50 protein-coding genes and 1 pseudogene are annotated in these 56,948 nt (G+C 61.1%); 24 read left to right on the top strand and 27 right to left on the bottom strand.

Translation table 11 applies throughout. The features are described 5' to 3' along the window. Positions 1–39 precede the first annotated feature (39 nt). Positions 40–516 carry a GFA family protein gene (locus V8Z78_RS00260; RefSeq protein WP_080554188.1) on the top strand — a complete coding sequence of 159 codons (477 nt, stop codon included), beginning with the start codon at positions 40–42 and terminating at the stop codon, positions 514–516. 132 nt (positions 517–648) lie between these two features. On the opposite strand, the gene V8Z78_RS00255 is transcribed toward V8Z78_RS00260, so the two are convergent. From V8Z78_RS00255 to V8Z78_RS00235, 5 genes are all read right to left on the bottom strand, one after another. Continuing rightward, complete coding sequence (locus tag V8Z78_RS00255) at positions 649–2,019, bottom strand: MFS transporter (RefSeq protein WP_081033954.1); 1,371 nt, start codon at positions 2,017–2,019, stop codon at positions 649–651. A gap of 775 nt (positions 2,020–2,794) precedes the next feature. Then, the gene (locus V8Z78_RS00250; RefSeq protein WP_349730668.1) at positions 2,795–3,151 is read right to left on the bottom strand and encodes a zinc ribbon domain-containing protein YjdM; all 357 of its coding nucleotides are present in this window, start codon (positions 3,149–3,151) and stop codon (positions 2,795–2,797) included. A 130-nt stretch (positions 3,152–3,281) separates the two neighbouring features. Then, the gene (locus V8Z78_RS00245; protein ID WP_349730667.1) at positions 3,282–5,138 is read right to left on the bottom strand and encodes a vWA domain-containing protein; all 1,857 of its coding nucleotides are present in this window, start codon (positions 5,136–5,138) and stop codon (positions 3,282–3,284) included. Continuing rightward, a complete protein-coding gene (locus tag V8Z78_RS00240; RefSeq protein WP_004340865.1) occupies positions 5,138–6,205 on the bottom strand; it encodes an AAA family ATPase in 1,068 nt (355 codons plus the stop codon). Before V8Z78_RS00240 ends, V8Z78_RS00245 begins: the two co-directional genes overlap by 1 nt. An 80-nt stretch (positions 6,206–6,285) precedes the next feature. Beyond that, entirely contained in the window at positions 6,286–7,224 is a 939-nt protein-coding gene (locus tag V8Z78_RS00235; protein WP_004340866.1) for a LysR family transcriptional regulator, read from the bottom strand. A 177-nt stretch (positions 7,225–7,401) separates the two neighbouring features. Here V8Z78_RS00235 and V8Z78_RS00230 point away from each other — a divergent pair, with 177 nt between their 5' ends. From V8Z78_RS00230 to V8Z78_RS00215, 4 genes are all read left to right on the top strand, one after another. After that, positions 7,402–8,745, top strand: a complete 1,344-nt coding sequence (locus V8Z78_RS00230; RefSeq protein ID WP_004340870.1) for a DUF3100 domain-containing protein — start codon at positions 7,402–7,404, stop codon at positions 8,743–8,745. Between the two features lie 15 nt (positions 8,746–8,760). Then, positions 8,761–9,936: a M20 aminoacylase family protein gene (locus tag V8Z78_RS00225; protein WP_046462437.1), complete on the top strand. Its 1,176-nt coding sequence runs from the start codon at positions 8,761–8,763 to the stop codon at positions 9,934–9,936. Between the two features lie 400 nt (positions 9,937–10,336). Further along, complete coding sequence (locus V8Z78_RS00220) at positions 10,337–11,620, top strand: cation:proton antiporter (protein ID WP_004340874.1); 1,284 nt, start codon at positions 10,337–10,339, stop codon at positions 11,618–11,620. Then, complete coding sequence (locus tag V8Z78_RS00215; RefSeq protein ID WP_004340876.1) at positions 11,610–12,764, top strand: YbdK family carboxylate-amine ligase; 1,155 nt, start codon at positions 11,610–11,612, stop codon at positions 12,762–12,764. The genes V8Z78_RS00220 and V8Z78_RS00215 overlap by 11 nt, the downstream gene beginning before the upstream one ends. A 151-nt stretch (positions 12,765–12,915) precedes the next feature. On the opposite strand, the gene V8Z78_RS00210 is transcribed toward V8Z78_RS00215, so the two are convergent. Then, positions 12,916–13,140, bottom strand: a complete 225-nt coding sequence (locus V8Z78_RS00210) for a hypothetical protein (RefSeq protein ID WP_241781331.1) — start codon at positions 13,138–13,140, stop codon at positions 12,916–12,918. On the opposite strand from V8Z78_RS00210, the gene V8Z78_RS00205 reads away from it, so the two are divergent. Next, a complete protein-coding gene (locus V8Z78_RS00205) occupies positions 13,123–14,166 on the top strand; it encodes a GGDEF domain-containing protein (protein WP_349730666.1) in 1,044 nt (347 codons plus the stop codon). The genes V8Z78_RS00210 and V8Z78_RS00205 overlap by 18 nt on opposite strands. Before the next feature lie 6 nt (positions 14,167–14,172). Here the strand turns inward: V8Z78_RS00205 and V8Z78_RS00200 are convergent, their stop codons facing one another. From V8Z78_RS00200 to V8Z78_RS00190, 3 genes are all read right to left on the bottom strand, one after another. Next, positions 14,173–14,487 carry a DUF2322 family protein gene (locus V8Z78_RS00200; protein ID WP_004340880.1) on the bottom strand — a complete coding sequence of 105 codons (315 nt, stop codon included), beginning with the start codon at positions 14,485–14,487 and terminating at the stop codon, positions 14,173–14,175. 61 nt (positions 14,488–14,548) lie between these two features. Next, positions 14,549–15,301 (bottom strand): hypothetical protein, encoded by a 753-nt coding sequence (locus V8Z78_RS00195; protein ID WP_004340882.1) that lies wholly within the window; start codon positions 15,299–15,301, stop codon positions 14,549–14,551. A gap of 88 nt (positions 15,302–15,389) precedes the next feature. Continuing rightward, positions 15,390–16,241, bottom strand: coding sequence for a DUF2167 domain-containing protein (locus V8Z78_RS00190; protein WP_004340885.1), 852 nt, complete (start codon positions 16,239–16,241; stop codon positions 15,390–15,392). 200 nt (positions 16,242–16,441) lie between these two features. Between V8Z78_RS00190 and V8Z78_RS00185 the strand changes: the two genes are divergently transcribed. Further along, entirely contained in the window at positions 16,442–17,296 is an 855-nt protein-coding gene (locus V8Z78_RS00185) for an aldo/keto reductase (RefSeq protein ID WP_349730665.1), read from the top strand. A gap of 33 nt (positions 17,297–17,329) precedes the next feature. Here V8Z78_RS00185 and V8Z78_RS00180 read toward each other — a convergent pair whose 3' ends face one another. After that, positions 17,330–18,037 carry a hypothetical protein gene (locus V8Z78_RS00180; RefSeq protein ID WP_349730664.1) on the bottom strand — a complete coding sequence of 236 codons (708 nt, stop codon included), beginning with the start codon at positions 18,035–18,037 and terminating at the stop codon, positions 17,330–17,332. A 177-nt stretch (positions 18,038–18,214) separates the two neighbouring features. On the opposite strand from V8Z78_RS00180, the gene V8Z78_RS00175 reads away from it, so the two are divergent. Together V8Z78_RS00175 and V8Z78_RS00170 are read left to right on the top strand one after the other, a co-directional pair. Continuing rightward, on the top strand, positions 18,215–19,429 hold the full coding sequence (locus tag V8Z78_RS00175; RefSeq protein WP_349730663.1) for an MFS transporter: 1,215 nt from the start codon (positions 18,215–18,217) through the stop codon (positions 19,427–19,429). A gap of 166 nt (positions 19,430–19,595) precedes the next feature. Next, on the top strand, positions 19,596–21,350 hold the full coding sequence (locus V8Z78_RS00170) for an amidohydrolase (protein ID WP_349730960.1): 1,755 nt from the start codon (positions 19,596–19,598) through the stop codon (positions 21,348–21,350). Between the two features lie 48 nt (positions 21,351–21,398). Here the strand turns inward: V8Z78_RS00170 and V8Z78_RS00165 are convergent, their stop codons facing one another. From V8Z78_RS00165 to V8Z78_RS00140, 6 genes are all read right to left on the bottom strand, one after another. Beyond that, positions 21,399–22,469 (bottom strand): FUSC family protein, encoded by a 1,071-nt coding sequence (locus tag V8Z78_RS00165; protein WP_349730662.1) that lies wholly within the window; start codon positions 22,467–22,469, stop codon positions 21,399–21,401. 115 nt (positions 22,470–22,584) lie between these two features. Continuing rightward, positions 22,585–23,997 carry an APC family permease gene (locus tag V8Z78_RS00160; protein WP_349730661.1) on the bottom strand — a complete coding sequence of 471 codons (1,413 nt, stop codon included), beginning with the start codon at positions 23,995–23,997 and terminating at the stop codon, positions 22,585–22,587. Between the two features lie 289 nt (positions 23,998–24,286). Further along, on the bottom strand, positions 24,287–24,775 hold the full coding sequence (locus V8Z78_RS00155; protein WP_046462433.1) for an EVE domain-containing protein: 489 nt from the start codon (positions 24,773–24,775) through the stop codon (positions 24,287–24,289). A gap of 30 nt (positions 24,776–24,805) precedes the next feature. Continuing rightward, the gene (locus tag V8Z78_RS00150; RefSeq protein ID WP_034362540.1) at positions 24,806–25,411 is read right to left on the bottom strand and encodes a hypothetical protein; all 606 of its coding nucleotides are present in this window, start codon (positions 25,409–25,411) and stop codon (positions 24,806–24,808) included. 66 nt (positions 25,412–25,477) lie between these two features. Then, the gene (locus tag V8Z78_RS00145) at positions 25,478–25,729 is read right to left on the bottom strand and encodes a GlsB/YeaQ/YmgE family stress response membrane protein (RefSeq protein WP_003079200.1); all 252 of its coding nucleotides are present in this window, start codon (positions 25,727–25,729) and stop codon (positions 25,478–25,480) included. 198 nt (positions 25,730–25,927) lie between these two features. Then, positions 25,928–26,554: a C40 family peptidase gene (locus V8Z78_RS00140; RefSeq protein ID WP_034349623.1), complete on the bottom strand. Its 627-nt coding sequence runs from the start codon at positions 26,552–26,554 to the stop codon at positions 25,928–25,930. A 374-nt stretch (positions 26,555–26,928) separates the two neighbouring features. Here V8Z78_RS00140 and V8Z78_RS00135 point away from each other — a divergent pair, with 374 nt between their 5' ends. The 4 genes from V8Z78_RS00135 (at position 26,929) to V8Z78_RS00120 (ending at position 32,743) form a co-directional block, all read left to right on the top strand. Beyond that, a complete protein-coding gene (locus V8Z78_RS00135) occupies positions 26,929–27,531 on the top strand; it encodes an isochorismatase family protein (RefSeq protein ID WP_004340903.1) in 603 nt (200 codons plus the stop codon). 363 nt (positions 27,532–27,894) lie between these two features. Beyond that, positions 27,895–29,787 carry a propionate--CoA ligase gene (locus V8Z78_RS00130; RefSeq protein WP_004340905.1) on the top strand — a complete coding sequence of 631 codons (1,893 nt, stop codon included), beginning with the start codon at positions 27,895–27,897 and terminating at the stop codon, positions 29,785–29,787. 244 nt (positions 29,788–30,031) lie between these two features. Continuing rightward, the gene (locus V8Z78_RS00125) at positions 30,032–31,420 is read left to right on the top strand and encodes a phosphomannomutase/phosphoglucomutase (RefSeq protein WP_148747883.1); all 1,389 of its coding nucleotides are present in this window, start codon (positions 30,032–30,034) and stop codon (positions 31,418–31,420) included. Positions 31,421–31,438: 18 nt separating this feature from the next. Then, the gene (locus tag V8Z78_RS00120; protein WP_148747882.1) at positions 31,439–32,743 is read left to right on the top strand and encodes a 3-deoxy-D-manno-octulosonic acid transferase; all 1,305 of its coding nucleotides are present in this window, start codon (positions 31,439–31,441) and stop codon (positions 32,741–32,743) included. 80 nt (positions 32,744–32,823) lie between these two features. Here the strand turns inward: V8Z78_RS00120 and V8Z78_RS00115 are convergent, their stop codons facing one another. The 5 genes from V8Z78_RS00115 to V8Z78_RS00095 form a co-directional block, all read right to left on the bottom strand. Next, positions 32,824–34,290, bottom strand: a complete 1,467-nt coding sequence (locus V8Z78_RS00115) for a TolC family outer membrane protein (RefSeq protein ID WP_004340912.1) — start codon at positions 34,288–34,290, stop codon at positions 32,824–32,826. A gap of 82 nt (positions 34,291–34,372) precedes the next feature. Further along, positions 34,373–34,720 carry a rhodanese-like domain-containing protein gene (locus V8Z78_RS00110; RefSeq protein ID WP_003079187.1) on the bottom strand — a complete coding sequence of 116 codons (348 nt, stop codon included), beginning with the start codon at positions 34,718–34,720 and terminating at the stop codon, positions 34,373–34,375. Positions 34,721–34,837: 117 nt separating this feature from the next. Then, entirely contained in the window at positions 34,838–35,548 is a 711-nt protein-coding gene (locus V8Z78_RS00105; RefSeq protein ID WP_004340917.1) for a protein-L-isoaspartate O-methyltransferase family protein, read from the bottom strand. A gap of 22 nt (positions 35,549–35,570) precedes the next feature. Further along, entirely contained in the window at positions 35,571–38,825 is a 3,255-nt protein-coding gene (locus V8Z78_RS00100) for an efflux RND transporter permease subunit (protein WP_280009123.1), read from the bottom strand. Then, positions 38,826–40,076, bottom strand: a complete 1,251-nt coding sequence (locus V8Z78_RS00095) for an efflux RND transporter periplasmic adaptor subunit (RefSeq protein WP_349730660.1) — start codon at positions 40,074–40,076, stop codon at positions 38,826–38,828. A 187-nt stretch (positions 40,077–40,263) separates the two neighbouring features. On the opposite strand from V8Z78_RS00095, the gene msrA reads away from it, so the two are divergent. From msrA to V8Z78_RS00080, 3 genes are all read left to right on the top strand, one after another. Next, positions 40,264–40,800: a peptide-methionine (S)-S-oxide reductase MsrA gene (gene msrA / locus V8Z78_RS00090; RefSeq protein WP_046462430.1), complete on the top strand. Its 537-nt coding sequence runs from the start codon at positions 40,264–40,266 to the stop codon at positions 40,798–40,800. A gap of 178 nt (positions 40,801–40,978) precedes the next feature. Beyond that, a complete protein-coding gene (locus V8Z78_RS00085) occupies positions 40,979–41,398 on the top strand; it encodes a hypothetical protein (RefSeq protein ID WP_502878831.1) in 420 nt (139 codons plus the stop codon). A gap of 156 nt (positions 41,399–41,554) precedes the next feature. Further along, positions 41,555–43,690: a TonB-dependent receptor domain-containing protein gene (locus V8Z78_RS00080; RefSeq protein WP_349730658.1), complete on the top strand. Its 2,136-nt coding sequence runs from the start codon at positions 41,555–41,557 to the stop codon at positions 43,688–43,690. A gap of 62 nt (positions 43,691–43,752) precedes the next feature. Here V8Z78_RS00080 and V8Z78_RS00075 read toward each other — a convergent pair whose 3' ends face one another. Beyond that, on the bottom strand, positions 43,753–44,457 hold the full coding sequence (locus V8Z78_RS00075; protein ID WP_349730657.1) for a site-specific integrase: 705 nt from the start codon (positions 44,455–44,457) through the stop codon (positions 43,753–43,755). Between the two features lie 519 nt (positions 44,458–44,976). Then, the gene (gene pdxH / locus V8Z78_RS00070) at positions 44,977–45,624 is read right to left on the bottom strand and encodes a pyridoxamine 5'-phosphate oxidase (RefSeq protein WP_046462426.1); all 648 of its coding nucleotides are present in this window, start codon (positions 45,622–45,624) and stop codon (positions 44,977–44,979) included. A gap of 34 nt (positions 45,625–45,658) precedes the next feature. Between pdxH and V8Z78_RS00065 the strand changes: the two genes are divergently transcribed. Beyond that, entirely contained in the window at positions 45,659–46,291 is a 633-nt protein-coding gene (locus V8Z78_RS00065) for a nucleotidyltransferase family protein (RefSeq protein ID WP_349730959.1), read from the top strand. A 142-nt stretch (positions 46,292–46,433) separates the two neighbouring features. Here V8Z78_RS00065 and V8Z78_RS00060 read toward each other — a convergent pair whose 3' ends face one another. Together V8Z78_RS00060 and V8Z78_RS00055 are read right to left on the bottom strand one after the other, a co-directional pair. Further along, a complete protein-coding gene (locus V8Z78_RS00060) occupies positions 46,434–47,045 on the bottom strand; it encodes a superoxide dismutase family protein (RefSeq protein ID WP_003070831.1) in 612 nt (203 codons plus the stop codon). 102 nt (positions 47,046–47,147) lie between these two features. Beyond that, the gene (locus tag V8Z78_RS00055) at positions 47,148–47,777 is read right to left on the bottom strand and encodes a gamma-glutamylcyclotransferase (RefSeq protein ID WP_003070833.1); all 630 of its coding nucleotides are present in this window, start codon (positions 47,775–47,777) and stop codon (positions 47,148–47,150) included. A gap of 301 nt (positions 47,778–48,078) precedes the next feature. Here V8Z78_RS00055 and V8Z78_RS00050 point away from each other — a divergent pair, with 301 nt between their 5' ends. After that, positions 48,079–48,603 (top strand): OmpA family protein, encoded by a 525-nt coding sequence (locus tag V8Z78_RS00050; RefSeq protein ID WP_003070835.1) that lies wholly within the window; start codon positions 48,079–48,081, stop codon positions 48,601–48,603. Positions 48,604–48,680: 77 nt separating this feature from the next. Here the strand turns inward: V8Z78_RS00050 and V8Z78_RS00045 are convergent, their stop codons facing one another. Together V8Z78_RS00045 and V8Z78_RS00040 are read right to left on the bottom strand one after the other, a co-directional pair. Next, the gene (locus V8Z78_RS00045) at positions 48,681–49,442 is read right to left on the bottom strand and encodes a nuclear transport factor 2 family protein (RefSeq protein ID WP_349730656.1); all 762 of its coding nucleotides are present in this window, start codon (positions 49,440–49,442) and stop codon (positions 48,681–48,683) included. 114 nt (positions 49,443–49,556) lie between these two features. Next, a complete protein-coding gene (locus V8Z78_RS00040) occupies positions 49,557–50,651 on the bottom strand; it encodes a helix-turn-helix domain-containing protein (RefSeq protein ID WP_502878827.1) in 1,095 nt (364 codons plus the stop codon). Between the two features lie 77 nt (positions 50,652–50,728). Between V8Z78_RS00040 and V8Z78_RS00035 the strand changes: the two genes are divergently transcribed. The 6 genes and pseudogenes from V8Z78_RS00035 to mmsA all read left to right on the top strand — a co-directional run. After that, positions 50,729–52,321, top strand: a complete 1,593-nt coding sequence (locus V8Z78_RS00035) for a long-chain-fatty-acid--CoA ligase (RefSeq protein ID WP_349730655.1) — start codon at positions 50,729–50,731, stop codon at positions 52,319–52,321. Between the two features lie 54 nt (positions 52,322–52,375). Next, positions 52,376–53,170: a crotonase/enoyl-CoA hydratase family protein gene (locus V8Z78_RS00030; RefSeq protein ID WP_280039848.1), complete on the top strand. Its 795-nt coding sequence runs from the start codon at positions 52,376–52,378 to the stop codon at positions 53,168–53,170. A gap of 41 nt (positions 53,171–53,211) precedes the next feature. Beyond that, positions 53,212–53,529 (top strand): DUF485 domain-containing protein, encoded by a 318-nt coding sequence (locus V8Z78_RS00025; protein ID WP_034355977.1) that lies wholly within the window; start codon positions 53,212–53,214, stop codon positions 53,527–53,529. Beyond that, positions 53,526–55,094: a sodium:solute symporter family transporter gene (locus V8Z78_RS00020; RefSeq protein WP_280039849.1), complete on the top strand. Its 1,569-nt coding sequence runs from the start codon at positions 53,526–53,528 to the stop codon at positions 55,092–55,094. The genes V8Z78_RS00025 and V8Z78_RS00020 overlap by 4 nt, the downstream gene beginning before the upstream one ends. A 324-nt stretch (positions 55,095–55,418) precedes the next feature. After that, entirely contained in the window at positions 55,419–55,628 is a 210-nt protein-coding gene (locus tag V8Z78_RS00010) for a hypothetical protein (RefSeq protein ID WP_039051009.1), read from the top strand. A 55-nt stretch (positions 55,629–55,683) separates the two neighbouring features. After that, positions 55,684–56,847 (top strand): annotated as a pseudogene (gene mmsA / locus V8Z78_RS00005) (CoA-acylating methylmalonate-semialdehyde dehydrogenase); the annotation flags it as partial. Positions 56,848–56,948: the final 101 nt, after the last annotated feature.

The raw sequence follows: 56,948 nt of genomic DNA, 5'->3' as shown, positions 1-56,948 counted from the left end.
CGCCAGCCATATAAGAACCGTATTGATGGAGACAAACCCATGCTTAGCCCCAACCGCGATTTTTCCCGACCGCTCCAAGCTGCCTGCCACTGCGGCGCAGTGCGCTTTACCGTTCTGTTAAGCGATGGCCTGAACACCGCGCGGCGCTGCAATTGCTCGTTTTGCCGCATGCGCGGGGCCGTGGCGGTGTCGGCTGATTTGAGCGGAATCGAGGTGCTGCAGGGACAGGATGCGCTGACGCTCTACCAGTTCAACACCGGGCAGGCCAAGCATTTCTTTTGCAAGCATTGCGGCATCTATACCTTCCATCAGCGACGCTCGTCGCCGCATCAGTACGGTGTGAATGTGGCTTGCATAGCGGGCATGAGCCCGTTTGACTTTGCCGAAGTGGTGGTGAGCGAGGGGCGCTCGCACCCCAGCGACCGCCGCGCAGGCGCTGCTGCGGGCAAGTCTGTGGCGGCAGGCTGGCTGAGTTACAAGGCGAATCCCTTGGCCGAAGCGCAGCTTGAGGAATGATTTTGATAGCTGCTAACGCTTTACAGGTAAGTGTTAGCTGTCATTTTTAATGAATTTTCTGCGTTCGGCATCGAATCAGCCAGCCAGATAGATCCAGCTCGGGCGCTGCCTGGCAAGCGCGCCGGGCATGGCTTAGCTGCGCCTGGTCCTGGAGTCGCGCACTGTCACCATCAGCACCAGTGCCGAGAGGATCAGCATGACCAGCACAAGATAGATGCTGTAGTGCCGGTTGCCTGTGTGCTGGGTCAGCAGGCCGGCCAGCGTGGGGCTGGCGGCCGAGCCCAGATTGCCCAGGCTGCTGATGAGCGCTATGCCGCCGGCGGCCACGGCCGGTGACAGATAGTCGCTGACCAGGGCAAAGAACAGCGGGGGCAGGGCCGCAAGTCCGATCAGCGTGAAGGCCAGGGCAATCAGCGAGCCCTCAAGATGGCCGTGCATCTGCAGGGTGACGATCAGGCCGGCAATGGCCATACCGGTGGCGATGAACAAATGCCAGCGGCGGTCGCGGAACCGGTCGGAGCTGGCACCGAAGGCAATCATGCCGAAGAAGCCTGCGACAAAGGGAATGGCCGAGTAGATGCCGACATGCAGCACGTCCTGCACCCCCAGGCCCTGAATCACGGTCGGCATCCAGAAGACAAACAGATAGGTGGCACCGTGCATCATGAAATACACGAGTGACAGGGCATAGACCTTGGGGTCGCGCAGCAACTGGCCCAGAGAGGCGCTGCTGTGGGCCGCCTTGTGCCCGTGGCCGCCATGATGAGCAACTTGGCCGCCGTCGTTGGCGATGTTGTGTTGCAGGCGCGCTTTTTCGGCGTCTGTCAGCCAGCCGGCGTCGCTCGGCTTGTCCTGGAGATAGAAGTAGAGGATCAGACCCAGAATGCAGGCGGGAGGGCCCTGGATGAGAAACAGCCACTGCCAGCCATGCAGCCCGTCGATGCCATCCATATATTTGAGAATGGCGCCGCACAAGGGGCCGGCCGCAATCGCCATGGCCATGACGGCTGAGAGAAAGATGGAGATCACGCGGCCACGGCGTGCCGAGGGGTACCAGTAGGTGAAGTAGAGAATGACGCCGGGAAAGAAGCCGGCTTCGAAGGCGCCCAGCAGAAAGCGCGCCACATAGAACTGCATGGGAGTGGAGACCCAGGCCATGGCGGTGGCGATGACGCCCCAGACCAGCATGATGCGCATCAGCGTCTTGCGCGTGCCAATCTTCTCCAGCAGCAGATTGCTGGGCACTTCAAACAAAAAGTAGCCTATGAAGAACAGGCCTGCGCCAAAGCCGTAGGCGGCGTCGCCGAAATCCAGCGTCTGCTTCATCTGGATCTGGGCGTAGCCGATGTTGATGCGGTCCAGGTAGGCGACCATGTAGCAGATCAGCAGCAGGGGCAGCAGCCGCCAACTGACCTTGGCATACAGCGCGTTGTCTGCATCGATGTCGTGGCTGGTGTCCTGCCTGGGCGTTGCGCCCGAAATGGTCGTCGCGCTTGGGGTCATGCTTGTCTCTTGGAAGTTGGTATGGGGCGCTGGGTGGTTCCTCGCGGCACGTCTTGCTGCATCACGATGTAGACGCTGCAAGCCGCTGTGCTAGGGCTATGCCGGGCTTTTGTTGTTGTCTTGAATACAGGGGGAACTGCGCAGAGGCCCACAGCATCAAGCCGTGGGGCACAGGCTGCCAAGTCTTGCTGCCAGGACCTCACGAGGTCACGGCGGAGACTGTGGTTGTGACCAGTGATTGGATTGCTTGCCTTCGAGTTCCCGGTTCATTTCCTGCTATTGCCCTTCATGGCCTGGACCTGGCTGCGCACAGGTATGCATCAGCCTGTCTTGACCTCTGCGGGGGCAGAAATCAAGGTGTTCGAGGGGGCAATGTAGGTCTGGTGCCCTGAATGGACTTAACGCATGCCGCAATTCAGTTGCCAGATCATGACATCCGAGGGTAAGCCTTAGGGTCGGCCTTGCTGCGGCAAGGCAGCGGGAGATGCTGCGGTTTTGCGGGGCGATGGCGTGCGCCATCGAGAGCCATGCTGCGCCTGAACTCGCACTCGCACTCGCACTAGCACGGGGGGCAGGCAGCCGTTTCATCTGCGGATAGCTGATGTGGCCGAGTATGTATTTTGATAACGGCCAGCGCGGAAAGGAGCCAGTTGGGCTTCTATTTGCACAAGCGGGTTGCCAGAGCTTTTGAGCCGCCACATTGTGCCAGCGGATACGCCCGGCATGGCTCCGGGCGTTGGGTGGATCGCTGGGTTCAGCGATGGGGAATGTTGCCTCAGGCCTTTTTCAGAAACTCGGATTTGAGAATGAATGGACCCTGATCCGTCTTGCAGTCCACGTCATGGTCGCCGTTGTCATAGACCAGGCGAATGCCTTTGATCTTGGTGCCTTTTTTGATGACGGTAGAGGAACCTTTAACCTTCAGATCCTTGACCAGCAGCACGCTGTCACCGTCGGCCAGCGGCGTGCCGTTGGCATCCTTGATGATGCGGGGGCCGTTGTCTTCATCGGCAATGGTTTCTGCATGGGCCGACCATTCATGGGCGCAATCGGGGCAGATCAGCAGATCGCCATCGGGATAGGTGTTGTCCAGACCGCATTGGGGGCAAGAGGGCAATGTCGTCGTGCTCAAGGATTGGCTTTCTTTCAAAATAGCAAGCACCAAGCCTAGCCGCAAAGCAGTAGTGGGTCGCCCAGGTGCGGATTGAGAGGCCTTTGCACGCCGATATGGACGGCATGCGCTGCATGAGCCTGGCTGGATTTCAGTCCATCACAAAGATGGGCGCAGCCGTGCGAAACGGCAGCTTGCGGCCTGGCGGCAGCAGATAGGCATGCTCGTGCGGCACGCGCAGCGGGTCGCATTCGCCGTCGGTGATGATGAGGATGGGCCCATCCTTTGGAAAGTCATCGGTCTGTAGCAGCAGATCCACACCCGGCTGTAGTACGGTGCCTCCCCGGCCCTTGAGGGCGATGCGCTGGGCAATGTCGGCGGCCGGCAGATATCCCAGGTCATAGGCGGCAGCATCGCAGCAGATCAGGCGCACTGCGGGCACGTCCTTGGCCTCGGCATAGCTGGCGATGGCGCCCAGTGCCTTGGCCAGCACATGGCGCTCCATGGAGCCCGAGGTGTCCAGCACCACGCCAAAGGTGCGGCCTTCCAGCCAGCGGCTGTCGGCTTGAATGCGTGGCCTGGGAATATCGGGCGTGGCGCTCTGGCGGCGGCTGATGCGGGCATAGCTGCGCCGCGTCTCTATGGGCGGAAAGTGATGGTCGAACCAGCGCGCCAGATCGACCTGCCAGTCAACCGGCGGCTGCAGCAGAGCACGGATTTCCTCGATCAGTCCTGCGGGCAGCAGGCCGCGTGCGCTTTGCTCGTGGCGCAGCAGGCCTTTGCCTAGCTGGGTGCGGCAGAACTCGTCGATATCGGTAAAGTCGCCCGCGCCGCGCTGGTCGCCCACATTGCGCTCCAGCATATCGCCCCGGCCACCGGCCAGGGTGCGCAGCTTGCGCATGCGGCGCAGATCGCTCGCGATGCGGTCATAGACCTCCTCGGCGCCGAGACCGCGCAGCTCCGGGTCGTAGAGCAGACCGATACCCGGCGGTTGACCCACATCCATCTGAATCAGCCAGTCGTTGATGACGAAGTCGCAGGCCACGTTCCAGAGAAACGGCTCGCGCCCGCGCCGTCGCGGCAGATGGCGCAGGGCGACGTGCAGGACTTCGTGGGCGATGACGAAACGCAGCTCCAGCTCGGACAGGTGCGGGCCGGGGTTGATGTAGATGGTGCGCAGCATCTCGTCGACCGCGGCGACGGCAATGTCCTCGCGCTCGCAGATGCTGGCGTCCTCAATGATGTCAAACGCCGCGACCATGCTGCCCAGCAGCGGAAAGCTGTCCATGAACCAGTGTCGCGCGCGGTCCAGCGCGCTGCTGGCAGGCAGACTCTGGCCAAACTCGCGGCGCACGCCTGCTGCCATTTCCACGGACTGGGTGACGGAGCGAGCCAGGCCGGCGGCAAACATTTCGGGCCAGTTGCCGTACCTGCGCCAGTACGGCTGAGGCTTGCTGGTGGATGAGGCCGGCTCAGGCCATTGCTCTGGCAAGGCCAGGCTGGGGTGAGCGCCGCCCTGGCCGGGACCGGCAAGACTCAGCGCCTGCGCCCAGGCGGGTATGCCTTGTTCGCAGAACTGGACGTACCACTGAGCCTCGTCGCGTTGGGGCAGACCGTCGGGCAGTTCCATGCCTTCGGGCGGACGGCCGAGCTTGATGGTCTGGATGAAGCGGGCCGTGACCACGTCGCAGGCCGCGCTCCATTGCGCCCAGTGGCTGCGGTCGCGCTGAAACAGCTCCAGCGCGTAGCTGAGCGTGGCACGGCCCAGGCAATACGCCCATTCCTCGGGACTGGCCATGCGCTTGGGGTGGATGTCGATCTGGCCGGTAAAGCGCTGGTGGTTGAGGCTGGTCTGCGCCCAGCCATGGGCCGGACACTGGGAATGGGCGCTGCGCACAAAGCCCAGGCTGCGGCTGAGTTCGCTAAAGATGGGGTGTGCCTGCAGCATGGCCAGGCCTTGTGTATAGGCCTGGGTGGCTGGCGTTTCGCGCGTTGGGGGCTTGGCCATCAGGCTCTGGCTGCTTCGCGCGCTTCCACCAGGCGTGGCAGGTCGCGCACGATTTCCACCATATACCAGGCGGGCAGGGTCTGGCCGTCGCTTTCGGCGGTGACGATCTGGGCCATTTCCAGGCTGATCTGGGCCAGCTCCTTGAGCATGGCCTTGGAGCGGTGCACGGTTTGCTGCAGCTCGCCGCCGCTTTGCTGCTTGTCGGCGGGCAGGATCTTGAGCAGGCGCGCACGGAAGGCCTGAGCCAGGAAATACAGCACATCCCTGTCCTGTGGCGCATGGGGCCAGTTGGCGTCGCCCTTGAAGATGGCATCCAGACGATGACGGTCGTCGGCCAGCTTGTAGAAGGCCTTGAACTGCGCCGCATGCTGGGGCGTGAGGCAGCCGCTGCTCAGGGCTTCCAGCGTCTGTAGGTTCAGCGCATCGCCGTAGGAGAGCAAGGCGTCGCTGAGCATATGCCAGGAGCGCGGCGTGGAAAACGCCTCCTCATGCTTGGGCGGCTGGCTCCACAGATGGTCGGGACGTTGGGCCAGGTATTCGAGCACCAGAGTATGCAACTGGGCCTGCTGCGCCCATTGCAGCCACTCGCTGGCACTGACCTTGAGCTGCACGTGAATCATGCGGTTGATCAGCGCCGAGGACATGGTGCGCACAATCGCGGAATCCTGGGCGCGGTTGCCAGCCGCAATCACGATGGAGCCCTCGGGCATCAGGTACTCGCCCACGCGGCGCTCCAGAATCAGGCTGTAGAAGGCTTTTTGCACATCCTGGCTGCAGGCGTTGAGTTCGTCCAGGAACAGGCAATAAGGCTGCTCGCGCGCAATCATGGCGGGCGGGCAGAAGCGGGTCACGCCGTCAATGATCTGTGGCACGCCCAGCAAGTCCTCGGGTGCGAGCTGGCTGCCCAGCAGGGACACGCAATCAATCCCCACGCTTTGCGCAAAGTTCTGTACCAGTGCCGATTTGCCTATGCCTGGCGGCCCCCAGATGAACACGGGGCGTACGGTGGCGACGTTGAGAAGGAATTCGCTCAGTTGCGAGGGGGTGAGAGCCAGACTGGTTTGCATGCTGCGTGCAGTCTAAGGCAAGTGCAGCAGCGTCCTCAGCATGCTCAGGCGGCCTGACCTGGAGTCTTGCGGGTCGCCGCTCATGGTTCCTGGAACGCCTGCATGCCCTGCATGCAATACAGCAGAAAGCGATTGGCAGCAGGGGACAGATGGCGGCCGGTGCGAGTGATGAGCTGCATCTCCGCATCCTGAAATGCAGGGTTGTGAATGGGAATGGCGCGCAGGCGCCCGCTTGCCAGCTCGGCCGTGACGGAGCAGGGCGGCAGCAGGGTCACGCCCTGGCCGCTGGTGACAAAGGCCAGCAGCACGCTGATGAGATTGCTGGTCAGCGCGGGGCTGAGGTGGATCTTGTCCTTGTGTTCGGCATATTCCACGAGCTGGCGAATGCCATACACACCTTGAAGCATGGCAATAGGCCATTGGCTGAGCTCCTGCAGCGAGGTTTGCTCAGCGCTGGCCAGCGGGTGCTGTGCATGCACGATGGCATGCATGGGCTGGCGTGCCGCACCGCGCGCGGTGATATGGCTGTCGGCGGGTGGGTAGTAGACCAGGCCGATCTCGGCAGCATCCTCGCGAATGCGGCGCATGATCTCGGTCGTGCCGTAGATTTCCAGCGAGATGCTGACGCCCGGATATTGCTGGCGAAAATTGCGAATGGGTCCGTCGATCAGCTCCTGCGCAAAGCCCTCGCCACTGACCACACTGACACTGCCACTGTGCAGGCCACGCAGCGCATCGACCTTGGCCAGCATGTCGTGGCGGTGGGCCGTGTGTTCGCGGTGATAGTCCAGCAGCAACTGGCCGGCCTCGGTGGGCACCACGCCGCTGCGATGGCGCTCCAGCAGGGTCAGGCCCAGTTCCTCTTCGAGCAGGCTGATCTGGCGGCTGACGGCCGAAGGCACGATGCCAAGTTTTTCGGCTGCGGCACGGACAGAGCCGCAGTAGACGGCTTCAAACAGATAGCGGGCACGGGAGTCTTGAAAGGCGGGCATGCGGCGATTGTCGTCGCCAAATTGCATCTGTATTCATACGTATGTTCACTTTTTTAGAACAGAAAAAGAATGCGTATGCAATAAATGCATTGTTATATTCAGCGCCCGCATGGGTGAGCGCCAGCTTGGGCTGGCCGTGCCCATTTTCAGGGTTCAAAGCTATTTCAGCGCGTCGGCAGCGGCCGTCGTGCGCAAGGAAAGTTGATGCGTACAGAGGTGCAGCCGGCCAAGGCCGCGTTGAATGTGGGCAGCGTGGTGCAGGTATTTGCGCTGGCGCTGGTGATCGCGGCGTTGTCCGAGTGGCTGGGGCCGCTGCCCATTGCGCTGGGCGTGGGCAAGGTGGTGCTGCTGCCCATGATCTGGGCGCTGCTCATCGGCCTGGTGCTGGGTCTGCTGCGCAAGCGCATGCCCGGCCCGCTGCAACTGAGCCTGTACAGTCAGAATCTGGCCGCCGCCGTGCTGTCCTGCGCGCTGTTCCTGTTCATTGCCAAGCTCGGTCTGCTGGTCGGTGGTTCGCTGCCCAAGCTGGCGGAAGTCGGCTGGGGACTGGTGTTGCAGGAGTTGGGCAATCTGGTCGGTTGCGTCGCCCTGGGCATGCCCGTGGCGCTGCTGCTGGGGATCAAGCGCGAAGCGATTGGCGCGACGTTCTCCATCGGCCGTGAACCGGGCCTGGCCATCATCGGCGAGCGTTTCGGCATGGATTCGCCCGAAGGCCGCGGCGTGCTGGCCGAGTACATCACAGGCACTCTGATCGGCGCCATCTTCATCTCGCTGCTGGCCGGCTTTGTCTCCAGCCTCAATATCTTCCATCCGCTGGCCCTGGGCATGGGCGCCGGCGTCGGCTCGGGCAGCATGACGGCCGCCGCCGTGGGCGCGATCGCCGCCCAGCATCCCGAGATGAGCGACCAGATTGCCACCTTTGCCGCTGCCGCCAACCTGATTGCGACGACGGTGGGCACTTATCTGACGCTGTTCATCTCGCTGCCGCTGGCCTTGCGTGCCTATCAATGGCTGGAGCCGATTCTGGGCCGCAAGCGCAAGCAGGCCGTTGTGGAGCAGGCCGTAGACCTGTCTGCCGCCAAAGATGAAGAACAGGCGCAGGTTCCGGCGCTGGGTCTGGGCATGCGCTTCGCTTCCTGGGTTCTGGTCGGCGCCATGGTGCTGATCGGCAACCGCATCGGCCATGGCGTGCCGGTGATGGATGCGCTGCCCGGCGTGCTGCTCATCATTGCTGCAGTGTTTGTCGGTGATCTGATCTATGTCGGCACGCGCCGCATGCTGCCTGCCGTGTGCTGGATCTCGTTCATCGCCATGGCCATGACATTCCCGCTCACGCCTTATGCCGCCGAAGTGGCTGCGCTCACCGGCAAGGTCAACTTCCTGGCCATGATCACGCCCATGCTGACGTTCGCGGGCCTGTCGCTGGCCAAGGACATCCCGGCCTTCCGCCGCCTGGGCTGGCGCATCGTCGTGGTTTCGCTGCTGGCCAATGCCGGTGTGTTCCTGGCTGCGACCCTGATCGCCCAGACCTTTGTCCATACGCTGTAAAGCCGGAACACGACCATGATGAACACCATCAAGTGGCCCGGCCAGCAGGAACTTCAAGCCTGGCGCCATGACTTTCACCGTCATCCCGAAACCGCGTTTCAGGAGCACCGCACCAGCGCACGCGTGGCCGAACTGCTGAAGAGCTTTGGTCTGGAAGTGCACACCGGCCTGGCCGGTACGGGTGTGGTTGCCGTGCTCAAGGGCAATATGGGCGCAGGCCCATCCATCGGCCTGCGCGCCGATATGGACGCGTTGAATGTGACGGAGCTCAACCAGTGCGAGCATGCGTCCACGCACGCCGGCCGTATGCATGCCTGCGGCCATGACGGCCATACCAGCATGTTGCTGGGGGCGGCCCAGGCTCTGGCCTCGGCGCCCGATTTTGCGGGGACCGTGCATTTCATCTTCCAGCCCGCCGAGGAAAACGAAGGTGGCGCGCGAGCCATGATCGAAGCCGGCTTGTTCAAGCGCTTCCCCATGGACGCGGTCTACAGCATGCATAACTGGCCGGGCCTGCCTGTGGGAACGGCAGCGGTGCATTCCACGGCCGTGATGGCGGCCTTCGACATCTTTGACCTGACGCTGACCGGCAAGGGTTGCCATGCCGCCATGCCCCATCTGGGCAAGGACGCACTGCTGGCTGCCTGTCAGCTGGTGACTCATCTTCCCGCGCTGATTGCGCGCGAGCAGGAGGTTCACAAGCCGGCCGTGCTTAGCGTGACCAGCTTCAACGCCGGCGATACCTATAACGTGATGCCCGAAGTCATCAAGCTGCGTGGCACCGTGCGCTGCTTTGACATGCCTCAGCGTGCGCGCATCGAACAGCGTTTTCGCGATGCGATTGCCGCGACTTGCGCGCTGCACGGCCTGGAAGCCCATCTCGACTACCGCGTCAGTTACCCCGCAACCATCAACAACCCCCAGCATGCCGAAGTCTGCGCCGAGGTGCTGACCAGCGTGCTGGGCGAGGGCAAGGTGCGCCGTGATATGGTGCCCAGCATGGCCTCGGAAGACTTTGCCTTCATGGCGCAGGAATGCCCGGGCGTCTATATCTGGCTGGGCAATGGCGAGGACAGTGCCTCGCTGCACAATCCCAAGTACGACTTCAATGACGCCAATCTGCCGCTGGGCATGCGTTACTGGGTGGCGCTGGTGGGTGCGCTGCTGAAGGACGGCAAGCTGCCAGCCTGACAGCGCAGTTTTGCCATACATGCCTACGCCGGGTCAACGCAGAGTTGAGCCCGGCGTTTTTCATGATCCGCTGGTTTGCAAAACTGCACCAAGCAATGCATTCGGTCACAGAAATGTCGGAAGGCTGACACCCTGTAACGCCATTGGATGCAGGAGCTCTATGATGTTTGTAGCGCTCCGAGATAGTTTCTGTCGTTATCTCAACAGGAGTTGGGGCGTGCGTGGCGGCCGCCTTGATCCTGTGGGTGAAGAGTTGGTTGCGCAATAGCAGGTGTTGCATTCCGGCGCATGGCCGGGATTTCACGCGGCGCTGACCGCATCTCTTTCGCAACGCTGCCTGCACCAACCCTGGTGACGCGACTTGTTGCACTGTCCGGGTCTTGATACAGGAGGGCGCTATATGCCGTTCGGCAATCTGGAGGCGGGCATCTGGCCTGCCGGCTTTCCACCGCTGCTGAGCTGGTGCGTGCTGGTTTCGGCCGCCGCCTTGCTTGGTCATCTGGTTCATCGCTTTACCGGCTATCCACGCATGCTGGGCTACACCATGGTCGGCCTGGTGGCCGGCTGGGTGGGGTTTGGTGACCTGCCCTGGCCTTTGCAGGGCAGTTCGGCGCTGCTGCTGGAGCTGGCCGTGGGCGCGAGCCTGTTGCTGGCTGCATCCCAAGTTTCCCTTCCCTGGCTGCTGCGTCAGCCCTGGCTGCTGCTGCAAAGCCTGGGCGAGTCGTTGTTGACTCTGGTGGTGGTGACCGCCGCCTTGCTGGCGCTCGGCTGGGGCTGGGCCGTGGCGCTGGCCGTCGGCGTGATATCCATGGCGGCATCGCCGGCCGTGCTGCTGCGCATTGCCGATGATTTGCGTGCCAGCGGTGCAGTGACGGATCGCAGTCTGCTGCTGGCAACCATCAGCACCTTGCTGGCGCTGCTGGGGGCGCTGGTGTTGACGGTAGTATTTGTTCCTGCCGCAGCTGCGGCGGGCGGCGGCCTGCAGTTCTCGGCTGCGGGACTGGGGCGTTTGCTGCTCAGCCTGCTGCTGACCCTGTTCTGGGCCTTGCTGGTCACGGCCGCTTTTTGGCCGGTGTTGCGTTGGCAGTCATCGCGCAGCGACAGCACGGCCTTCTATCTGCTCGCGGCAATGACTGCGGTCTGTCTGCTGGCAGAGCAATGGGGTGGTTCGGCCGCGCTGGGCTTTATGGTTGCGGGGCTGATGCTGCGCAATCTCAGTCCCATGCCATTGATCTGGCCCCAGGCTTTTCAGGCGGCCAATGCCATGCTCAATCTGCTGATGTTTGTACTGGTGGCCAGTATGGCAGCCCAGGTCGGCATGTCGTTCGCTCTTGTTTCGGTAGTGGCTAGCGCCGTACTGGCAAGGGCAGTCGGCAAATTTTCTGCAGTTTTGCTATTGGGGCACGGCACGGCCATAGGCTGGCGCAGACAGTGGCCCGTGGCCTGCGGACAGTTTGCGCTCTCGGGGGTGGCCCTGCTTATGGTCTCTGCTCTGGTGTCGCAGTGGACTGCTTTCAATGCCAGCGTGGCCCAGCAGCTCGCGGCCATTGCCTTGCCCATGATTGCCTTGTGTGAGGTACTGGGTGTGCTGCTGGCTGCCACGGCGCTGTGGCGCAGCGGCGATGCCCATCGCGGCGTGGGCCGCGCAGCCTTGCAAAGAGGGGAGAGGCGTCATGACGCATGAAGTCGAACACATTCAAACGGCAGCGGCTGATGGTCTGGGCGAATTCGCGCCATCTCAGGCGTTGACGCTGGGCGTGGAGCTGGAGCTGCAGCTGCTCAACACCCATCACTACGATATGACGCCTTATGCGCCCGATATGCTGGCTCTGCTCAAGAACGCCAAGGTTCCGGGCTCTATCGTTCCCGAGGTGACGGCCAGCATGATCGAAATCTCGACCGGCATTTGTAGCGATGCACAGGACGCGTATGAGCAGTTGGCGGTCACACGCGATGCCCTGGTCAAGGCGGCTGACCGGCTCAATATCGCGCTGGCCGGCGGCGGTACGCACCCGTTTCAGCAATGGCACCAGCAGCGCATCTACGACAAGCCGCGCTTCAAGGAGCTGACGGCGCTGTATGGCTATCTGACCAAGCAGTTCACCATCTTTGGCCAGCATGTGCATGTGGGCTGTCCCAGTGCCGATGATGCGCTGATGATGCTGCACCGGCTCTCGCGCTATATCCCGCATTTCATTGCGCTGTCCGCATCCAGCCCCTTTGTGCAGGGGCAGGACACGGCGTTTGACTCGGCGCGCCTGAACTCGGTGTTCGCATTTCCGCTCTCGGGGCGTGCACCATTTGCCTTGCACTGGGAAGACTTCGAGCGCTATTTTGTCAAGATGGCTGCCACGGGCGTAATTCACAGCATGAAGGACTTTTACTGGGACATCCGTCCCAAGCCCGAGTTCGGCACTGTGGAAGTTCGTGTCTTCGATACGCCGCTGTCCATCCATCGCGCGGCGCAACTGGCGGCCTATGTTCAGGCGCTGGGCGCCTGGTTCCTCAGTGAGCAGCCCTTCGAACCCAGCGAAGACGACTATCTGGTCTATACCTATAACCGTTTCCAGGCCTGCCGCTTTGGTCTGGACGGCACCTATGTGGACCCAGCCACCAGCGAGCAACTGCCGCTGCGCGAGCATATCGAGCAGACGCTGGGGCGTATCACCGGCCATGCGCCGGCATCCGGCAAGAGCGCTTTGCAGGAGCTGGCCCAGGTGCTGCAGGGCGGCAACGATGCGAGCTGGCTGCGCGAAAGCTATGCCCGGGTGCAGCAGTTGCCGGAGGTGGTGCGCCAGGCGTCGCTCAGATTCGCTGGCAGGCCCTGACCGGCGTTGACATTATCGGCTCGGCGCAAGGCATTAGAGTTGCCAACACTTAAGAGTGGGGAGAAAGGCTTGAGTAAAGCCTGGACCAGACCTGCTTTGTTGATCCGCAGGTCCGGCTGTTCTCATTGCCTGGACCAGGCGGCGCCTAGCTTTATCGGATATGAGCGATTTCATGGTTGCGACCGTCATCCTTGGCATGCTCTGCGTGCATCTGTTGTGTTTTTGCGTTCTGTTCATGCTGATCAGTCGCAGGCTGCCCGGCAGAAAAATGGGCATGGAGGTCTTTGCGCTGGGCAATCTGCTGCTTGGTTGTGCCTATATATTGCAGTTGTTGGGCGGCAAGCCTGGCTGGAGTGTGATGAGCCTCGTCAATCACACGCTGACGCTTTGCGCGCCGGTAGCGTATGTGCTGGGTGCGATGCGGTTTTTCAATCGGCCGACGCCGGTATGGCGTCCGCTGCTGATTTTGGCACTGGCCTACAGCGCGGCTCAGGTGCTGGTGCAGTCTACGCTTGGTCTGGAGGCGCGTCAGGCCATGTTGGCTGCGGCATGCACTTTGCTGTTTCTCTGCATGACGATCACTTTGCTTTGGGGAACGCGCAGCTTTGCCAGGAATATGGCCGTGGAGATGGTGGTGTTTGCCATCCTGATCGCGGGCATATGTGGTCTCAATGCCATGAAGCTCATGCTGATCCTGAAGGGTGGGCTGCAGGCTTTGGACATGAACAGCCGTTTCCAGATGGTGTTCTATATCTATATGTCTTTCCTCGGTACGGTGATTCCGCCAGGCGCTGTCTGGCTGGCGTTGCGCCGTCTCACCGACGAACTCGGCAGCATGGCAGCGCAGGATCCGCTGACCAAGCTGCTCAATCGTCGTGGTTTGCTAGATGGGCTGGAGGCGCATTTCGCAGCCAGGAAAGCCGCTCCGGTCCACCTCTTGATCGTGGACATTGACCATTTCAAGCGCATCAACGACAACTATGGGCACCAGTTTGGCGACAACATGCTGTGTCGCGTGGCAGAAGCGATTCAGCAAAGCACGCGCAGGAGTGATCTTAAATGTCGTCTGGGCGGCGAGGAGTTTCTGGTTCTTTGCCCTGGCCTGAAGGGGGATGAAGTTCTGCAACTGGCCGAAAGAATACGTGCGGCGATTGCGGAAATCGCGATACCTGGCATCAGCCTGCACGGCTCTGTCACTTGCACGGCGACGATTGGTGTTTCCAATCCGTTCATCACTTCTCAGGCATTTGACATCACGCTGCAGCAGGCCGATGCAGCTCTTTATCGAGGCAAGAGCGCCGGGCGCAACCGCGTTCAGCGTGCGGACCCCGAATACCTTCTGCCTCAGGCGCTAGAAAGCAAGGCAAGAAGGTCAAGCCTTTCTAACCGGGAAAGGGCCTGAAGACGCTCAGGCTGCAATCACCGTTACGGCATAACCCTTGCCGCTTGCAATCACCTCCAGCAGTCGATCGATATTGGGGTGAGCGCCGGGGCGTGCCTTGGCGTCTTCGGTGTGCTCTGCAAACAGCTGCAGACCCTCTTCGGCGGCGGCGACATTGATGCTGCCATGTTTTGCGTAGAGGGCGTTGTAGACCGTGACAGAGCCGGCCTTGCCAGGCGCATTCGGAATGCTTGCGGCAAGCTTGCCGTCGGAGTCGATCAGCTGTAGCTCGGCGACATGGGCGATGGAGGGAAGTTGCTTGAGGTTGTCGGCAAAGGCCATGGTGTGCTCGCGATGGTCGCTGTGATGGAAGCCGCTATTGTGAGGCAGTCTGATGGCGTGTTCAGCTGCGGGCGCTGTTTTGCTCCAGCACCCGCAGCGCCTGCTGCATCTGCGCAAGCGTTGGCGCATACTCGGGCAGCTCGGCAATTTCATCCATTTCGCGCTGCATCAGCTGCTGAGCCTCTGCTGCAAGGTCCTGCCACTGTGCGGCGCTCATGAGGGCCTGCGCCGTCTGCAGCAAATCGGCTTCAGTCTCGTAGGACAGCGAAAGCTTGCGCACCACATTGAGGGCAAATGGCGGGCACAGCAAAATCTGAAACGCTGTGGAGCGCGCGAAGGCCCGATTGCTGTGGCCCTGCTTGCCGTGGCGCAGGGCCAGCCAGCTCAGGCAGGCCGTGCTCAGATAGATCAGCGCGAGTGCGATCAGCTGCAGCAGTTCGGAATGCAGCACCAGCAAGGCAGCGGGGAGACAGAGAAACAGCAGCGCAGCCAGCAGATACAGCGGCAGCGCAAACGCTTTGAAACTGCGGGCATGTGCCTCCACTGCCTTTGAAAATACCGCCTCACCGGGCAGATGAATCCGCGTGGTGCTCCAGCGCTGCCGGTAGACGGGCTGGTGTAGTGCAAGAACAGGCAGCCATAGCAGGCGATTCTGACGCAGCTCGAAGCCCCGGCTGGCCAGCTGTGCCCGCCATCCCGAGCGTAGCGGGCGCAGCAAACCCTCTTCTGGCTTGAGCAGCAAGGCCGCGTCATAAAGATAGAACAGGACAATGGCCAGAACTACCTGCAGCTGCGTGGAGATCGTGAAGTACAAGACGGCTTTCGAGACAAGACAAACCCCGCGATCTTAGCGATGCGCGGGGCGGGGTTACAGGGGTTGAAGCCGCGACCGACCGACTGTCTTATTCTGCGGCTTTCTTGCGGCCAAACAATTTGCCTATGCCTGCGAACAGCGCGACCGCTGCGGCTGCAATGATCTTCCAGCCTGCTGCCAGAAAGCCTGCAATCGCACCCCAAAGGCCTTTCTTTGTGGCCACTGCGGCAGCTCCTCCGAGCACCAGTGCACCCAGGCCGATGGCGGCGACCTTGTCACCGTTCTTGAACTCGGCATAGGTCTGGCCACTGTTGTAGTCGAAGCCGGCGAGTACTTTCTTGAATTCATCGGTGTTCTGGGCCAGTGTGGCGGTGTCGGAGACCAGGGTGGCAGTCATCACGCCGCTGCGGCCCAGAATGCGCGAGGTGTAGTTGACATTCTTCTCGCCCGACTCGCCGCGCAGACGCAGACCCCATTCCAGTCGCTTGGTGGCTGTGTCGTAATGTGGGGGAACCTGCCAGCCATCGGTGTACAGCGCTTCAAGACCCAGCTTCTTGCGCTGTTCGTTGCCGGCCTTGTCACCTGACTGCATGGATTTGAGCAAGTCGTCGGCATCGATTTTTTCGTCGTCCTTCACGTAGCCAGTGTCGTCATACGAAAACACGGCAAACCAGTCCAGCGATTTGGGGGCTATCAGAAAGTGATCGCTGCTGGGTGGGTTGCCAAATGCCTGCAACAGCTTGGATGTGTCGGCCTCGCCGAGAAAGGCATAGCCCGATGGAATCTTGACGCTGGCCTTGTCAGCGATTTCTCCCTTGCCGCTTTCCTGCCAGCGCAGGGCCTTGATTTCAGGCGGCAACTCCTGAGTGGCTTCGGTCTTGGCCCAGACGCCCAGAGAAAGTGACAGGCCGAGAACGGCTGCCGCGATGGACTTGAACATTCAATGAACTCCCGTGTTATGAATTTATTGAGGATTGCTATTGGTAATAGCGAACTTGATTTCACATTCACATTCGAATCATCAGTCGTTGATTCGCACGCGAAGCATAACGTGGCTCAAACTGAGCTGACAAAATTAGCAGGATTGATGGAATAAAGCGTCAGTAATATCGGACAAAAAGCATGTTTTAAAGATTTTTCATGGGGATTGATCATATGCACAGTGCCATATCATTCTTGCAGGGACATGCCAATCTGGGCATGGGCAGCTGGCACCTTGGCCAGGGGCGGCGTAGCCGGGACGAGGAGAAAGCGGCCTTGCTCACCGGATTGCAATTCGGCCTGAGCGTGATCGACACCGCCGAGATGTATGGCGACGGTCTTTCCGAAGAACTGATTGGCGATGTGCTGCGTGACTGGCCGCCAAGTCGGCCCCGGCCTTTTCTGGTCAGCAAGGTGCTACCCATGCATGCCAGCCGCAAGGGAGTGATGCGTGCGTTCGAGGCCAGCGCCCATAAGCTGGGAGTGGGCTGTATCGACCTCTATTTACTCCACTGGCGCGGAAATACGCCGCTGGCCGAGACGGTAGCCGCGTTTGAGGACCTTAAGACGCAGGGCAAGATTCGCCATTGGGGCGTTTCCAATTTCGACATCGACGATATGCAGGAGCTGTGGCAAGTTCCCGGCGGACGCAACTGCGTGGTCAATCAGGTGCTCTACAACGTTTTCAGCCGCGGCATCGAATATGACTTGCTGCCCTGGTGTCAGAAGAACGGCGTGACCGTGATGGCTTATTGCCCGCTAGGACATGGAGAGCTGATTGAGCACAGCCTGCTGGCTGAAATAGGTGATCGCCATGGTGTCGGTGCCAGTGTGGTGGCTCTGGCCTGGGCTCTGCGCAGCGGCAAAGTGCTGGCGATTCCCGAGAGCGGCTCCGAAGACCATGTCCGAGACAACGCCCGTGCACTGCAGCTCAAGCTCGGCCCGGAGGAGCTGGCGCTGATCGATGCTGCTTCGCCTCCGCCGCGCTTCAAGCAGCCGCTGGACATTCTCTGAGCAAGAAGGGCCTGAGGCTTGGGCGAGGCGGTGTCATGAGCGACGGTCCGTGAGATCCTCGCTACCCGTACCAGCACTCAGACCTGAGCCCAGTCCGGCGCCCAGTCCCAGGCCTCCCGCTCCCATGCTTGCACCCTGAGCGCCTGCGCCACTGCGACCGCCCGAACCCTGAGCTTCACCGGCCTTGCGATTCCCTCCGGCGCCCCCGGTACTCGGCCTTGCCGGGCCCTGGGACGGTATCTGGAGATGCGAGGGAATGGGTTCAAGATCCAGGGCGTCGCGGATAAAGCCGCGCAGCGAGGTGACCAGCGCGGCGGTCTCGATAGGTCGACTGGCCACCATATCCTGGGCGGCCCGGGCGGCCAGTTCCACCTGCTCCTCGGTACCCAGCAGGATGATGTCGGACAGAGCGGCTTCCACGGCATCCCGGATACGACGCCGGCGCTCGTTCAGGCTAGCTCCGGCTGGCGGTTGCGGCGGCGTCTCATCGTTTTGCCTGAGCTCGCGCAGATGCAGAGGGCTCACGCTCAGCGTGCCGGTAAACGAGCTGCCCAGCGTTTTGTAGGCGGCGATCAAGGTCTTGAGTCGTTCGTTGATCTGCCGGTTCTCACGCTCGCGTCGTTTTTGCACGGTCTGCATGAACAACAGGCGAATGCCCATCATCAGGCAGGTCACCAGCAACAGGCCCAGCACGGTGGAGAGCAAGGAGGTCCAGGAGCTGAAATCAAGCGAAGAGCGCATGGAGTTCTTTCAAACGGAGTCGTCGGCCATGAAAGCGAGTTTGCACAATTTTTACGCGATCAGGGCGAGAGTGGCATGCTCCGACAGCGCCTGCCGCAAAGCTTGTCAATCAGTCTCGCGTTTTGCCATATGCTAGATAGTTGACATATCACCTAGCTGAGAAAAAGAGACAACGTGGTGGAGCCTGTGACTAACCGGGGTCTGAACCCCTCATGGATCATCGTCGCTGCGGGCGTCAGTGCCTCGCTGCATGTGGGCAAGCTGCCGCCCGCCGTGCCCCTGCTGCAGCAGCAGCTGGGAGTGTCCCTGGTGCAGGCGGGATTCTTGCTTTCCACAGTCCAGGTGGCGGGCATGGTGCTGGGCCTGGTGGTGGGCCTGGGCGCCGACAAATGGGGTCTGCGTCGCAGCTTGCTGATGGGGCTATTGTTGATGGCGCTGTCCAGCATGGTGGGCGCTGCGGCCACGGGCTTTGCCTGGTTGCTGGCGCTGCGTGCTCTGGAAGGTCTGGGATTCTTGCTGGTTGCCATGCCTGCTCCAGGGCTGATTCGTCGCAGCGTCAAGCCGTCAGAGCTGGGGGCGCGAATGGGCTGGTGGGGCTCTTATATGCCCATTGGTAGCGCCATGGGCTTGCTGCTTGGGCCATGGGTGCTGCAGGCGACCAGTTGGCAGACCTGGTGGCTTGCGCTGGGTTGTACCTCCGCCTTGGCTGCCTATGCTGTATGGCGTATGGTGCCTGCGGATGCCACTGCAGCGGTAGCAGCCCCTGCCGATGAAGGATGGCGTCCGCGCCTGGCGCTCACATTGCGCAGCCCCGGCCCCTGGCTGGTGTCGCTGGGCTTTATGGTGTATTCGGGTCAGTGGATGGGCATTGTCGGCTTTCTGCCCACGCTCTATTCTGAGGCAGGGCTCAGTGCCAAGCTGGCCGGCCTGCTGACGGCCGTGGTCGCCGCCAGCAATATGCTGGGCAATGTGGCCGCAGGCAGGTTGTTGCATCGGGGCTGGAGTCCCGCGCGCTGCCTGCAGACCGGCTATGTGCTGATGGGGCTGATGGCGCTGCTGGCCTATGTGCAGATCGGCGGCGAGCCTTTGGCGCCGCTGTGGCTGCGCTTCGTGGCCGTGGCACTGTTCTCGGCGACGGGCGGCCTGATACCGGCGACCTTGTTCACAACGGCCATGCATCTGGCGCCCAGCCAGGCCACGGTGTCAACCACCGTGGGTTTCATGCAGCAATGGTCTTGCGTGGGGCAGTTTGTGGGTCCGCCGCTGGTGGCGGCCGTGGCCATGCAGATGGGCGGTTGGCAGTTTACGTGGATGGTGACGGGCAGCATGTGCGTGCTGGGCTGGTTGCTGGCGCTGGGAGTGGGCCGTTGCTGGAGCCGCCTCAGGGCCTGAGACTTGGGGGTGATGCTCTGTATTTGTGAGCTTGCAGTTCTTGGTGGGTAAGTGCTGTAGCTCGATTTGGTATGTTGTTTTGAGCTGGCGCAGAGGGCTCAATTGCCAGCCCAAGCATGATTCGAGTCTGAACTGCGGTTAGGCTGCAGTCTTGTGGAGGTTCATGATGCAAAAGCGCCAGTTTCTCGCCACAGCAGCTTCGCTGACGGCATTGTCATCAACGCCCTGGCTCGCGGGCTGTGCTTCGCGTCGTACCAAGGCGGTGGTCAAGCCCGCCGAGCTGATCTATTACGGCGGCCCGATTCTCACTATGAACGACGCCCAGCCCCAGGTGGAAGCTGTGGCGGTGAATGCCGGAGTGATTGCCGCCATCGGCTCGCTGCCGGAGCTGGAGGCCTTGCGCGGTCCGGCCACGCGCATGGTGGACTTGCAGGGGCGCACGCTGATTCCAGGCTTTGTGGATCCACACAGCCATATCGGCGGCGTGGGACTGCAGGCCATTTCGGCCAATCTGCTGCCTCCGCCCGACGGCGGCAATGCCTCTATCGCCGACTTGCAGCAGACGCTGCGCGAGTACATCCAGACCTCGCCCGAGGTCAAACAACTGGGCATCGTGCTCGGTTTTGGCTATGACGATTCCCAGCTCCAGGAGCGGCGTCATCCCACACGTGACGACCTCGATGCCGTCTCCCGAGACCTGCCGATTGCCGTGATTCATCAGTCAGGGCATTTCGGCGCACTCAATTCCGCTGCCCTGGCCCGGGCCGGCATCGGCCCCGGCACCCCCAACCCCGAAGGCGGAGTGATTCGTCGCCGTGCGGGCAGCCCGGTGCCCAACGGGGTACTGGAGGAGAACGCCTTCTTCCACAGCCTGGGCCGGATCATGCCCAAGCTCACGCTTGAGCAATCCATGGACTGGCTGGAAAAAGCCCAGCAGCTCTATCTGGAGTTCGGCTACACCACGGTGCAGGACGGGCGCTCCGACGCAGGCGCGATCGCCTCGGCCATGGCGGCGGCCGAGTCGCGTAGGCTGGTCATCGACGTGGTGTCCTATCCCGACATACTGCAACTGGGCGATGGCGCGCTGGCCAACAAGCTCAAGTTCAGCCGCAGCTATACCAATCGCTTCCGCATTGGCGGCGTCAAGCTCACGCTCGACGGCTCGCCTCAGGGCAAGACGGCCTGGCTGACCGAGCCCTATCTAGTGCCTCCCGATGGCCAGCAGCCCGGCTATCGAGGCTATGGGGTGCTCAGCGATGCCAAGGCCAACGAGCAGGTGGCCAAGGCCATCCACAACGGCTGGCAGATTCTGGTGCATGGCAACGGTGATGCGGCGATCGATCAGTTCATCGCAGCCGTACGCGCCAGCGGTCCCGTGGAGCAGGCGCGTGCCTTACGCCCGGTGCTGATCCACGGACAGACGCTGCGGCGCGACCAGGTGAGCCAGCTCAAGGAGCTGGGCATTTTCCCGTCGCTGTTTCCCATGCATACCTTTTACTGGGGCGATTGGCACCATGACTCGGTGCTGGGCGATCCGCGTGCGCAGAACATCTCGCCAACGGGCTGGGTGCTGGCCGAGGGCATGGTGTTCACCTCTCACCATGATGCGCCTGTGGCCCTGCCGTCGTCGATGCGTGTGCTCGATGCCACGGTGAATCGCACCACGCGCTCGGGTCGTGTGCTGGGGCCCGAGCATCGCGTCTCGCCCTGGGTGGCGCTCAAGGCGCAGACCATCTGGTCGGCCTACCAGCATTTCGAGGAAGACCGAAAGGGCTCCATCGAGGTCGGCAAGCTGGCCGATCTGGTCGTGCTTTCGGGCAACCCGCTGACCGTGGAGCATCATCAGCTTGCCAGTCTCCAGGTGCTGGAGACCATCAAGGAAGGGCGCACGGTTTACAAGCGCGATGGGGCAAACTTCTGATTTGAGAGCCGCTCGCAATTGATAGGTATGCGTTTGGGTGAATGTTTTTCACGCATCGCGCGAGCCGATAAGGGCACGCAACGCACGCTCCAGTTGCTGGGCGTTCTCATGCACCAGCAGCCATTCGGGCTGCAGTACTTCCGTTGGTGCAGGTGATGCAGGGCAGCTATCCATGGTCGCCAGTGGATCATCGGCTCTGAGTGCAACCACGGTTGGCTGGTTGGCCAGATCCAGACAGGCATGCGTCAGCCAGCGGCAGTAGTCGGCTATTGCCGCTGGCGGTGGCATCCCGGTGTGGGCGGTGGCACGGTTCAGACTTTCGGCCAGCAGCAGAGCCGTGGCATAGACGCGCACGGCATGGCGGTCATAGCGGCGGGTGACAAAAGCCAGTCGCTCTGCATTGAGCCGTCCGCGCAGGGTCCAGCGGCGCGAGGAATGGGCCTGGCCTACGGCGGCGCGCAGGGCGGCCAGCGATTCATGGGCCAGTGATAGCTGGCCAAGAGCGGTTTCGGCTGCATCGGCTTTTTGCTGCTGGCAGGCCTTGAGAATCAGATCCAGACCGTTGGCAAGCTGCTTGAGAAAGATCGAGGCGGCCCGGCCCATATCCTTGATGGGATTGGAGGTCAGCAGCACCTGGCTGAAGATAAGCCCGACCGCCGCACCGACCGTGACGTCCAGCAGACGGGCTCCGCCCGCCATGCTGGGGCCGAGCACCAGCACCAGAATCACCGAGACACCGGCTTGAATCGGCACCACGGGTGCGGGGCCGATGATGGCGCCGAGCAGGATGGAGAGAAATGCGCCCAGACTCATGCGCAGCAACAGATGCTGCTCTGGCAACTGCCACAGCAGATCGCCGATCACGATGCCCAGTGTGCAGCCGATGAGCAGACTGCGCGCCTGTTTCAGATGGCTGGGCAGTCCAGGGGCGAGGCAGATCACGGCGGTGACCACGGCGAAGGCGGGCTTGGGGTGGCCCCAAAGCTGCTGGGCGATGACCCAGGCCAGCATGCTGGCCAGTGCGGCGGCAATCGCATCACGCAGGGCCAGCCTGGCCCGCGATGGAAAAGTGGTCTTGGCACGGCGCCAGGCCAGCATGAACGGGGTGCTCCAGCGCAATCTCAAACTCCTTGGTGTGGCGGTCGATCAGACTCTGATCCAGGGATGTTAGAGGGCGCCATGAGATTGCCCTGTGGGAAATACGCCACGCCACCCGAAAATGCAGTCCAGCGGATCAGTCTGCCGAGTCGTCGTACTGGGGCGGGGTCCTGCGAAAGCCACTGGTGATGATGGCCAGATAGGCAAGCCCGATGCAGCCCCAGATGAGGCCCGAGCTCAGCGAGCTGGGCTCCACTTCCAGCCACATGGCGCCTACGCTGATGAAGCCCAGCACCGGGGTGACAAGATAGCGCAGCAGGTCGCCCGGGCTGTGCCAGCGGCCCTGGCGCCACATATATTCGGCCAGCACCGACAGATTGACAAAACTGAAAGCCGTCAGCGCGCCGAAGCTGATCAGGGCGACCACATATTCCAGGCTCAGAAAGCCAGCGGTCAGCGCCACTGCGCCCACCAGCAGAATGTTGTAGGAAGGCGTGAAGGACTTGGGGCTGATGTGGCCGAAGAAGCGCTGGTGGATCACGCCATCGCGGCCCATGACATACATCAGTCGCGATACACCAGCGTGAGCCGCGATGCCCGAGGCCATGACGGTGACGATGGCAAAGGACAGCACCACTGACTTGAACAGCGCGCCGCCCACCAGATAGAGGATCTCGGGCTGGGTTTCGTCCACGGCCTCGAAGTACTGACCGGGGTCGCCCGGGAAATAGAGCTGCAGAAAATACGTGGCCACGATGAAGATCAGGCCGGAAATAAGCGCCGTCAGAAAAATGGCCTTGGGCAGGGTGTTTCGGGTGTCGTGAGTTTCTTCGGCCAGTGAGCTCAGCGAGTCGAACCCCGTGAACGAAAAGCAAAGAACGGTGGCTCCCGTAATCAGCGCACCGATCTCGGCCTGGGCGCTCCACAAGGGCGACAGTGTCCACAGGCCCAAGCCGCCATGCTCGGCAATCGCACCCAGGGCATTGCGGCCCGCATGCAGATCGCGCCAGACCATGCAGGTGAAGACGGCGATGACGAGCAACTGGAAGAAGACGATCAAGCCATTGAAATGGGCGACGAAGCGGATGCCGCGCAGGTTCACGCAAACCATCAGCGCGGTCAGGCCGACGATCCAGAACCAGTGGTTGACCTCGGGGAACATGGATGTCAGATAGATCTTGGCCAGCAGGATATTGACCATGGGCGAGAGCAGATAGTCCAGCAACGAGGACCAGCCCACCATGAAGCCCACATTGGGGTGAATGGCCTTTTGCGCATAGGTATAAGCCGAGCCCGAGGAGGGGTAGCGGCGGATCATGTGGCCGTAACTCAGCGAGGTCAGCAGCACGGCCAGCAAGGCAACAAAGTAGGAGGTGGGCACATGCTGCAGCGAATCGCGCGAGACCATGCCGAAAGTGTCCAGCAATGTCATCGGCTGGATATAGGCCAGGCCGATGATGACCACATGCCATAGCAGCAGAGTCTTTTGCAGGCCGGCAGAAGCAGGGGGCGAGGCAGCCTGGGCTGGGTGATCGGTCAGTGCAGTCATCTTCTACAAGAACAAGAGAGCCGACGCAAAACTTGCACCGGCCTGCTCGTGGCAATGCACCGCAGAGATGAGTCCCAGCTTGGTTGCCACTGTGTTATCAATGGTTTGGGCACACCCCGAAGCAGGGCGCCGTTCTTGGGTTCCGCTGAACCTCGGGTCGGGCAACAGCGAAAAGCCGGCATTATCGGCTTTTGTTACTGCCGAGGTTGCTTATGATGAAAATCGCATTAAGTTCAAGGCGGTATCGGCACAGCTTGCTATGACTAGAAGAGCATACACATGCTCAGCCTCAACTCCCTTGCAGTAGAGACTGAATGCATTGCCACTCGGCTTCGGTCACTGGGGTAATGGAGAGACGATTGCCTTTTTGCAGCACGCGCATCTGCGCCAGTTGAGGTTGCTCGCGTAGCTCTGGCATCAGCAGGGGGCGGATCTTTTTCAAGGCCTGCACATCCAGCATAAGCCAGCGCGGTTTGTCGTTCTGGGACTTGGGGTCGTAATAGGGGTCTGCTGGGTCGAACTGTGAAGGGTCCACACGCAGATTGCCGGCAATGCGGGCAATGCCGTAAATCCCAGGTTCGGCGCAACTGGAATGCCAGTACAGCACGCCGTCACCCGCCTGCATATCGTCACGCATGAAATTGCGTGCCTGGTAATTGCGTACGCCATTCCAGGCAATGGTCTGCTGGGGGGACGCCAGAGCATGGTCGATGGAGTACTCGTCGGGCTCGTTCTTCATGAGCCAGTAACGATGGGCTTGGAGGCTGCTGTCGTTCATAGGTGCATTGTCGGCGAGGAGGTTGCTGTCTCAGTCATCACGATCTCGCTGCCAGGGACCGCGATCCTGCTGCCAATTGCGCACCAGATCGCTATTGCGTTGCAGCAGATTTCGGGTGTCCAGCCAGCGGCCCGGAATGTCCAGCTCGGCTTCTTCCACAACCCGCATACAGTCCTGAATATGGCGCTCGCCCAGATAGCGCAGAGTCGCGTAGCCTATGGATGCAGCTGCGAGCTGGCCCAGTAGCGGCACATATCTGGCGGCCTGCTTGGTGCTCATGCGCAAACCCATGGCTTTGCCGAGGCGCAGCACCATGTCGCGGGTGATGAACTTGCCGATCAGCACGGAGCCAACCATGGCGATGGCTTTCTGGACTTGCTCGCGCTTTCCTGGCGTGAGTTGGTCGAGTTGCTCTGGCGTCAATCCGAACTCCTGGTTGATGCGTGGATAGAGCTGTGCGAGCAGGGCTGCATCTGCAGCCCAGTCCAGACCGGGTATGGGAATGGCACTGGCGGCAGCGCTGACGAGTGCCCGTCTTCTCAGTAGTTTGCGGGCCCTTTCAGCGGCTTGGGCAATGTCTTTGCGCTCCGCTCTGGTCGCACTAAGGTTTCTGAAGCTCGGGTCTTTTTTCCACATATTCGATAAGGAGATGACGGAAATAGAAAAAGGGGCTTGTCGGCCCCTTTTGGTCGGAATTCAGATTCAGTTGGCCTTACCGCGCACCATGCCATAAATAAACAAAAGAATCACGGCCCCAATGACCGATGCGATCCAGCCTGCGGTTTGCCCGGGCTGGTACCAGCCCATGGCCGAGCCCAGATAGGTTGCTACAAACGAGCCGACGATACCGAGAAGAATCGTCATGATCCAGCCCATGCTGTCATTGCCGGGCTTGATGGCCCGCGCAATCAAACCGACGATAAGACCGACGATGATGGTTCCGATGATGGACATATTTTGTTCCCTGTTGGTGCTTTGACGAAAGTGACTCTACGCGGCCCGGCAGATCGACTCTGTCGGACGATTCTGAATGTCGGCGCGAGCGTGGTTCTTGCATGAAAACATGCGGCGGCATGGGCTACATCGGGGCTCAAGTAAAAAAACAAAAACGCCTGCAGAAAGCAGGCGTTTTGGTCGAGCTCTGATTCAAAATCAAGGCTGCAATGGACCCAGGGCGCTATATGCAGCAGCCGTGGTTGCCGAAGCGTCAGCACCTTCGACGCGGCGGGCGCCGTCAAAGCGGCGAGCCCAGTAGGAGGTCTGCATGCTTTCCACACGTACGCTGGCACCGGTGCGCGGTGCGTGGATGAATTTGCCATCACCTACGTAGATACCCACATGGCTGAATGTGCGGCGCATGGTGTTGAAGAACACCAGATCACCGGGCTTGAGGTCGCTGCGGTCAATTTGCTGAGTGGCATTGGCCTGTTCGGCAGAGACGCGAGGCAGAACCTTGCCCATGGTCTGGGAGTAGATGGCCCGCACAAAACCGCTGCAGTCGAAGCCGGTTTCTGCATTGGTGCCGCCCAGGCGATAGGGAACCCCAAGGAAGCCCATGGCCGTCACCACCAGATCGGAGGTTTTTTCGGCCACGTTCTGACGTGCTTCGCGCACGAAATCAGTCGTCTTCTCGGCCACGGAGTGTCGAGCTTCACGCAACTGGGTGATGAGGCCGCGGTTGACCAGCAACTGGGCCATGTCGTCGTCACGCTGCTCGCTAGGCGCTGCGTGCGCTGAGGTAACGCCGACAAATAGAAGTGCAATAAGCCATCGGGACATGGGGCGTGAGGGTAACACGTTCATTTGTAGGATGGGGGCTCTATTTCCAATTTTTTCTCTTGGTTTTTGATGCAGTACAGCAAGTGAGCTGCAGGCATAAGCTTATTGCCTGAGCTGCTCTCAAATTTGCAGCGTATTGCAGTAAGTGATTTCCCCATTCTGGTGAATGCGGGTCGGGAATGCACCAATTCATGGTATTGACATGCGAGAGGCGTTGCATTGACGGACTTTCTACCCCGGCATGCGCTTGCAGCGACAATAGCGCCATCGATTGCAGCCGATGCGACACGCTTCCTCAGCGCGCCGTGCGTCTGTCCTGCGCGAGCGCTGCGCTTTTTAGCAGTGGCTTGACACGGTTTTAAGAAAGATTTGCCATGTTGTTAGAAGCTTCCGAGTCGCAACTGGTTCTGGTGGACTACCAGGACAAGCTGATGCCCGTCATTCACGAAGGCGCGCAAGCGCTGGCCAATGCCGTCAAGCTGGCCAAGATGGCGCAGCTGCTGGATGTGCCTGTCTGGGGAACTGAGCAGAACCCCTCGCGCCTTGGCGCCAATAATGCGGAACTGAAGGCGCTGTGCCAGAAGACGCTGGAGAAAATGTATTTCAGCGCCGTGCCGGAGGGGCTGGGTGAATGGCTGCGTCCTCCTGCCAAGCCGCAGGGCGGCAATGCGCGCAGCCTGCCCAAGCATCTGCAAAAGCCCCAGCAGCAGGCGCCCGAGCGCAATATGGTGGTGATTGCCGGCTGCGAAACCCATGTCTGTCTGTTGCAGACGGCGCTGGAGCTGCTGGAAGACGAGTTCGATGTGTGGGTGGTGACGGATGCTTGCGGTTCGCGCACCGAGCGTAACCGCGATGCAGCGTTTGACCGTTTGGCGGGCGCCGGCGCCGAACTGGTGACCACCGAGATGGTGATGTTCGAGTGGCTGCGCACCTGCGAAGACCCTGCCTTCAAGGAGATGCTGGCTCTGGTCAAGTAATCGCTTGCAGCTATTCAGGAAATAAGCGCCTTCTGGGCGCTTTTTCTTTTGGCTGCGCGCTGATCGCCACATTCCCATCCAGTGGCGCTCAGATCCCAGGAATCGCTGCCTAGCTTGCAGATGTTCTCCATGGGGTGTCCACCGAGGAGTCAGGAGCACTATGTCATACCTCATGGCACGGCGGACACGAATTCCTAGAAGATGGTTTCAAGGAGGACCCAGGAACTGAACGTGCTTGGGCCGGTGCTCTGATGCGGCGTTGATGCGATAGTCAAGTGCTGTCAGTTTTTGGCAAGCGCGTTATGAATAATTATGAATTCAGAAAACTCTCTGCAGAAGACGGAGAGTCAAGGAGACATATTCATGACCACGCGTTTCGAAGATTTTTATCAGCGTTCCATTCATGACCGCGACGGCTTCTGGGCGGAGCAGGCCGGCCTGATCGATTGGCAGCAGAAGCCGCAGCAGATCTGTGACTACAGCAACCCGCCATTCGCCAAATGGTTTGTGGGCGGCACAACGAATCTTTGTCATAACGCCATTGACCGCCATCTGGCAGAGCGCGGCGATCAGAACGCGTTGATCGCCATTTCCACCGAAACCCAGACCGAGAAGGTCTACAGCTACCGTGAGCTGCATGCGGAAGTCAACCGCATGGCCGCCGTGTTGCAGTCGCTGGGTGTGCAAAAAGGCGACCGCGTGCAGATCTATATGCCCATGGTTGCCGAGGCCTGCTTTGCCATGCTGGCCTGCGTGCGTCTGGGCGCCATTCACTCCGTGGTGTTCGGCGGCTTTGCCTCGGGCGCGCTGGCGTCGCGCATCGATGATGCCGAACCCAAGGTCATCATCAGCGCCGATGCGGGCTCGCGTGGCGGCCGTGTCGTGGCTTACAAGCCTTTGCTGGATGAAGCGCTCAGGCAATCCAGCCACCAGCCCGCTGCCGTGCTGATGGTCAACCGCGGGCTGGCCGAAATGCCCATGAAGGCAGGTCGCGACCATGACTGGTCGGCCTTGCGGGCCCGGCACATGAATGCACGGGTGGATTGCGTCTGGGTGGAGTCAACCCATCCCAGCTACACCCTCTATACCAGCGGCACCACAGGCAAGCCCAAGGGCGTGCAGCGCGATACGGGCGGCTATACCGTGGCGCTGGCGGCCAGCATGCCGCATATCTTCGATGCCCAGGCCGGACAGACCTTCTTCTGCACCAGCGACATCGGCTGGGTCGTGGGTCATAGCTACATCATCTATGCGCCGTTGATTGCGGGCATGGCTACGGTGATGTATGAGGGCCTGCCAGTCAACCCCGATGCCGGCATCTGGTGGAGCATTGTCGAGAAATACAAGGTCACGCACATGTTCTCGGCGCCGACGGCGATTCGCGTGCTCAAAAAGCATGATGCGGATTACCTCAAGCGCTACGACATCTCCAGCCTCAAGGCCCTGTGGCTGGCTGGCGAGCCGCTTGACGAGCCCACTGCGGCCTGGATCAGCCAGGCCATCAACAAGCCCATCATCGACAACTACTGGCAGACTGAGACCGGCTGGCCCATCATGACGCTGTGCAACGGCGTGCAAAAGCAGGCCACGCGTTTTGGCAGTCCGGGCCGGGCGGTCTACGGTTACAACGTCAAGCTCATCGATGACGCCAGCGGCGAGGAGTTGACTCAGGCGAATCAGAAGGGCGTGCTGGCGATTGAAGGTCCGCTGCCGCCCGGTTGCATGCAGACGGTCTGGCGTGACGACAACCGCTTTGTCAACACTTACTGGAAGAGCATTCCGGGTCGGCTGATCTACAGCACCTTCGACTGGGGCATCCGTGACGAGGACGGCTACTACTTCATTCTTGGCCGTACCGACGATGTGATCAATGTGGCGGGCCATCGCCTGGGCACGCGCGAGATCGAGGAGAGCATCTCTGCCCATGCCCAGATTGCCGAAGTGGCGGTGGTTGGCGTTGCCGACAATCTCAAGGGCCAGGCTGCGCTGGCCTTTGCCGTGGTGCGCGATGCGGCCTTGGTGGCAGATGAGGTGTCCAGCAAGGCCCTGGAGGCCGATGTGATGAAGCTGGTCGACTCGCGTCTGGGTGCGGTTGCGCGTCCGTCTCGCGTGATTTTCGTCACGGCTCTGCCCAAGACGCGCAGCGGCAAGCTGCTGCGCCGGGCCCTGCAGGCCGTGGCCGAAGGTCGTGACCCTGGTGATCTGAGCACCATGGAGGATCCTGCGGCCCTGGCTCAGGTTCAGCAACGCTTGTAACTTCAGCAAGCCGTAGCCTGCGGTGATGGCCCTCAAAATCAACACAGTCCAGGCAAGGCCCGCCCCGCAGCAAAGTCGGTCGTCCCCTCAGGGAAGACTCGAAGCGACTCAGGGGACATTTGAATACAAGGCCTGCGACCATCAAGGCGCAGGCCTTGCTGTTTGCAGCCTAAAATCGCCCGATCGCGTCGCGCAGTCCGCTGCCTGGCGCTATGGAATTGAAAAACTTCGAGAAAGAGCTGTTGTGCAAATTGCATCCTCCATCTTCAAGGCCTATGACATTCGCGGCATCGTGCCGTCGACACTGACTGAAGAAGTCGCCCGTGGCATAGGCCGCGCATTCGGTATGGCAGCGCTGGTAGCCGGCGAAAAAACCGTAGCGGTGGGCCGTGATGGACGTCTGTCGGGTCCCGCGCTGTCGGAGGCATTGATGCAGGGCCTGACCGATGTGGGCGTGAATGTGATCGACATCGGCCTGGCCACCACGCCCATGCTGTACTTTGCGGCCGCGACCTTGTGCACCAGCGGCATTCAGGTGACGGGCAGCCACAACCCCAAGGATTACAACGGCTTCAAGATGGTGCTGGCAGGCCGCGCCATTTATGGCGAGGAAATCCAGGCCCTGCGCGCACGCATGGAAACCGAGGACTGGACGATTACCGGTGCCGGACAGATCAGCCGCGCCGATGTGCTGGCCGATTACACCGCCCGCATCGTGGGCGACGTGAAGCTGGCGCGGCCCATGAAGATCGTGGTGGACTGCGGTAACGGCGTGGCCGGTGCGTCGGCGCCCGCCATCTTCCGTCAGCTGGGCTGCGAGGTGATTGAGCTGTTCTCTGAAGTCGACGGCAACTTCCCCAATCACCATCCCGATCCCAGCAAGCCCGAGAACCTGCGCGATGTGATCCAGGCCCTGCAGACCAGCGATGCCGAGCTGGGTCTGGCCTTTGACGGTGACGGCGACCGTCTGGGCATTGTGACCAAGGACGGCCAGAACATCTTCCCCGACCGTCAGATGATGTTGTTCGCCAAGGATGTGCTTTCGCGCGTGCCTGGCGGCTCCATCGTGTTCGACGTCAAGTGCACCCAGCGTCTGGCCCCCGAGATCGAAGCTGCCGGCGGCAAGGCCGTGATGTACAAGACCGGCCATTCGCTGGTCAAGGCTCGCATGAAGGAGCTGGGCGCGCCGCTGGGTGGCGAGATGAGTGGCCATATCTTCTTCAAGGAGCGCTGGTTCGGCTTTGACGATGGCACCTATGCCGGCTGCCGTCTGCTCGAAATCGTCAGCCGCGAAACCGACCCCAGCGCAGTGCTCAACGCATTGCCCACCAGCTTCTCCACGCCCGAACTCAATGTGGCCTGTGCCGAAGGCGAGCCCCATCGTCTGGCGGCCGAGCTGCAGGCGCTCGCTGCCACGGAGTTTGCCGAACCTGCCCAGGTCAGCACCATTGACGGCCTGCGCGTGGACTGGGCCGACGGCTTCGGCCTGATCCGTGCCAGCAACACCACGCCGGTGCTGGTGCTGCGCTTTGAAGGCCATACACAGCAAGCCTTGCAGCGCATAGAAGCGCAGATGCTGGCCTTGCTCAAGCGCGTCAAGCCTGACGCCCAGGTGGGCGCTTCTGCGCACTGAGCGAAGCAGCGCTCAAGCATGGCCAAACCGGCTCCCATGAGCTTTGCCCGTGCGCTGTTCAGTGCGCTGGCCTGGGCGGTGCAGCCGCTGCTGCGGCGCAAGCTGCGTCGCAGAGCGCTGGCTGAGCCGGGCTACGGCGTGGCCGTGCCTGAACGCTTCGGCCATTACCAGCCTGCAGATCTGGGGCGCGATGGACGCGGCCGATGGGTGTGGATTCATTCGGTGTCGCTGGGCGAGACCCGGGCTGCCGCCATTCTGATCAAGGCCTTGCGCGAGCGCATGCCGGCTATGCGTCTGCTGCTGACGCACAGCACTGCGACTGGGCGAGAAGAGGGCGCAAAGCTGTTGCGCCCGGGCGATGTGCAGGTCTGGCTGCCCTGGGACTCCCTGGGCGCCACCAGGCGTTTTGTCGCACAGTTCCAGCCTGCCGTGGGCGTGCTGATGGAAACCGAGATCTGGCCGAATCTGATTGCGGCTTGTGCCAACAGGGGCATTCCTCTGGCCCTGGCCAATGCACGTCTCAACGAGAAATCCGAAGCCGGTGCTCTGAGAGTCAGGCCCCTGTCTCGCCCGGCATACGGCGCACTGGCTGCCGTCTGGGCGCAGACCGAGTCCGATGCCAAGCGCCTGCGCAATGTAGGCGCCCACGTGGATGCGGTGCTGGGCAATCTCAAATTCGATGTGCAGCCTGATGCCGCCCAGATCGCCCGGGCCGGGCAATGGCGCACTGCGTTGGCGCGCCCCGTGCTGCTGTTTGCCAGCAGCCGCGAGGGCGAGGAAGCGATGTTCATCGATGCGCTCAAGGCCCTGGGCGATGCTGCAACGGCGGTGCAATGGCTGCTCGTTCCGCGTCATCCTCAGCGCTTTGACGAGGTGGAAAGCTTGCTGGGCAAAGCAGGCTTTGCTGTTTCTCGGCGCAGCCAGTGGGGGCAGATGCCTCCCCTGCAGTCCGGTGCGATCTGGCTTGGCGATTCGCTGGGCGAGATGCCCCTGTATTACTGCCTGGCAGCAGCAGCCCTGATGGGAGGGAGCTTTGCGCCGCTGGGCGGGCAGAACCTCATCGAGGCGCTGGCCTGTGATTGTCCCGTGATACTGGGGCCGCATACCTTCAATTTCAGCCAAGCTTCCGAGCAGGCGCTGCATGCCGGCGCAGCCCTGGGCGTGCAGGATATGGGTGCAGGCTTGGGCCAGGCCCTGGATCTGGTGGCCAGGCCCGACCGTCTGCAGGCCGCCGTACAAAGCTGCAGACAGATGGTGCAGGGCAATCGCGGTGCGGCCGCGGCCACGGCCGAGGCGATTCAAGCGTTGATGAATGCTCCTTGATCAGGAGCATATAGCGCCCTGTGGGCAAGGGTTTTAGGTCGATATGATGTCGAACCCTGAAATCTGTCTCTCGACCGGTCTTAGCGCTTGAGCGTTCTGGCCGCAGGCCGTGCAGCAGCCATGCTGCCTGTAACGGCTGGCCTTGTTGCCGCAGCCGGGGCAATGCCGGGCGTGCGTGTCAGTGCGTCGATCATGCGCAGATCATCGTCGCTGAGCACGCCTGCGGCCTGGCGCAGCTTGAGCTGGCCTAGCAGCACCTGATAGCGCGCATTGGCCAGATCGCGCTCGGTCTGGTAGACCTGACTCTGGGCATTGAGCACATCGATATTGATGCGCACGCCCACCTCATAACCCATTTTGTTGGCCTCCAGCGCACTCTGGCTGGAGGCGAGAGCCGCTTCCAGCGCCTTGACCTGAGCCTGGCCGGACTGCACGCCGAGGAAGGCGGTGCGCGTGGCCTGCTCCACGTTGCGGCGGGCATCGTCGAGCTGGGCGCTGGCTTTTTCCTCCAGCGCCACGGTCTCCCGGATGCGGTTCTGCACCGCAAAGCCCGCAAACAGCGGCATGTTCATGACCACGCCGATCTGGGCAGCGTTGGTGCGATAGCTCAGGGGAATGGATGGAGTCATGGAGCCGTTGGGATAGCGGTTGACCACATAACCGGCCTGCAGGTCCACGGTGGGCTTGTGGCCGGCCTCGGCCTTCTGCGTGTCCAGCCTGGCAATGTCCAGGGCCAGCTGGGCCTGGCGTAACTGGGGCTGGGCGGCCAGGGCCTTGTCCACCCAGTCTTGCATATTGACGGGCTCCACCCTGGGCAGGGTCAGCGGCGCGGCCAGCGGCGTGGGCTGAATGCCGACGCGGCCCACGAGCTGATCCAGGGCCACGCGCTTGACCTGCAGATCGTTTTGCGCGGCGATTTCCTGGGCTGTGACCAGGTCAAAGCGGGACTGGGCTTCGCGCGAGTCGGTGATGGTGGCCGTGCCGACTTCGAAATTGCGCTTGGCCATCTCGAGCTGGGTGCTGATGGCCTGCTTTTGCGACTGGGCGACCTGAACGCTGTCCTGGGCTGCCAGCACATCGAAATAGGCCTGGGCCACACGCACGATCAGGTTTTGTGCGGCTGCATCCAGCTGAGCCTGGGCCACATCCACGCCGCGCTGCCCCTGCTCGTAGGCAATCTTGTTGGCGGGGCGATACAGCGGCTGCTGGGCGCTGAGCTGCACGTTCTGCTGCGTGTTGTTGAAGCTGCTGGCCATGCCGGGCACGGGCACCGAGGTGTGAATGTCGACATGGGTGCGGTTGGCTCCCGCCGTCAGACCCACGTTGGGCAGCAGCCCGGACAGGGCCTGATCGGCGCGGCTGGCCGCAGCTCTCGCATCGGCTTGCTGAGCCTGCCATGAAGCGTCATAGCCGCGGGCCTGAGCCACCAGCTCCGACAAGGTCTGGGCCTGTGTCTGAGCGCCGGCCCATGCCAGCAAAACTCCCAAGGAAATGGCACGCAGCGCGTGGGCGGAGGGGGCTTGCAGGGGCCTGGGCAGCTTGGTCATAGATGTCAGGGTTGGGCGATCTCGATCACAACGGAAACTCAACAAAGCTCTGGATTGTCCGAGCAATAGGCCCGGCAATCTTTCAATAACGGGGAACGCCCGGGTCGGCGCTGAGCGACCAGGCGTCAATGCCGCCGGTGATATTGCTGACGTCCTCAAAGCCGTTGTTGAGCAAAAACGCAGCCACGCTCATGCTGCGTGCGCCATGGTGGCACAGGCAGGCGACGGGGTGGTCTGGGTCCAGCTCCTGCAGACGGCCGGGGATGTCGTGCATGGGAATGCAGCGCAACTCGAAGCCTTCACCGGGCTGAATGCTGGCCAGGGTGACTTCCCAGGGTTCGCGCACATCCAGCACAACGGGCTTGACGCCATTCGCGGCATGAGAAGCCAGCCATTGCTGGAACTGGGCGGGCAAGACCTGGGTCAACATAAAAACTCCTGGTGGCCGGCCGTCGAATCTGCGGGCCGGCCCTGACACTGAAAGACAGGCCCTGATCGCTGCACCGCCGAGTCGCAGCGCAGCAAGCAGGGCGAACGCAACAAGCGTTTAGAACGAGAAGCGCGAAGGCTCTTCAAAACCCACGAGGCGGGTGGCAGCGGTATCCCAGGGTTGCTGGACTTCGAAATTGTTGCCGTTCTTGGTCACCAGCGTGAAGCGCATCACGGGCATGTGACCGACGATGGCGGCAATGCGGCCGCCTTCGTTGAGCTGGGCGTAAAGGGCATCGGGAACCTGGGCCACCGAGCCGCTGAGCACGATCACGTCGAACGCGCCCTGAGCCAGGGACGCGGTGGCACCGTTGGCCAGCTTGACTTCGACATTCTTGACGCCGGCGCTGAGCAGATTCTCACGGGCCATTTCGGCCAACTCGGGGTCGATCTCCAGCGTCACGACTTCCTTGGCCTGGGCGGCCAGCAGGGCTGCCATATAGCCTGAGCCGGTGCCGATCTCGAGCACGCGGTCGGTGGGCTTGATCTTCACGTCTTGCAGCATGCGCGCTTCGATCTTGGGTGCCAGCATGTGCCAGCCTTTGGCGGCAGCTTCTTCGGCCGTGCCCTTCAGGGGGACTTCAATGTCCATATAGGCCATGTTCGCGTATTCAGGCGACACATAGTCTTCACGGTGGACCTTGCCCATCAGCTCCAGCACGGACTCGTCCAGCACGTTCCAGGGGCGGATTTGCTGTTCGATCATGTTGAAACGAGCCTGCGCGTGCACATCGCGCGGGTCCACTTGGGCATTCATTGGCAGGGCCATGGTATCTCCGGGGAAAGACTTATCAGGACAAACCATCGATTCTACGAGCCTCGGAGGCTTCGTGCGGCGGCTCAGCGCTTTTTGAGTGCGCGCCGGACCATTTACGGCGCATCCAGTTGGCAAAATCATCGAGATAGCAGTACACCACAGGCACCACGACCAGGGTCAGCAGCGAGGAAGTGATGACGCCACCGATCACGGCCTGACCCATGGGGGCGCGCTGCTCGGAGCCCTCGGTGACCGCAAAGGCCAGCGGCACCATGCCGAAGATCATGGCCAGCGTGGTCATCAGGATCGGGCGCAGGCGCACCCGGGCCGCCAGCAGCAGCGCTTCGTTGCGCGGCAGGCCCGGCTCGGTCTGGCCGCTGGCCTCGTTGGTACGGGGCTCGCGGGCGCGGATGGCAAAGTCCACCAGCAAAATGGCGTTCTTTGTCACCAGACCCATGAGCATGACCACGCCGATGATGGAAAACATGGACAGGGCCGAGCCGAACATCATCAGGGCCAGCACCACACCGATCAGCGTCAGGGGCAGCGAAGTCATGAGTGCCAGGGGCTGGAGAAAGCTCTTGAACTGGCTGGCCAGAATCATGTAGATGAAGATGATGGCCAGCATCAGCGCGGAAATCGCGTAGCCAAAGGATTCGGCCATGTTCTTGGCCGCGCCGCTGAACTGGTAGCTGTAGCCGGGCGGCATGGGAGTGGTGGCCAGCGCCTGCTTGATATCGGCTGTGACCTCGCCCGTGCTGCGCAGATAGACATTGGCGTTGATGGCGACTTCGCGGTTGAGGTTGCGGCGGTTGATCTGGCTGGGGCCGGTGCTGTCCACCACGCTGGCAACCTGGTTGAGGCGCACGATGCGCATGCCGCCATCTCCGGTCGCCAGTGCAAACGGCAGGCGCTCCAGGTCCTGCGGCGTGGTGCGGGCCTCGGGCTCGAGCCGCACGTTCACGTCATAGGTCTGGTCGTCGCTGGCCCGCCAGTTGCCCACGGTCTGGCCGGCCACCCAGGTGCGCAGCGCGCCGGCCATATTGCCTATCGACAGGCCCAGATCGGCCGCGGCATCGCGATGGACCTCGATATTGACCATGGGCTTGTTGGGCTTGAGGCTGGAGTCCAGATCGACCAGGCCCGGGATGTCGGCTATGCGCTCCTGCACGATCTGGCTCAGGCGGCCCAGTTCGTCCAGATCCGGGCCCATGAGCGAGAACTCGACCTGCTTTTGCCCGCCCACGGCCTCGCGCAGGCCTACATGGGTGAGCTTGATGCCTGCAATCGCCTGCAGCCTGGGGCGCAGATAGGCCGAAATCTCGTCCACATTGCGGCTGCGCTGGTGGCGGTCAACCAGGCGCACATAGATATTGGCGTAGTTCTTGCCGTTGGCATTGCCGGTGTTGATGGTGGTCAGCGTGTAGCGCACCTCGGGCAAGGCGCGCAATATGTCCGTCACCTGCCTGGCCTTGATTTCGGTGGCTTCGATCGAGGAGCCCTCGGGGGTGTTGAAGCTGATCGAAGTTTCCGAGAAGTCCGCCTTTGGCACAAATTCGGTGCCGAGCAAGGGTACAAGAGCGATGCTTGCTATGAAAATAATGAAGGCCAGCGCCAGGGTGAGCAGCTTGTGAGCCAGTGACCAGCGCAGTATGCCCTGATAGAAGTCCGAGAGCCGATCGCTCATACGCTCCACCCAGGCCGTCACGCGCCCCAGCGTGCGGTCGTACAGGCTTTTGGTGCCATGTTCGCCATGGGCGTGGATTGCCGGGTCATGCCAGACGCTGGAGAGCATGGGGTCCAGCGTGAAGCTGACGAACATGGAGATCAGCACGGCCGCCACGATGGTGATGCCGAACTCATGGAAGAACTTGCCGATGATGCCGCCCATAAAGCCTATGGGCAGAAATACGGCGACGATGGAAAGCGTGGTGGCGAGCACGGCCAGCCCGATCTCCTGCGTGCCTTCCATGGCGGCCTGATAGGCGTTCTTGCCCATCTGCACATGGCGCACGATGTTCTCGCGCACCACGATGGCATCGTCGATCAGCAAACCCACACACAGCGAGAGTGCCATCAGCGTGACCATATTGATGGAAAAGCCGAACCAGTACATGAAGAGGAAGGTACCGATCAAGGCAATCGGCAGCGTCAACCCCGTGATTACCGTGGAGCGCCAGGAGTTCAGAAACAGAAAAACGATGAGCACCGTGAGCAAGGCACCCTCGATCAGCGTCTGGCGCACATTGTCCACACCCACGCGGATGGCGCGCGAGTTGTCGGCAATCGCCTGCAGGCGCACGCCGGGCGGCAGCTCGGGGGCGATGGCCTTGATCGCCGCGTTCAGGCCGTCGACCACCTCGATGGTGTTCTCGTCCTGGGCCTTTTGCACGGACATCAGCAGAGTGCGGCTGCCGTTGTACAGCGCCAGGGTCTGCAGCTCCTGCGCATCGTCCTGCACGCGGGCCAACTGGCCGACGCGGATCGGAGCGCCATTGCGGTAGGCCACGATGATGCGGGCGAATTCCTCGGGGCGCTGGATGCGGGCATCGATCTGCACCACGCGTTCCTGGGCCTTGGAGCGGATCGCGCCCACAGGCAGATCCTGGTTCTCGGCACGCACCGCCTGGGCAACCTGCTCGGGGGTGATGGCATAGGCCTCAAGCGCCCGTGGGTCCAGATAGACATTGATCTCGCGCTTGGTGGCTCCGACCATGTTCACTGCGCCCACGCCGCGCACGTTCTCCAGCCGCTTTTTCAGCACCTGGTCGGCCCAGCTCGTCAGCGCAATCGCGTCGGGCGGCGTCACGCTCTGGCCATTGGCTGCGGTCTCGCCGTGCAGGGCATGGGGGTCTGGCAGCACGGCCAGCGACCACACCGCCGTGCTGGCCGGGTCGAAACGGATGACACGCGGTTCCTTGACCTCGTCACGCAGAGTGGGGCGCACCGAGGCGACCTTCTCGCGCACATCGTCGGCAGCGCGGCGGCCGTCTATATGCAGCTGGAACTCGATGATGACGACGCTAGTGCCTTCGTAGCTGCGCGAGGTCAGGGCATTGATGCCCGCGACCGAGTTGACGGCTTCCTCGATCTTCTTGGTGACCTCGCTCTCAACGATCTCCGGCGAGGCTCCTGGATACTCGACCGTGACCACCACCACGGGAAATTCGATGTTCGGGAACTGGTCGACCTTGAGCCGCTGGTAGGAAAAAACGCCCAGCACCACAAAGGCCAGCATGAGCATGGTGGCCAGCACCGGGTTTTTCAGGCTGATGCGCGTGAACCACATTTATCGGCTCCCGCTGCTGACTGGCTCGGCCGATTCTTCGACCAGCGTGCCTTCGCGCAGGCCGCCGGTGCTGCCAGCCAGTATCCGGTCGCCCGCATTCAGGCCCTTGAGGACCTGAACCCAGGTTGCGCCTTCATGGGCGGACTGGCGTCCCAGCTCCACGGTCTTGTGGATCACGCGAAGCTCTGTGCGGTTGGAGATTTCCTGTGCACGCTCCGGTGCGATTGCGGCCACGGCCGGCTTGCCCGCTTGCAGCACTTGCACATAGGGCAGGGGCTTGTCGGTGCGCACGGAGGCCAGAGGCACGGCTAGCTGGCTGGCGTTGCCGGTCAGTATGCTTCCCTGCAGGAACAGCCCGGGGCGTAACTGTGGAATGCGTTGACTGCTATTGTTTTTGGCGGCTTCGTCCTTTTGCACTGCCAGATAGGCCGCCACAGTGCGCGAGCCGGTCTGGGCGCTGGGATTGATGCGCACCACCTTGGCTCTGATGGCCGTCATGTCCTGGGGGGCACCGGGCACTTGCAGCTCGGCCATCTGGCCGACCTGAACCTGTACCGAATCTGCGGGAGCGAGCTGGGCCATGATTTCCAGCTTGTCTGGATCGACGACTTCGACGATGCGCGCTTCCACACCAACGCGCTCGCCGTTCTGGACAAAGCGCTGGGCGATCTGCCCGCTCATGGGGCTGGTGATGACGGCGTCGGTGACGGACTTGCGGGCCGCATCGGCGGCGGCCTGGGCGGCAGCCAGATTGGCGCGGGCCGAATCCAGGTTGGCCTGCGAGGTCTGCAGTGCCGTGGTGGAGATAAAGCCTTTTTGCACCAGGGCCGCATTGTTGTCCTGGTTGCGCTGGGCAATCACCAACTGGGCTCTGGAGGCATCGGCCTGCTGCGTCGCCTGGCGCCAGCGTGCCTCGGCCTCCGTGGCATCAACGCGAGCCAACTGCTGGCCCTTGCTGACGCTATCGCCTTCACGCACCGTCAGGCCGCGCAGTTCGCCCGCGACATAGGCCTTGACCACGGCCGAGTTCACCGCCTGCACCACACCGTTGAGCGGAACGCTCAAGGCAAGCTGAAGGGGCTGGACCGTCAGAACCTCCTGGGCAGCCAGTTGTATGGGCAGCTCCTGCGGAACCGCAGCATGGTTCGGGGCCTGTTTTTTATGCTGCAGATTGACGACTGCGCGCCAGCCTATGACGACCAGCAAGCCGATCAGGGCCAGACTCAAGGCCCAGCGGCCGGAACGCTTCATGGTGTGTATCCCTCTGAGGCAGGTTTTTCTGTTCTATGCGCCACATGGTAGGTGCGCCAGGCACGGCTTGTATTGCAAGTGTAGTGGGCGCCCTGCAGCATAGCGGCGCCGCAATCGCTGTCATTGGTGAAAATGGGTAGTTGATTTGAGCTACGCTTGACGCGTCTTAAAAACCAAGGAGCCGGTGATGGCAGCGGAAACCATTTATCTGGGCGGAGGTTGCTTTTGGTGTACCGAAGCCGTCTTCGACCGTGTACGCGGAATAGTCGATGTGGAGAGTGGCTATGCCAATGGCCACCTGGACCATCCCAGCTACGACGATATCTGTACCGGACAGACCGGTCATGCCGAGGTAGTGAAACTTGACTTCGATCCCGCCGTCATCAGCCTGCGCGATGTGCTGCTGATCTTCTTCGGCACCCATGATCCGACCACGCTGAACCGCCAGGGCAACGATGTGGGCACGCAGTACCGCAGCGCGATCTTCACCACCGATGCGAAGCAAACGGCCGAGGCACAGGCATTGATGCAGGAAATGCAGAACGAAAAAGCGTTTGATGCACCTATGGTCACTCAGATCGAGCCCTTGACCAACTACTGGCCTGCCGAAGACTATCACCAGGACTATTTCCTGCAGCACCCGGGCCAGGGCTATTGCGCTTTTGTGGTGGGACCCAAGGTGCAGAAATTCCAGAAAGCGTTTTCGCGCTGGCTCAAGGATTAGGCCTGGCTTGCTGCGCACGACCCGCAGTGCAGATACACTTTGCAACCCCCGGCAGCTTTGCTGCAGCCGTTTCGCCCGACCGCATTTGCTCCTGAACGTGTCACATCACTCCCATCTACGCAGAAACAGCCGTCCAGCATCCGCTGGCGGTTGCGCCAGCCTGCGTGAAATCTGGGTGATGCGCTGGCTGATGGGCCTGCTGGCCCTGGCCATGGTGCTGGGCCCGACGCTTGGCCAGATGCACCGTGCGGTTCACGCGGTCAATACAGTCCCGACAAAGTCCTATGTGGCGCACAGCCATGTGCAGCCAACCTCGTCGGCTGTGGCTGCGGCTGGCGACTGCCAGAGTGACAACAGCGGCTGCGCCCCGGATCAGGGCTGGGTCCATGCGCTGTTTGCCGGTCACGGACCGGCAGAATGCCAGCTGCTGGACCAGGCCAATCATGGCTATGCCGGGCCTGTGGCCGTACTCGCTTTCAGTGCGCCGCCACCTGACAGCTTCATCCCCCGGCCTTTTGCTCCCGCGCCCAGAGCCGTCTTTATTGCAGCGCCGCTGGCTGCACGCGCGCCCCCTCTGTCTCTCAGCTCCCTGGCCTAGGCTCGGGCCATGCTTTGCATGGTCTGTTTGCTGCTGCCAGAAACCTCAAGATTGATAGCTTTCAGCGCTTTGTACACAAGCACTACAGGCTGTTTTTATTGAATTTCGTGCGCACTTTTGACCGCCTGCGTGCGCACGGTCGTTTGTGGAACTGAGATGTCTCAACGTTTTTTGAATTCTTCCGCCCATTCCTTGCGCCGTTCTTCCAAGTCGGCTCTGGCCCGCGCCATCGAAGCGCTGCAGCCGGCAGGGCGCGGGCTGGCTCTGGGTACAGGCCTGGGCCTGCTGGCCTGCTCACCCCTGGCCTTTGCGCAGTCCGATGCAGCCAAGCAAGAGTCCAGCCTGGCGGAGGTGACCGTATCGGCGACCGGCATGGCCGCCGGCGATATGGCCACGCCCGTCCAGGTCCTCGGTGAAGAGGAACTGCGCCTGCGCCGTGCCGCGACCCTGGGCGAGACCCTGGCGGCCGAGCCGGGCATCAATGCCAGCCATTTCGGTGCGGGAGCCAGCCGCCCTGTGATTCGAGGCATGGATGGTGCGCGGGTCTCCGTGCTCAGCGATGGCTCGGAGTTGCTCGATGCCTCGACGGTCAGCCCCGACCATGCGGTGACCACCGAGCCGCTGCTGGCCAATCAGATCGAAGTGCTGCGCGGCCCTTCAGCTTTGCTCTACAGCCCCGGCGCCATGGGGGGCGTGGTGAATGTGCTGGACGGCAAGATTCCGACCCGGGTGCCTGAGAAGGGCCTGGAAGGTTCGGCCGAGGTGCAGGCCGGCACGGCGGCAGGCATGTCGGCCGGGGCCTTCTCCCTTACCACGGCCACGCCGCTCAAGAACGATAACGGCCAGCTGGTGCTGCATGCCGAAGGCGTGGCCCGCAACGCGGGAGACTATCGCGTGGGCAGCGGCTGGGGCCAGAGCAAGGTTCCGGGCAGCTTCAGCCGCGGCAACACGGGCAGCGTGGGCCTGTCCTGGGTAGGCAATCAGGGCTATCTGGGCCTGGCCTACACGCGGCAGCAGGCCAGGTACGGCTTGCCAGGCCATCAGCACAGCTTCGAAGGCTGCCACGCACATGGCGATCATCTGCATTGCGGCTCCCATGATGGGCATGACCACGACCATGATCATGAGGAAGGCGGCAGTGTGCCCGTGGTCGATCTGACCAGCGAGCGCTGGGATCTGCGCGGCGAATGGCGCAAGCCCACAGCCGGCATCGCCGCACTGCGTCTGCGCGGGGGCCTGACCAATTACCGCCACGACGAGATCGAGGATGGCAGCGTGGCCACTCAGTTCAGAAACAAGGCCCATGACCTGCGCCTGGAGATGGAGCATGAACCCATCGCCGGCTGGCGTGGCACGCTGGGTCTGCAAACCCTCAAGCGCCGCTTCAGCGCCACGGGCGAAGAGGCCTATGTGCAGCCCACGGATACCCAGCGCCACAGCCTCTATCTGCTGGAGGAATACCGCTGGCAGGATTGGAGCTTTCAGGGAGCCTTGCGCCACGACCGCCAACGCGTGGAGGCCGAGCTGAGCAACGAGCGTCGCAGCCACAGCGCCACTTCGGCGTCGCTGGGCACGGCCTGGAAGTTCCAGCCCGGCTATAGCGCATCGGCCTCGTTCACCAGCGGCAGCCGCATGCCCACGGCCGAAGAGCTGTTTGCCAACGGCCTGCACATGGCCACGGCAACCTACGAAATCGGCAATCCCAATCTGTCGCGCGAGCGCTCGCAGGCGCTGGACCTGGGCCTGGCCAAGACGGCCGGTGATACGACCTGGAAGCTCAATGCCTATCACTACCGCATCAAGGGCTATATCTACGGCGCCACGCTGGATGCCCACGAAGGGTTGCAGCTGCTGCAATACACCCAGGGCAATGCGCGCTTTACGGGCTGGGAGGCTCAGCTGAGCCAGCGCCTGAGTCGCGAGTTGAGCCTGAGCGTGTTTGGCGACGGCGTGCGTGCGCGTCTGGAAGATGGCTCTGCGCTGCCACGCATTCCGGCATTACGTGCCGGCTTGCGGGTGAACGCGCGTCTGGCCGGCTGGGACACCATGGCTGAATGGACCCAGGTGCTGCGCCAGAACCGCACGGCCCAGTACGAAACCCAGACACCGGGCTACGGCATGCTGAACCTGGGCGCCAGCTACCTCTGGAAGAGTGGTGGCAACCAGTGGCAGTTCTATGTCAAGGGCCAGAACCTCACCAACCGTCTGGCCTACGCTGCAACCTCGTTCATCAAGAGCGCAGCCCCGTTGACGGGTCGTAATCTGGTGGTCGGTCTGAGAATGGACTTCTGATCCGGCTCTTGATGAGCCAAGCTACATCCGGCCCGGGTTTGGGCCTGGGCCGGACGCCATGGCTATAGATAGTGCTGCAGATGGCGCAGGGAACGAGTGCTGTCCACGCCTATCCTGGCAATCACTTCCGATTCGGGCACGCCGGCGCGCAGCCACTGCACGATGGCCGTGTTGCGCAAGACCTGCGGCCCCACGCGCTGCAACGGAAATTTCTGGCTGTCCTCGGGCTGGGCACTGTGAGCGCGCTGAATGATCTGCGAGGCCACATGGAACAGCATGCGTACCGACAACTCGCCGCCACGGCGCGAATAGAAGACGATATGGTTGCCGTCAATCACCGACGGCCCGCGCTGTGCGGCGCTGAATCTTCTCCAGCTTTGCAAGGCCTGGGCCACGGAGTCGGGCAGCTCAAGCAGCCTTTGCTGAGCATCTCTGCCGCCTTCTATCTGCAGGTAGCGGGGCAGGGGTGACTCTCCGTTCGCAATGCTTTCCGAGCTGCCAACCCAGACCTGATTTGCGCTTGAAAGCAGGTTCTTCCATAGCAGGCAGCGCACCTCTTCGGGAGCCAGAGCCATCTCGTAGAGCAGCAGCACAATGGCGCGGTCGCGTGCGTCCTGATAACCGTCGGCGCTGGGAAAGTGCCTTGGCAGTGACTGCCAGAGCAGGGGGGGGCAGGCAATGGCCCTTGCCGTCTTCCGAGGGAGGTCGTTCGGCCGGCTCGAGACCGGTTGCAGGGTTGGCGCTGATCCAGCCGTGCTCCATCGCATGGTCGTAGATGCGCTCCAGCAGCCGCCAGTAGCGGCGGCGGGTGACCGGACTGATCTTGCGCTCGGGGTGGTGGTGCGCTCGTTGTCCATCGCGTATCTGCAAGAAGCTCTGTACATCCAGCTCGCTTGCCTGATGCCAGGACTTTGAAGAGCGCGGCCTGCGGGCAGGGCGCACCTTGTCTGAGATCGGTGCTTGCCCGGACAGATGCATCAACCAGGCCTGCCAGACCTTTTCATAATTGCCGTCTGGAGAGGTGTCCAGCGCATCCCAGCTCTTGCTGCCCTCATGCTCGAGCCAGTCGCGAAACAGCTGGCTTCCAGTTGGCAGTGTGGATGGATCTGGAGTCTGCTGATCCGGAATGTTTTTGTCTTGCATATGAAGAGTTTAATGTAACTTACATGAAGTATCTATCACTACCAACAAAAATACATTCACTCAATCACAAGCCTGAAGTAATCAGCGAAGAGGGCGCTTTCTGTCGCAGCGCCCTCACATTTTCATGACGGATCCATCAAAACTCAGGGCGCCAGCCGTTCGCGAATCCAGTCCTGACCTTCCTGGCGGTAGCTCAGGCGGTCATGCAGCCGGCTCTTGCGCCCCTGCCAGAACTCCCAACGCTCGGGCACAAGACGGAAACCACCCCAATGAGGAGGCCGGGGAGGATTGAGTAAAAACTGTGCGCTGTATTTGGCGGCATTGGCCACCAGCACGCCGCGACCGCTGATGACCTGGCTTTGTGGACTGGCCCAGGCCCCGATCCTGGAGTCAAGCGGGCGGCTGGCAAAGTAGGCATCGCTTTCCTCGGCGCTGACTTTTTCCACACGGCCTTCGATGCGTACCACACGCTCCAGCTCCACCCAGTGAAATTGCAGGGCGGCGAATGGATTGCCCGCCAGTTGCTGACCCTTTCGGCTGTCGTAGTTGGTGTACCAGACAATGCCACGCTCGTCATAGCCTTTGATCAGCACGATGCGCGTGCTGGGTCGCAGGTCGCCGCCCACGGTCGCCACAGTCATGGCATTGGGCTCGGGCACCTGGGCTCTCACAGCTTCCTGCAGCCATTGGTCGAACTGCTGCAGGGGATTCTGGTTGGAAGCGGATTCGCTCAGCTCTGCGCGTTCATAGCTTTTGCGCAGATCGGCAATGGATGAAGATAGGCTGCTCATGTTCACATTGTGCCGCGCAGCCAAAGCCGGCGTTATGCTCGACAGCAATATGAATCAAGAAGTTTTGCCCGCTCCCATGGTTGATCCGGACCGGCCTTGTGTGCTGGTTCTCGCTGCGGGCAGGGGAGAGCGCTTTCTCGCATCGGGCGGCTCCAGCCACAAGCTCCAGGCCGTGCTGGGCCAGCAAACCGTTTTACAGACCACTCTGTCTGCAGTGCAGGCCTCTGGCCTTCCCTGGCATCTGGAGTGCGGGCCTCATCCCGGCATGGGCGACAGCATTGCGGCGGCCGTCAAGGCCACAGCTGGTGCCAAAGGCTGGCTGATCCTGCCTGCAGATTTGCCTTTGGTTCAAGCCGCTACGCTACACGAGTTGGCCTTGCAGCTAACGCGGCTGGATAGCCGTGAGCTGCATGTGATTCAACCCTTCTACCAGGGACGGAAGGGTCATCCAGTAGCTTTTAGCCGGGCGGCAGCTCAGGCACTCGCCCTGCTGAGCGGCGATCAGGGCGCGGCCTCCATCGTGCGTAATGCGGCGGAGAATCAGCGTCTGCAACGCTGGGACTGCGATGACATAGGCTGTGTGCTCGATGTGGACACAGTGCAGGCCTTGGAGGAAGCGCGCAAGATCTGGCATGACCGCAATTCACGGTCGTCAAAAAGCCCCTGAAGGAGGGGCTAGGACTCGACAACCATTGACTTTGCCGAGCTCGTCTAGGTTTGTCGCTGTGTCTCGGTCAAGGCTTGGTCGACCATCAGACCTTGTCTTGCTGGCGCGTGTTCGCGGCTCTTTCCATGCGAGAGCGACAGCTTTACGCGCCGCGCTCGATTACGGCACAAGCCAGGCGCGCGCCTGAATTGCCGGTAGGCTGGGTCGTGTAGTCATCCGGATCGTTGTGCACGATCAGCGACCGACCCAGAATGCCGTTGCTGCCTCTGTCCAGTTTGAACTCCTTGCTCAAAAAATCGATAGTCGCCACGCCCTGGGTATCGGCGTCAAGGCTGGGCAGGTCACCGATGTGATGGGCCTTGGTGTCGCCGAATTTGCCATGCGCCTGCTGTCCAGGATTGAAATGGCCGCCAGCGCTCAAGCCGTCGCCGCTGGAGCAGTCGCCTTTTTCATGGACGTGAAAGCCGTGCTCGCTATTCGGCGCCAGCCCTTCCACGCGGCCTTTTACTCGCACGCTACCGTCAGGCTGCGGGAAGAACTGCACAGTGCCCGTTACCTGGCTGCCCTTGGTGGCTTCCAGACGTGCAATCGATTGCACGCCTTTGCTGGGAGTTGCTGCAGACGCCGTCTCCGAAGAAGAGGGCGCGGCCGTGTTGCTGGTCGTGGAACAGGCCGTCACGGCCAGGCTTGCGGCAAGCGCCAGACCTGTCCAGGCAGGGCGCGAAAAGAGGGCGGCAACACGGTTAGGGAGCATGGCAGTCTTTCCGAAATCAAAAGGCCATTGTGCCCCGGATCGCCAGAATTTCAAGCTTTTTTGCCTTGTATCCCAATACAGTAGAGCGATGTTAGCTACGTTTCAAATAGCAGCAACAGCTGAGCACCTGGCTTGCTGGAAGTCCGCATAGGCCAGCAGGCGCTTGAGCGCCTTGTCGTCAATGCCCAGCCGTTGCAACTCGTCAAAAGTGGCCTGGGCGTAGTCCAGCGTTGTGCCGTATATGCCCTGGGCCTCAGAGAAGATGCGCCGGTATTCATCCGGCGCCAGCTCGCCGGTATGGTGCGGGCTTTGGCGCGAGAGCGTGAATGCCAGGGCCTTCACGGCTCCGTGCGGCGTGCGGCAAGGCAGCCAGCGCGGGTCATAGACGGCATTGGGCATCTCACGCAGCCAAAGCTTCCGCATGACGGTATCGCCTTGGTTGCGTGGAATACGGAAGGCCATGCCCTGGCAGCTGCCGCCCGAGAGCATGCCGAACACCAGGCCTGGTACCTGGGGGGTGCCACGGTTGATGGTGCTCCACATTTTGAGAGCACGATGCCAGCCATGTACATGGGCCGATCGGCGTTCGCTGAAGTCGAATTCGGGACGCCAGATCAGGGAGCCATAGCCAAAAATCCACAAATCCTCATCGCCTCCCCACTGCGCCAGAGCCCGCTCCAGCATCTGGTCGGCATCACGCATGGAATGGTTCAACAAGGGCAGGGCGGACATGGAAACTCCTCAAACCGGATTCAGAGCTGAATTGACTTTGATATATAACGCGCGGACGCGCCGTCGGTGCACCTGTGCACGCACGAAGGCGTAAAAGCAACGCTTTGCCGCTGTGAAACGGCTGAAACTTGAATCTTTTTTGCGATTGCCGTGAAGGCAGTCGTTAGGGCGTTTCACGGCAAACCTCTAGAATGCGTGGTTTTGTCGCTTTGTCAGCCCGAAGCATGTAGTCGGGCTGCAAAGCGTCATGAATACAGGTTTCGTACTTTCATAATCACCCGCAAATACGGAGATTTCATTCATGTCCTTCAACAGCTCTGACGACGATAGCCAACAACGCTTTGCCCTGGGTTTTCTGTTTGCCCTGATCGCTCTGGTTGTCTCCACCGTCGTCGGCACCGTCGTCTACAAGCGCGGCATTTCCCATGCTCCCAAGGCTGAAGCCGCCGTGTCCGCACCCAGCGCGACCAACGTGCCTGTGGTGGTGGTTGAAGAAACTGCCCGCGTGATCGTGGAAAACGGTGTGGTCAAGTTCTACTTTGTCTCGGGCAAGGCGGAAGTGGCCGCTGGCGCCAACGAAGCGCTGAGCAACGTGGTCAAGGGCGTGGCTGAAGGCAAGCGCGCTGTGATCTCCGGCTTCCATGATGCAACCGGCAGTGCTGAAATCAACGCGGAGCTGGCCAAGCAACGTGCGCAAGCCGTCCAGGCCGCTCTGGTGGCACTGGGCGTGACAGAAGACAAGGTCGAGCTGAAGAAGCCCGAGCAATCTCAGGCCGACGGCTCCAATGCCGAAGCTCGCCGTGTGGAAGTGATTCTGGCCGACTGATAAACCCGGCTCTCTTGCGCAAAGCCCGATATGGCATTCGCTGTATAGGGCTTTTGGTATTTGCAGCAGAGCAAGGATCAGTTGTTTTCAATGAATCCAGCTGCCGGAGGCTTGCCCAGGGCAATGACTCTTTCAATACCGCCGGCATCGACCTGGCGCATGACAAACGATCCCCGCGCAAAGCGCATGGAACGGATCTGCCAGCACCCGTTGATGCGCTCGTACTCGTCGCTGTACTGACCTGAGAGATTGACGATGGTGCGTTCCTTGACATTGACCTGGCAGAACTCCAGATCCCACAAGCCTTTTGCACTATCGGCGCCCGTAAAGCTGATCTGAGGGTTGTGGCCGTGGTGCATGTCCTGGATGGACGGATTGGCAACTGCCAGTCTGGTGAAGGTTTCAACCCATTCTTCTCGATCCGTAAAAGCCGGAAAACCATCGGCTTCGATGACTGCACCATGCTCGACAAAGCACTCACGCATGGCATTCGGCTGCTTCTGATCGCAGGCCCGCAAGTACCGAGCCTTCAAAGCCTGTATCGACTGAATATCCTCAAGATGCTGCAAACGCTGCTGGAGTTGCTCCAGAACCGAGTCACTCATTGCCTGTCTCCTGATTGGTGTTGGAGTACCGAGTCTGGAATGCCGGCCAATGCCTGCAAACCCATGTTTGGACGATAGGTAGTCAATTCGGGCCTGAAAAATCAGGAATTGGCACAGATCGCCAAGGACATTGCCGCCAATACGGTCGGGACCATCGTCCATCGCCTGGTAACTGATGGTCAGTGTGTGGCCTGCATCTGCTGGTGCCGCACCGGGCTCTCTGGTGGGCTCCATCTGCCGCTCGATGCGGACATGAGATTCACACTGTGAAAGCCTGCTCTCTAACAGTGGTTGGGACAACAGGCCACAACGGTACGCAGTGGCGGGCTTAAGACTGCATGGCTGACGTCATGGCTTGGTTACTTGGGAAATGCTTCGCTGCGCAGTCCGGTATGTGCCCGGAGTCATACCCGTCCAGTGACGAAAGGCGCGGTGAAAAACAGCAGGAGTGCTGAAGCCCAGGGCATAGGAGATCTCAGCCAGAGAAACGTCGTTACGTACAAGGTTCAGGATGGCCAAGTCCCTGCGCAGTTCATCCTTGATGCCCTGGAAGGACAGACCTTCCTCTTGCAATTTGCGGATCAATGTTCGCGAGGACATGTGCAGTCGGCTTGAAACGTCGTCCAGCGTTCTTCCCAGATCTGCGTGCAACAACTCGCGCACTTTTAGCCGTATAGCGTGTTCGTGGTAGGAGGTGAAAATCCAATCGCGGGGTGCTCGTGCAAGAAAGGTCCGTACGTCAGCTGCACTGCGTACGGGCCGGATTTTCCCTAGCTCGGCACCAAAGGTGATCTGCGAGTGCTTGCCATCGAAATCAATGGGGGCCGGGAACAGGATCGGATAGTCGGCGGCAAAGGAGGGACGCGGAAATGCGAGCCCCACGCTGTAAACAGGAACCTCCCGGCCGACGAGCCATGAAACGATGCCGTGCGTGAGCTTCAACATCAGTGCGTGGCCGAAGCGGTTCACCCTCGCCTCGGGTGAACGGGGGATCAGGTCCAGGCGCAGTGTGGTTTCAGCTTGTCCAAAATTCAAGCGATAGTCGTCCAGCAGCAGGTTCCAGAACTGTGTGAAGCGATATAGCGCCACATCGATTGTGGGCGCATCCATGAGCACCCGGATGATGTATTTCAGGGAGCCGGTTCGTATGGGGCGGCTCCATAAACCCATCATTTCATCGCCCGTTGCGCCAGCGCTTTTCTGATAAAGCCCAACGAGCTGATCGTGTGTGAGCCGAGCGCCAGGGTGGCTGATGAATTCCTTGACTATTCCAGCCTCTTTCAGGCAGCGATCCAAAGCTTGTTCGGAGCAAAGCGCCCGCAGACTTTGCAGCAGATCCTGCACCAAATCGAGTGAAACAGTTGCCGTCGAGGTACCTCTGCCATCCTCTGCATCCGTTTGAGGCCATTCCAGGGGATCTGGTGCGATTGTCACTTTTTGCATGTTTCAAGTCGCCATTGGCAATTGGATGGGGAGCGCCTTGTACCTATTCTCTGAATAAAGGAAAAGGAGACAACGACATGGAACGGCTTGGAAACATGATGCGCATGCCGCTGCTTATCAGTTCAATCCTAACGTATGCCATTGAAAATAGCGGAGATCAGCAGATTTTAACGGCACTTGACGATGGTGGGTTGCACACGTACTCGTACCGTGAATTCGGTGAAAGAGTGATGGATCTGGCCATCGGCATGACGCGGCATGAAGTACAGCCAGGTCACAGGGTGGCGACATTGGCATGGAATACCTATCGCCATCTGGAAATCTACTATGCCACGGCTGGTATCGGCGTGATTTGCCACACGGTTAATCCGCGGCTGAGTCGTGAGCAAATCACCTTCATCATCAATGATGCGCAGGACACCGTTCTGTTCTACGACGCGCAATTCACAGAGCTGGTCGATTTCTTGCGCCCTCAGTGCCCGTCAGTGGCGCATTGGGTGCTGTTGAGCGAAGGTGCAGGTGGAGGAAGCGCTGGGGACAACTACGGCTCCTGGCTTGGCAACGACACCCGTGGCTTTGAATGGCCGGTCTTTGATGAAAATACCGCGTGTGGGCTGTGCTACACGTCCGGCACCACTGGAGCGCCGAAGGGGGTACTGTACTCCCATCGATCAACTGTGCTGCACGCCTACGCGTCCAGCCATCCCAACGCCGTCGCCATCTCGGCCAGAGATGCCGTGATGCCATTGGTGCCCATGTTTCATGTCAATGCTTGGGGTTTGCCGTATTCAGCCTTGATGTCCGGGGCCAAGATTGTCTTGCCGGGATCGAACATGCAGGGGGAGCGCCTGTACGCTCTGTGCGAGCGAGCAGGGGTGACGTTGTCGGCCGGCGTTCCAACTGTATGGAAAGGCGTGTTGGACCATGCCGAAAGCCACGGACTAGCCTTCAGCACGCTCCAGCGCATTCTCATCGGTGGCGCGGCATGCCCGCCTCACATGATTGCGGCTTTTGACGCCCGTAATGTCTCGGTGCGCCATGCCTGGGGGATGACGGAGGTGTCCCCCCTGGGAACGGTGTGCCAATTGCTTCCCCAGCATGCGTCGCTGTCTGGCGACGAAGCCCTGCAGGTGCTGGCGTCGCAGGGGCGGCCCTTGTTTGGTGCGAGATTCAAGGTGGTGGACGATGCTGGCAATCGATTGCCCCACGATGGAGTTTCAACTGGGCACCTGATGGTTCAGGGCAACTGGGTCATCTCTCGCTACTACGGCAAGAATGAGCCCGCGATCGAAGACGGATGGTTCTGTACGGGAGACGTCGGCAGCATGGATGCGGACGGCTACATGCGCATCACGGATCGCCGCAAGGATGTCATCAAGTCAGGCGGAGAGTGGATCTCATCCATAGAGATTGAAAACATCGCGATGGAAGAGTCCGGTGTCGAGTTGGCAGCCTGCATTGCCGAGGCCAACGAAAAGTGGGGTGAACGCCCGGTGCTGTTCGTCGTGCCTAAGGCGGGCGCGGAGCGATCGGCCGAACGGATTCTCGCGCGCTACCAAGGGCGTGTGGCGAAGTGGTCTATTCCCGACAGGGTGGTGTTCATAGATCACATGCCGATGACGGCCACCGGAAAGATTCAGAAAACAGCGCTGCGTGCGCTGGCGACGTGATCCGTCCCTATCCCCATTCGTTACCCATTTCACCGCTTGCAAGGAGTTCTTTCTATGTCTACCCCTCTTTTGCTGACGTCCGAGCAGGACGACGTCGGCATCGTTACCCTGAACATGGAGCACAAGCGCAATGCGCTGAACGAGGAAGCGATTGCGGCCATCGATGCCTATTTTTCGGCTATTCCCAGCCACATCCGCGTCGTCCTTCTAATGGCCAAGGGTGAGCATTTCTGTGCCGGGCTCGATTTGAAGGAGCACCATGACAAGGAGCGCAGCGGCGTTGAATTCATGCGCGTGTGTCAGGGCTGGCACCGCGCGTTCGACAAGATCCAGCATGGCGGCATCCCTGTGGTCGCCTGCCTGCAAGGCGCCGTAGTAGGCGGTGGGCTGGAACTTGCCAGCGCGGCCCATGTCCGTGTGGCCGACAGCGGCACCTTCTTCGCGTTGCCCGAGGGCACACGTGGCATCTTCACTGGCGGCGGTGCCACTGTACGCACGGCGCGCATCATCTCCGCCCCCCGCATGGTTGAGATGATGCTCACGGGCCGGGTCATCGATGCGCACGAAGGCCGTCAACTCGGTCTGGCCCACTACGTCTGCGACTCCGCCAAGGGCGATACACCAGCCTCTGAATTGGCACTTTCCCTGGCGAAAAAGATCGCTGGCAACGCGGCGCTGTCCAACTACGCCATCGTCAGTGCCATCAGCCGCATTGCGGACATGTCGGCCACGGATGGTTTGTTCACCGAAGGGCTGGTTATGGCCATGATCCAGCAGGGGCATGACGTACAGCAGCGCCTGGGCGAGTTCGTCAACAAGAGGGCACACAAGGTTCAACTGGGCCACTGATTCTGTTCGCCTGCCGACCCGCAACAACAACGGAGACAAGCATGCTATCGAATGAAGAAATATGCCGGCGGCTGCCCGGCCACCCTGGCTATGAACAACTCAAAACCCAGCGCCGCCGCGTGGCATTTGCCTTTGCCAGCGTATGCCTGGGACTGTGTATGGCCTTCATTCTGGCTGCAGTGATGTCGCCTGCCAGTCTGGCCGTGCCTTTGAACCGCGAGGGAACGCTTACCAGCGGCGTGGCATGCGCCACCGGGCTGATCGCGTTGTCATGGGGGCTAACGGGCATTTATATCCACATTGCTAATACACGCTTCGACGCTCAGTGCACGCGGCTGCTGTCGGGGTTGCAAACATGAATACGCAGGCCATCCTGATCTTCGCTGGTTTTGTCGCCATCACGCTAGGCATCACCTACTGGGCATCAAACCGCACGCGTTCTACCTCGGATTTTTACACTGCAGGTGGCGGTATCACTGGGACCCAGAATGGAATGGCAATCGTGGGCGACTACATGTCTGCAGCCACATTGCTGGGTATCTCCAGCTTGGCATTCTCCAACGGCTTCGACTCGCTGATCTACGCGGTGTGTGCCTTCATGGGCTGGCCCATGATCATGTTTCTGATTGCTGAGCGCCTGCGCAACCTGGGGCGCTATACGCTGAGCGACATCGTTTCCTACCGCTTGGATGAGCGCAGTACGCGCATCTTCACCGCGATCAGTTCGCTGACCGTGGTGCTGTTCTATCTCATTGTGCAGATGGTTGGCGCCGGACAGTTGGTGCAGCTACTGTTTGGCATCGACTACACCTATGCCGTCATTGCCGTTGGTCTGCTGATGATGGTGTATGTCGTGGTCGGCGGCATGGTTGCAACGACCTGGGTGCAGATCATCAAGGCCGTGCTGATGCTGGGCAACGGCATCGTGCTGATGGTGCTTGCTTTGCGCTATTTTAATTTCGACTTCTCGTCCTTATTGGCGGCTGCTGCCAACAACCATCAGGCTGGCGAAGCGATGAAAGGGCCCTGGAAGCTCATGGCGAATCCGATCTCCGGCTTGTCACTGGCCGTCTCCCTAGTCTTTGGCATTGCGGGCCTGCCTCACATCATGATGCGTTTCTTCACCGTGCCCAATGCGCGCGCGGCCCGCAAATCAGTTTTCGTCGCCACAGGCTTGATGGGCGCGTTCTTTGTGATCATCTGCTTTCTGGGTCTCAGTGCAATGGCCATCCTGCCGAACTACCCCGCATTCTACGTGGACGGCAAGGTGGGCGGCCCTGTGCTGGGGGGCTCAAATATGCCCATCATGCACCTGGCGACCGCGCTGGGCGGCAACTTGCTGTTCGGCCTGCTGGCTGCCGTATCGTTCGCCACCATTCTCGCGGTGGTCAGTGGATTGACACTGGCCGGTGCCTCCGCTATTGCGCATGACCTGTATGCAAAGGTCTACAAGAACGACCATGTTTCCCCCAGTGAGGCCATGCGCGTGAACCGTCTGGCCTCCATTGGCATCGGCATGGTAGCCATCGTGCTAGGCCTGCTCTTTCGAGATCAGAACGTGGCTTTCCTGGTGGCCCTTGCCTTCAGCATCGCTGCATCCGCCAACTTTCCAGTGTTGCTCATGTCGATGTACTGGCGCAGCCTGACGACCCGTGGTGCCTTGGCCGGCGGCCTGGTAGGGCTGAGCGTGGCTCTTGCTTTGGTAGTGCTCTCGCCTGCGGTATGGGTGCGCATCTTCCATTTCGCCGCGCCGGTATTTCCCTATGACTACCCCACACTGATTTCGATGCCGTTGGCATTCGTGGTGATCGTCGTGGTATCCATCATGGACCGCTCACCGCGCGCCGCGCAGGACAAAGCTGGGTTTCCTGCGCAGGAGGTGCGTGCGGAAACCGCCGTAGGCATTGCCTCTGTATCTCATTGAACGTACGGAAGATAAAGCAAGGACATGACTTACCAAGCCCCATTGACGACATGCTGTTTTGCATGAAGGAACTTGCTGGGCTAGACGCAACCGCGCGACTGCAGGGGCTGGAAGAAGTCATGCCGGAGACGGCCCAAGCCTGCGCCAAATTCACCCAGATAGTGATCGCGCCGCTGAATGCAGCTGGGGGACAAAACCCCGCTGCCTTGGCCGATGGCTCGGTGAGCACCTTGCCCGGCTTCAAATGGACTTAGCTGCAGTCGATGGAAGAGGGTTGCAGCCCCCCGCCTTTGGCGGCCAAGGTCTGCCCAGCATCGGCGCGGCATGCACGGAAATGCTCAACAGCGCCAGCATGAGCTTTGCATTGTGTCCGCTGCTGCCAGCAAGGTCATGTTGGCGCGCCAGAAGATAGATATGGCCTTCCTGAGCACAAAGATCGCCACATCGCACTTCTTACACCATCCGCATCCTTTCGGCTTGCGCGACATCGTCATCGAAGCCAATGAAAGCACGCTGGCGTGTGAGTCTTTCTGAACACAGGCATTCGTCATTCGACGGGTTTCTTTTTCCACCGAACAGGAGTTTCACCATGACTGACATCAGTAACAGAACGGAAATCGCCCACTACATAGGCGGCGCTCACATCTCTGGCAACAGCACGCGTCAGCAACCCATCTACAACCCCGCCACCGGCGCCGTTAGCCGCCAGGTGCGTCTGGGTACGGCTCAGGACGTGGAGGCTGCCGTTGCTGCTGCGCAGTCTGCATTTCCGCGGTGGGCGGACACCCCGCCCATACGTCGCGCGCGCGTGCTGTTCAAGTTCCTGGAACTGCTTAATGGCAATAAGGACGAACTCGCCGCACTCATCACGGCCGAGCATGGCAAGGTTTTCACTGATGCTCAAGGCGAGGTGGCACGGGGCATCGATATCGTCGAGTTCTCATGTGGAATTCCCCAACTCCTTAAAGGCGACTTTACCGATCAAGTCAGTACCGGTATTGATAACTGGACTCTGCGCCAGCCACTTGGCGTCGTCGCTGGTGTGACACCTTTCAATTTTCCCGTCATGGTGCCCATGTGGATGTTTCCCGTGGCCATTGCCGCCGGCAATTGCTTCGTGCTCAAGCCTAGCCCCATTGACCCCAGCCCGAGTTTGTTCATCGCCGATCTGTTGAAACAGTCAGGCTTGCCCGACGGCGTGTTCAACGTTGTTCAAGGAGACAAAGAGGTTGTAGATGCGCTGCTGGAACACCCTGAAGTGAAGGCGCTGAGCTTCGTTGGCTCTACCCCGATCGCCAACTACATCTATGAAACCGGTGCGCGCCATGGCAAGCGCGTGCAGGCGCTGGGAGGCGCCAAGAACCATATGGTGGTGATGCCAGATGCGGATATCGACCAGGCCGTGGATGCACTGATCGGTGCGGGCTATGGTTCAGCGGGGGAGCGCTGCATGGCCATCTCTGTCGCAGTGCTCGTAGGCGACGTCGCTGACAAGCTCATGCCCAGATTGGAGGAACGAACCAGAGCATTGAAAGTGCTCAATGGCACCAATTTGGCGGCAGAGATGGGCCCCATCGTGACTCCTGCGGCGCATGCGCGTATCAGTAGCTATATCGAGCAGGGCGTTAAGGAGGGGGCACAACTGCTCGTTGATGGCCGTACCTTCCTGGGCGCTGCTGCCGGAGAGGGGTGCGCCAACGGCTTTTGGATGGGGGGCACGTTGTTCGACCAGGTTAAGCCGGAAATGAGCATCTAGGGGTCGTTTGCGGGAGAGGGCGAAATCCTACGCTAAGGCTTTGGCCAACGATATTCTCCGGTAAGATTGATGTGTTCCCAGGGGATAGGAGAAGTCGC

Origin of the sequence: Comamonas sp. wu1-DMT, from assembly GCF_040187805.1 — a bacterium.
Taxonomy (GTDB): Bacteria; Pseudomonadota; Gammaproteobacteria; order Burkholderiales; family Burkholderiaceae_C; genus Comamonas; species Comamonas thiooxydans.
This window is presented reverse-complemented; position numbering and strand designations above follow the sequence as displayed.

Coding starts and splice junctions, on each gene's coding strand:
- V8Z78_RS00100 (WP_280009123.1), bottom strand. CDS start 38,825: ATGTGGTTCACGCGCATCAGCCTGAAAAACCCGGTGCTGGCCACCATG.
- V8Z78_RS00085 (WP_502878831.1), top strand. CDS start 40,979: ATGCGCTGGCTGATGGGCCTGCTGGCCCTGGCCATGGTGCTGGGCCCG.
- V8Z78_RS00205 (WP_349730666.1), top strand. CDS start 13,123: ATGAGCCTCGTCAATCACACGCTGACGCTTTGCGCGCCGGTAGCGTAT.
- V8Z78_RS00060 (WP_003070831.1), bottom strand. CDS start 47,045: ATGCTCCCTAACCGTGTTGCCGCCCTCTTTTCGCGCCCTGCCTGGACA.
- V8Z78_RS00150 (WP_034362540.1), bottom strand. CDS start 25,411: ATGTGGAAAAAAGACCCGAGCTTCAGAAACCTTAGTGCGACCAGAGCG.
- V8Z78_RS00065 (WP_349730959.1), top strand. CDS start 45,659: ATGCTCGACAGCAATATGAATCAAGAAGTTTTGCCCGCTCCCATGGTT.
- V8Z78_RS00120 (WP_148747882.1), top strand. CDS start 31,439: ATGGCCAAACCGGCTCCCATGAGCTTTGCCCGTGCGCTGTTCAGTGCG.
- V8Z78_RS00200 (WP_004340880.1), bottom strand. CDS start 14,487: ATGGCCTTTGCCGACAACCTCAAGCAACTTCCCTCCATCGCCCATGTC.
- V8Z78_RS00035 (WP_349730655.1), top strand. CDS start 50,729: ATGGAACGGCTTGGAAACATGATGCGCATGCCGCTGCTTATCAGTTCA.
- V8Z78_RS00230 (WP_004340870.1), top strand. CDS start 7,402: ATGCGTACAGAGGTGCAGCCGGCCAAGGCCGCGTTGAATGTGGGCAGC.
- V8Z78_RS00225 (WP_046462437.1), top strand. CDS start 8,761: ATGATGAACACCATCAAGTGGCCCGGCCAGCAGGAACTTCAAGCCTGG.
- V8Z78_RS00140 (WP_034349623.1), bottom strand. CDS start 26,554: ATGTCCCGATGGCTTATTGCACTTCTATTTGTCGGCGTTACCTCAGCG.
- V8Z78_RS00055 (WP_003070833.1), bottom strand. CDS start 47,777: ATGTCCGCCCTGCCCTTGTTGAACCATTCCATGCGTGATGCCGACCAG.
- V8Z78_RS00145 (WP_003079200.1), bottom strand. CDS start 25,729: ATGTCCATCATCGGAACCATCATCGTCGGTCTTATCGTCGGTTTGATT.
- V8Z78_RS00115 (WP_004340912.1), bottom strand. CDS start 34,290: ATGACCAAGCTGCCCAGGCCCCTGCAAGCCCCCTCCGCCCACGCGCTG.
- V8Z78_RS00260 (WP_080554188.1), top strand. CDS start 40: ATGCTTAGCCCCAACCGCGATTTTTCCCGACCGCTCCAAGCTGCCTGC.
- V8Z78_RS00080 (WP_349730658.1), top strand. CDS start 41,555: ATGTCTCAACGTTTTTTGAATTCTTCCGCCCATTCCTTGCGCCGTTCT.
- V8Z78_RS00040 (WP_502878827.1), bottom strand. CDS start 50,651: ATGCAAAAAGTGACAATCGCACCAGATCCCCTGGAATGGCCTCAAACG.
- V8Z78_RS00235 (WP_004340866.1), bottom strand. CDS start 7,224: ATGCAATTTGGCGACGACAATCGCCGCATGCCCGCCTTTCAAGACTCC.
- V8Z78_RS00020 (WP_280039849.1), top strand. CDS start 53,526: ATGAATACGCAGGCCATCCTGATCTTCGCTGGTTTTGTCGCCATCACG.
- V8Z78_RS00045 (WP_349730656.1), bottom strand. CDS start 49,442: ATGGAGCCCACCAGAGAGCCCGGTGCGGCACCAGCAGATGCAGGCCAC.
- V8Z78_RS00255 (WP_081033954.1), bottom strand. CDS start 2,019: ATGACCCCAAGCGCGACGACCATTTCGGGCGCAACGCCCAGGCAGGAC.
- V8Z78_RS00095 (WP_349730660.1), bottom strand. CDS start 40,076: ATGAAGCGTTCCGGCCGCTGGGCCTTGAGTCTGGCCCTGATCGGCTTG.
- V8Z78_RS00215 (WP_004340876.1), top strand. CDS start 11,610: ATGACGCATGAAGTCGAACACATTCAAACGGCAGCGGCTGATGGTCTG.
- pdxH (WP_046462426.1), bottom strand. CDS start 45,624: ATGAGCAGCCTATCTTCATCCATTGCCGATCTGCGCAAAAGCTATGAA.
- V8Z78_RS00155 (WP_046462433.1), bottom strand. CDS start 24,775: ATGAACGACAGCAGCCTCCAAGCCCATCGTTACTGGCTCATGAAGAAC.
- V8Z78_RS00185 (WP_349730665.1), top strand. CDS start 16,442: ATGGGGATTGATCATATGCACAGTGCCATATCATTCTTGCAGGGACAT.
- V8Z78_RS00010 (WP_039051009.1), top strand. CDS start 55,419: ATGCACGGAAATGCTCAACAGCGCCAGCATGAGCTTTGCATTGTGTCC.
- V8Z78_RS00030 (WP_280039848.1), top strand. CDS start 52,376: ATGTCTACCCCTCTTTTGCTGACGTCCGAGCAGGACGACGTCGGCATC.
- V8Z78_RS00190 (WP_004340885.1), bottom strand. CDS start 16,241: ATGTTCAAGTCCATCGCGGCAGCCGTTCTCGGCCTGTCACTTTCTCTG.
- V8Z78_RS00110 (WP_003079187.1), bottom strand. CDS start 34,720: ATGTTGACCCAGGTCTTGCCCGCCCAGTTCCAGCAATGGCTGGCTTCT.
- V8Z78_RS00220 (WP_004340874.1), top strand. CDS start 10,337: ATGCCGTTCGGCAATCTGGAGGCGGGCATCTGGCCTGCCGGCTTTCCA.
- V8Z78_RS00075 (WP_349730657.1), bottom strand. CDS start 44,457: ATGCGATGGAGCACGGCTGGATCAGCGCCAACCCTGCAACCGGTCTCG.
- V8Z78_RS00240 (WP_004340865.1), bottom strand. CDS start 6,205: ATGCAAACCAGTCTGGCTCTCACCCCCTCGCAACTGAGCGAATTCCTT.
- V8Z78_RS00160 (WP_349730661.1), bottom strand. CDS start 23,997: ATGACTGCACTGACCGATCACCCAGCCCAGGCTGCCTCGCCCCCTGCT.
- V8Z78_RS00245 (WP_349730667.1), bottom strand. CDS start 5,138: ATGGCCAAGCCCCCAACGCGCGAAACGCCAGCCACCCAGGCCTATACA.
- V8Z78_RS00050 (WP_003070835.1), top strand. CDS start 48,079: ATGTCCTTCAACAGCTCTGACGACGATAGCCAACAACGCTTTGCCCTG.
- msrA (WP_046462430.1), top strand. CDS start 40,264: ATGGCAGCGGAAACCATTTATCTGGGCGGAGGTTGCTTTTGGTGTACC.
- V8Z78_RS00130 (WP_004340905.1), top strand. CDS start 27,895: ATGACCACGCGTTTCGAAGATTTTTATCAGCGTTCCATTCATGACCGC.
- V8Z78_RS00170 (WP_349730960.1), top strand. CDS start 19,596: ATGCAAAAGCGCCAGTTTCTCGCCACAGCAGCTTCGCTGACGGCATTG.
- V8Z78_RS00105 (WP_004340917.1), bottom strand. CDS start 35,548: ATGGCCCTGCCAATGAATGCCCAAGTGGACCCGCGCGATGTGCACGCG.
- V8Z78_RS00025 (WP_034355977.1), top strand. CDS start 53,212: ATGCTATCGAATGAAGAAATATGCCGGCGGCTGCCCGGCCACCCTGGC.
- V8Z78_RS00180 (WP_349730664.1), bottom strand. CDS start 18,037: ATGCGCTCTTCGCTTGATTTCAGCTCCTGGACCTCCTTGCTCTCCACC.
- V8Z78_RS00135 (WP_004340903.1), top strand. CDS start 26,929: ATGTTGTTAGAAGCTTCCGAGTCGCAACTGGTTCTGGTGGACTACCAG.